This window comes from Pseudomonas sp. GP01-A4 (assembly GCF_058780865.1).
The window spans coordinates 1-56401 of record NZ_JBYSWF010000050.1 but is presented as its reverse complement, the minus strand read 5'-3'; the positions used below and the strand labels follow the sequence as shown (position 1 = coordinate 56401).

Sequence of the window (56401 nt, the reverse complement as noted above, 5' to 3'; positions counted from 1 at the left end):
CCGATGCGTTTGCACAACGTGAGTCGGCGGCAATACCTCGGCACACACGGCGCGTGCATGTCGGCAACGCGGGTGAAAGGCGCAACCGCTGGGCAGTCTCAACGGGCTGGGTGGCTCGCCCGGCAAAGGCTCGCTGGGCAGCGGGCGGTACGGATCAATCTCCGGGATCGCCTGGATCAACGCCGCCGTGTAGGGGTGACGGGGCGTGGTGAACACTGCCTCCACCGGGCCTTCCTCGACGATTTTCCCCAGGTACATCACCGCCACCCGATCACACAGGCGGCGGACGATGGCCAGGTCGTGGGCGATAAACAGGATCGCCAGGTTCATGCGCTGTTGCAGTTCCAGCAGCAGGTTGATGATCTGGCCCTGGATCGACACATCCAGGGCAGCCACGCATTCGTCGGCGATGATCAGCCGCGGCTCCACCGCCAGCGCCCGGGCAATGCCGACGCGCTGGCACTGGCCGCCGCTCAGGGAGCCGGGCTTGCGGCTGGCAAGCTCGGGGCGCAGGCCTACCAGATCGAGTAATTCGTCGACCCGGCGTGGGATGTTTTCCGACGCCACCTTGCGCTGCACCCGCAGGACTTCGGCAATGGTTTCGCCGATGGTCAGCCGCGGGTTCAGGGCCGCGTAGGGATCCTGGAAGATCATCGCCGTCTCGTGCCGCAAACGGGCGATATCGACCGGCCCGGCGTGGGCCATGTCGATGCCGTCAAACACCACCTGCCCGGCGCTGATGGGGTTGAGGTGCAGGATCGCCCTCCCCAATGTGCTTTTGCCGCTGCCGGACTCGCCCACCAAACCCAGTGTTTCACCGGCGGCCAGGGTCAACGACACCCCGTTGACCGCCCTCACCCACTGTTTATTCAGGCCGAACAGGCCGCTGCCGGCGGCGGCAAAACGCACCTCAAGGTCATTCACCTGCAACAACGTCATGGGCGAACTCCCAGGGGATAGTGACAGGCCACCCGCGCGCCTTCCGGCAGCAGCTCGGTGCACAAGCTGCCGACTTGCGGGCAGCGCGGGTTGAACCGGCAGCCCTTGGGCAATGCGTCGAGCAATGGCGGTTGGCCGGCGATGGTGCGCAACAGGGCGTGGCCGCTGCTGGTGGCGGGCTGGCACTCGATCAGGCCGGCGGTGTAAGGGTGTTGCGGGTGTGCCAGCAGCTCGTATTTGCTGCCGTGTTCGCACAGGCGCCCGGCGTACATCACGGCGATGGAGTCGCAGGTTTGCGCCACCACGCCCAGGTCGTGAGTGATCATGATGATCGACAGGCCACGCTGGTCCCGCAGGTCCAGCAACAGCCGCAGAATCTGGGCTTGCACGGTCACGTCGAGGGCGGTGGTCGGTTCGTCGGCAATCAGCACCTTGGGATTGCAGCCAAGGGCCACCGCGATCATTGCCCGCTGGCGCATGCCGCCGGAAAACTCGTGGGGGTAATTGTCGATCCGCGCCTGGGGATCGGGAATGCCGACCTGGCGCAGCACTTCGATAGCCTGCAAGCGCGCCTCCTTTTTCGACGCGCCCTGGTGCAGTCGGATGCCTTCGGCGATCTGCTCGCCGATGCGCATCAACGGGTCGAGGTGGCTACTGGGGTTCTGGAAAATCATCCCAAGTTGCCCACCGCGTACCGCGCGCATGCCGGCGTCATCCAGCTGCAGAAGGTCCTGGCCCGCCAGGCGCACCGAACCGCCCTGCACCCGCAGGCTCGGGGACGGCAGCAAGCGCATCAGCCCGCGACAGGCCATGGTCTTGCCCGAACCGCTTTCGCCCACCAGGCCGAGGATTTCACCTTCGGCCAGGTCGAACGACACCCGGTCCACCAACGTTACGTCGCGCCCGGTGTTATTGGCGATGACGCTCAGGTCCTGCACCTGCAACAGGCTCATGAGCGATCCCCCAGCACTTGCGCCACACCATCGGCCAGCAGGCTGAAGCCCATGGCCAGGGTCACGATGGCCAGGCCCGGGAAAGTGCAAATCCACCAGGCGGTGGTGATGAACGCCTGGCCTTCGGCAACCATGGTGCCCCACTCGGCGGTCGGCGGTTGTACGCCCAGGCCGAGGTAGCTGACCGCTGCGCCGTTGAGCAGCACCAGCACTGCGTCAGACATCGAGAACACAATCGAACCGAACATCGCGTTGGGCAACAAATGCCGGAACAGAATGCGCCCATGGCCAAAGCCCAGGCTTTTGGCGGCCAGGGCGAAGTCGCTTTCCTTGAGCACCAGGATCTGCGAGCGGATCAGCCGCGCGTAGGACACCCAGCCCACCAGCGCCATGGCTATGTAAAAGCTTTTCAAACCCGGGCCGAGAATGGCCATGATCGCCAGCATCAGCACCAGGAAAGGGAACGCGAGGATCACGTCGATCACCCGCATGCAGAAGCTGTCGAAACGCCCGCCGATGTAGCCAGACACCGCACCGACGAAGGTGCCGATCAGGAACGGAAAGATCACCCCCACCACCGCCAGTTGCAGGTCGATGCGTGCACCCCAGATCACCCTCGAAAGGATGTCTCGCCCGTAGTTGTCCGTGCCAAATGGATGGGCCTGGCTGGGGCCCAGCAAACTGATATCGGTGTTTTGCGCAATCGGATCAAAGGGTGCGATCCAGGGGGCGAACACGGCCAGCGCCAGCCATGTCAGCAGAATCAACAGGCCCCAGGCCGCCGTCAGCCGGCCATTGCGAAAACCAAAGCGCAGGCGCAGGCGCCATGGGGCGATCAATGGGCGGCTGCTCATTGCATCTTCACTCGCGGGTCCAGCGTGACCGTCACCACATCGGCAACAAAGTTGACCAGCACGGTGGCACAGGCCAGCACCATCGCCACGCCCTGCACCACCATGTAGTCGCGGGTGAAGATGCCGCGCACCAGCAATTGGCCGATGCCGGGAATCGCAAACAGGCTTTCGATCACCACCGTGCCGCTGATCAGCCAGCCAATGTTCACCGCCAGCAGGTTCACCGCCGGCACCAGGGAATTGGGCAGCACATGACGACGAAACACCGCCGCCTCCGACAACCCGCGCGCCCGGGCGGCGGTAACGTGGTCAGCCTGCAATTCCATCAACATGCTCGCCCGCAGGTTGCGCACCAGCACCGCCGACAGCGCCAGGGCGATGGTCAGGCACGGCAGAACCATGTGGTGCGCCTTGTCCAGCCAGGTGCGCCCATACCCGGAGACCGGAAACAGGCCCCATTGCACGCTGAGCAACAGGATCAGCATCAAGCCCAGCCAGAACGCCGGCATGCCCAGGCCCACCGTAGTGAACAGCCGGATCAGGTTATCCGCCCAGCCACCTTTATTACGCGCGGCCACGGTGGCCAGCGGCACGGCGATCAACAGCGCCAGCAGCACACTGCCGAGCACCAGGAACAGGGTCGGCTCGATGCGGGTGACGATCAGTTTCAGCGCGTCGACCTTGTACAGCAGTGACTGGCCGAGGTCGCCCTTGAGCAGGTTTTTCAGGAAGTAGAAATATTGCAGCCACAGCGGCTGGTCGAGGCCATACTGGGCGCGGATCTTCAGCAAGGCGTCCGGGGTGCTGCGCGAACCCAGCAGGGCCCGCGCCGGGTCGCCGGGAATCGAGCGCACCAGCACAAAGGTGATCAGGCTGATGCCAAACAGCACCGGCAGCAATTGCAGCGGCCGGGACAGCACAAAACGGTAACGCGCCAGGTTCATCCGTCAGCCTCGATGACGAGCGAGGAAGTCCAGCAGCACCGGGAAGTATGCCTGGGGCTCTTCGTAAAACGGCATATGGCTGCTGTTGGGGAACACGTGCAGCTCGGCGTGCCGGGCCGCGCTTTTCATGCGCATGGCGCAGGCCGGGGTCAGTTCGTCGTGCTGGCCGGTGGTGATCAGTATCGGCATCTTGAACTCGCCCATCTCGGGGATGCGGTTCCAGTCCTTGAGGTTGCCGATGTAGAGAAATTCGTTTGGACCCTGCATGGTTTCGTAGGGGCCCATGTTCCAGTCGCCGAGGGAACGCTGGACCGGCGCCGGCCATTCGTCCAGGCGGCAGACGTGGCGGTAGTTGAGCAAGGTGATGGCGGCCTGGTACTGCGGGTGATCGAGGGTGCCCATGGCTTCATGGCGCTGCATCATCGCCACGGTTTCGCTGCCCAGGGCGCCGCGCAGGCGTTCCAGCTCGAGGGACAGGTGCGGAATGTCGCCGACGGTGTTTTCCAGGATCAGGCTTTTCAGCGCATCGGGGTAGTGAATGGCGTACTCGATGCCCAACCATCCGCCCCAGGAATGCCCCAGCAAGTGCACGCGGCCAAGGCCAAGGGCCTGGCGCACGGTTTCGACTTCTTCGACATAACGGCTGATTTCCCACAGCGAAACATCGGTCGGTCTGGCTGAAGCGCCCGTGCCAAGCTGGTCGAATGCAACCACTCGCAGGCCGTTGTCCTTGAGCCAGCCATGGGCGTCGCGCAAGTAGTCGCAAGGCAGCCCGGGGCCGCCATTGAGGCACAGCAACACTTCATCGCCTTCGCCAAAGCTATAGGCCACGAGGTTGTGGCCATCGACCTGCACGTTGTACCGCTGGTCGGGGGCAATTTCACGCCACATGCATACATTCCTTGTTGTGTGTCGGCCCTGTGGAGAGTGGCCGTTTAGAGGCCAACACTACCGAGGATGCCGCGTGTCCATAACCTGGTAATTCTTATAGGTTTGGTCTGGCAGTCCTTCGCCGGGGCGTGGCATTCTACTTGCAGCAAGACGAGATTCAAATGAAATCGGGAGCAGAACGGATGCTGGCCAGGCTAACTGCGTTTAATGACCGTCTCATCCCCGGCAGGAGCCTGGATGAACAGATGGACAACACCCTCGTATTGGCCCAGGACCTGGGTTTTGATGCGTTGGTCTACGACTACACCCCCGTGCCCATTGACCATAATGGTGCACTGATCACCCCTTCTGTGCTGCAACTGCGCAATACCCCGCCCGACTGGTACAACCTGTGGTGCAGCTCCGGTTTTTATCAGATCGATCCGGTGCAACACCTCGCACTGTCGACGGTTTCACCATTTGTGTGGTCCTACGAGGCCAAGACCGATACCGCGCTGCAAAAAATCATCGACCCCTGCCACGCCCCGGTTTCCAGCTACTTGCACGACCGCCAGATGACCTGCGGCGTCAGCGTGCCGATCCATTTGCCCCGTGGCGGCTTCGCCTCGCTGACCGGCCTGCGCACCGGCAAGGCCAGCGCCGTGTTGCAGGACGCCCGCCAGACGCTGTCGGAATTCAGCCTGATTACCCACGCCTTGCAGGAAGCGGCCTACCCGCTTTTCAGCAAGGAACTGCGCTCCTACCCGCATATCCGCCTGACCAAGCGTGAGCGCGAATGCCTGAAATGGGCCGCCGACGGCCTGACCGCCGCCGAAATCGCCACGCAATTGAGCCGCTCCCTGGCAGTGGTTACCCTGCACCTGGCGTCGGCCATGCACAAACTGGGGGCCAAGAACCGGGTGCAAGCGGTGGTAAGGGCCACTCATTACCGGCTGCTGGAAGACTGATCCGAAGGAAAAACCTAGCTGTTTTGCTAGTTACTTAAACTTTCTGTGCCGACTATCGTGTACCTGATCACTTTTTCTCAGGGCAGGGCACGAAATGGAATTCATCGAAACAATCCGCGAAGGCTATGCGGCCTTTCGCGACTACCAGACCTGGTATCGGGTAACCGGCAACCTGGACAGCGGCCTCACGCCGCTGGTCATCCTCCATGGTGGCCCGGGTTGTACCCATGATTATGTCGATGCCTACAAGGACGTAGCCGCCAGTGGCCACGCGGTCATTCACTACGACCAACTGGGCAACGGCCGCTCCACCCACCTGCCTGACAAAGACCCTTCATTCTGGACCGTCGGCTTGTTCCTCGAAGAACTGGACAACCTGCTGGACCATCTGCAGATCAGCAACAACTACGCGATCCTGGGTCAATCCTGGGGCGGCATGCTCGGCAGCGAACACGCCATCCTGCAACCCAAGGGCCTGCGTGCATTTATTCCGGCCAACTCGCCGACCTGCATGCGTACCTGGGTTGCCGAGGCCAACCGCCTGCGCAAGCTACTGCCTGAAGGCGTGCACGAGACCTTGCTCAAGCATGAACAGGCCGGCACCTACCAGGACCCTGAGTACCTGGCCGCCTCGCGGATTTTCTATGACCAGCACGTGTGCCGGGTCAATCCGTGGCCGGAAGAAGTCGCCCGCACATTCGCCCAGGTGGATTCGGACCCGACGGTGTATCACGCCATGAGCGGCCCGACGGAATTCCATGTGATTGGCAGCTTGAAAGACTGGAACGTGATCGGCCGGCTGTCGAAGGTCAATGTGCCGACCCTGGTGATTTCCGGTCGCCATGACGAGGCCACGCCGCTGGTGGTCAAGCCGTTCCTGGATGAGATCGCCGATGTGCGCTGGGCGCTGTTTGAAGACTCCAGCCACATGCCGCATGTTGAAGAGCGACAGGCGTGCATGGGGACAGTGGTGCAGTTTTTGGATGAGGCTTGTTCGGTGCCCCACAGAACGCTCAAGACTGGCTGAGATCAAAATGTGGGAGCGGGCTTGCTCGCGAAGGCGGTGGATCAGTCAGCATATTTAGCGACTGACACACCGCCTTCGCGAGCAAGCCCGCTCCCACATTGGACTCTTTGTGGCTGTTACACCTCGCTGGTCTGCGCCCTGCCGTGCACCGCCGCTTTCTTCGGCACTTCCTCCAGCAACGGAATCTCCTTGCCCTCGGCATCAAACAGCTTGCCGCCGCTGAAGTAATCCCCGTCCCGCAACGCCGCCACGTCCTGGAAGCACAGGCTGCGTTCCGTCCCGGCAACGAATACCGACTGCTGGTCCGAGTTGCCCGCGGTGAAGTGGTTGAACGCCAGGTTCAACAGGATCGCCATGATCGCCGACGAACTGATCCCCGAATGGAAAATGGTCGCGAACCAGCTCGGGAAGTGATCGTAGAAACTCGGGGCTGCAATCGGGATCATGCCAAAACCGATGGAAGTGGCGACGATGATCAGGTTCATGTTGTTGCGGTAATCAACCTTGGACAAGGTCCGGATACCACTGGCAGCCACGGTGCCGAACAGCACGATCCCGGCCCCGCCCAGCACCGAAGTCGGCACTGCCGCAATCACCCGCCCCATGAACGGCAGCAGGCCGAGGATCACCAGGAATATCCCACCGGTGGCGACCACATAACGGCTCTTGACCCCGGTAACCGCCACAAGCCCGACGTTTTGTGCAAACGCGCTCTGGGTGAACGAGCCGAAGATCGGCGCAAACATGCTCGACAGCATATCCGCACGCAGGCCATTGCCGAGGCGCTTGGAGTCGACTTTGGTGTCGATGATTTCACCCACCGCCAGAATGTCCGCCGAGGTTTCCACCAGCGTCACCATGACCACGATGCACATGGAAATGATCGCCGCGAGATGGAAGGTTGGCATGCCGAAATGGAAGGGTGTGGGAAAGCCGAACATCGGGCCCTGGGTCACGCTGGAGAAGTCAGCCATGCCGAGGAACACCGCGATAACCGTGCCGATCACCATCGCCAGCAGGATCGACAGCCGCGAGATGGTCGCGCTGCCGATCTTGCTCAGCAGCAATACCAGCACCAGGGTCAGCGCCGCCAGGCCGATGTTCGGCATGCTGCCGAAATCTGCGGCGCGGCTGTTGCCGCCCATGGCCCAGCGGGCGGCGACGGGCATCAACGTCAGGCCGATGGTAGTGATCACAATCCCGGTGACTAGCGGCGGGAAGAATTTGGTGATTCGCGAGAACACCGGGGTGATCAGCAGGCCTATCAGGGAGGCGGCCATCACCGCCCCGAGAATCGCCGGGATGCCACCCGCACCATCACTGCCAACAATCGCCACCATAGTCGCCACCCCGGCAAAGGACACCCCCTGCACCAGCGGCAACTGGCAGCCGAAAAACGGCAGGCCCAGGGTTTGCAACAGCGTAGCCAGGCCTCCGGCAAATAGCGAGGCAGCGATCAGCAGGCCAATATCGGCCGGCGACAACCCGGCCGCCTGGCCGACGATCAACGGTACAGCCACGATGCCGCCGTACATGGTGAGCACATGCTGCAGGCCGTAAGCCATGTTGGCCGCGACGCCGAGATTCTCATCTTCTGGCCGCTGCGGTGACGCCTTCGGGATAGTCATGGTGAGGGGTTCTCTGTTTTTGTTGTGCACTCACTGTATGCAATAGAAAGATTGGATGTCCATAGAGTTGTATACAATCATTTTCACAAGAACACCCTGAATGCCGTTACAAAAATCCATTCAGCCGCCCTGCCCCGTGGCTCGAAGCGCTGCGCACAAGGACTTGAAAAAAATGCTCAACCGCAAGCTGCGCATCCACGCCCCGGCGATTTACTACTTCGACATGGTTCGCCGCTGCCACTCGATCCGCGAAGCCGCGCGCCGCCTGAACGTGGCGTCTTCGGCGGTGAACCGGCAGATCCTCAAGCTGGAAGACGAGGTGGGTGCGGCGCTGTTCGAGCGCCTGCCCGGCGGCCTGCGCCTGACGGCGGCCGGGGAAATCCTGACCCGCCACGTGAGTTTCCTGTTGCAGGATGTGGAACGCGTGCGCGGTGAACTGGATGGCTTGAACGGCGTGCAGACCGGCCATGTGGAAATCGCCACGGTGGAGGGCGCCACTGTGGAACTGCTGCCCGCCGCTCTCAAGCGCATGCGTGAGCGTTATCCGAAAGTGACTATTGGCGTCACGGTACAAGGTTCGCAATCGATTCCCGGTGCGGTGGTCAACGGCCAGGCTGACCTGGGGTTGGCCTTTGCCTTACCGCGCAGCAGCGAAACCATCCAGGTGTGTGTCGGCCATTTCCGCCTGGGGGCGTTGATGGCGCCGGGGCATCCGTTGGCCGGTGAAACCAGCGTGAGTTACGCGCGCTGCTGTGAACACGGGGTGATCCAGGCCAAGAGCGAGCTCTCGGTTCACCACCTGATCGCACCGCTGCACAAGCGTTCGGCGGCGACGAACAAGCCACTGCTGCACAGCAACTCGATGGAGCTGGCCCGGCAACTGGCGCGCCAGCAACTGGGCATCGCGTTCCAGACGCGCATTGGCGTGGAGGTGGATTTAGCCCGCGGCGAACTGCTGCACATTCCGCTCAGCGACCAGGGCGGGATCTTCAGCGACCTGGGCCTGTACGCCCGCAAAGACCGGGACTTGCCGATGGCGGTGCAAGCCATGGCCCATCTGCTCAGTGAAGAAATCAGTTTGCGCGAACATCAGGAAACACCCTGGGCGCCGCGTATTTCCTGACTCTCAGGCCAATTTCAGTGCTGCCGTTTCGGCATCGGCCCAGGCGAGATTCTGTTCTTTGGAACCCACAACGGATGTGCCGATACTGCGCCCGGCGACCCTTGCGCGGTCGCCATGAGCCAAAACGCCAAAGGAATTAAAACAATGAAAAAGGCACTGCACGGCGCAACCGTATTACTCACATTGTTCGGCGGCGGGGAGGCTGTCGCGTTGGAATGGATGAACAACAGCATAGGATTTCGCTACGGGCAACAGTTCACCAACCCGAACAACCCGGATGAATTCAGCAAGCGCATCTACAGCTTCACCCACGCCAGCGGCTACCAGTACGGCAGCAACTACCTGAACCTCGATGTGTTCCTGTCCGACAGCCGCGACCCGCGCAAGGGTACCGACCACGGCGGCAGCGAAGTGTATGCGGTTTACCGGCACCAGCTGTACGCCTCACGGGTATTCGATGTGCCGCTGGGCACCGGGGTGATCAAGGATTACGCACTGACCTTCGGCTTTGACGCCAACCGCAACAACAACCTGGCCTCGGCGAAAAAACGCGCACTGGTGATTGGCCCGACCTTGAAGTTCAACACCGTCGGCGTGCTGGACCTGAGCCTGATGTACTACAAGGAAAGAAACCATTCCGGCATCCCTGGCGCGAAAGACCCCGATCACACCTTCGACGATACCTACATGCTCAACCTGACCTGGATGCGGCCTTTCGAGATCGGCAACCACGGGGCGAAGTTTCAGGGGTTTATCAATCACGTCGGGGAAAAGGGCGAAGACTTCCATGGCCGCGACACCGCGCCGGAAACCCTGATGCGCACCGCGCTGATGGTGGCGGTGCGTCCGGGCAAAGGCGTCAAGCCCAATCTCTACCTGGGCGTCGGCTATGAGTATTGGCATAACAAGTTCGGCGTGGACGGCGGCCGGGGTAGCCGCACGTCAACGCCGACGGTGAACATGGAAGTGACGTTCTAGCGGGCGCGCACCAGGTCGGCATCGCCATCGTCGACCTTCGGTCGCGCCAGCCAGTAGCCCAACACGGCCAATGGCGCGGTCGCCAGCATCACGATCGCAGTGATCAACAGCGGCTGGTCGATCATCGACGACACGATCAGGCTCGCCAGGAAGCACAACCCCAACTGCAAGGTGTTCTGCAATGCCGCCGCCTTGCCGGAATTTTCCGCAAACGGCATCAGTGCATTCGCCACCACGATCGGGTAGCTGGCGCCATTGACCAGGGCCATCAGGCAGAACGGAATCAGCAAGGTGGCGAGCGTCGGCACGGTCAAGGTCGCGACGAGGTACAGCGCGACCATGCTGATGCAGTACGCCAGCAGCAGCCACGGCAACAAAGTCTTGCCCTGGAGCCGCTGCAACGCACTGCGGCAACTGTAGCCACCGATCAGGAACGACAGCGTTGGCAATACGTAGCTCAAGCCGATGTCATTCGGGCTGTAGCCCATCCCGCCAAGGATGAACGGCGAGGCGGTAAGCCAGGCGAAGAAACTGGCCGAGCATGCGGCAAAGATCATCACGTTGCCGGTGAACACCCGCGACTTGAGCAATTGCCCATAGCCGATTCGGGACGGTTCGCCGTCGGTTGTCAGGCGTTTCGGCAGCGGCCTGAGAAACAACGTAGGCAGCAGCAGGAGCAGCGAAACCACCAACAACACACCGAAAATCGCCTGCCAGCCCCAGTGATTCAGCATCAGCGCTCCCAGCAATGGCGCCAGGGCCGGAGACAGTGACATCAGCGGCATAATGCCGGCGAACACCCGATGGGCCTTGTCCGCCGGGTAGCGGTCGATCACCAGCGCCTGCCAACTGACGGCGGCGGAACACACGCCAATCGCCTGGACAAAACGCAAGGCCAACAGCTGCGGTGCGGTCTCGACCCAGAACATCCCCAGGCAGCCGAGCACAAACAGGGAAAGGCCCGTAAGCAGCACCGGCTTGCGTCCCAACCGGTCGGACAGCGGCCCCCACAGCAACTGCCCGACGGCAAAGCCGGCGAGGAAAATGCTCAGGCTCGCGCCCACCGCGCCGGGGGAAATCTGCAGTTGCTCGCCCATGGCGCCAAACGCCGGCAAGTACATATCCATGGCCAGATAGCCGAGCATGCTCAGCCCCGCCAGGTACCAGGTGAATCCAAAAGAATTTTTCATTGAAGCCTTGTATAACCTGCCATCAAACTATTTGCTGACTGGCGCCTATTATGAAGCTGAGCAAATCCCTGTGAAGCGATAATAATTGGACACTCTTATCAATAATTTTGAAGGCAAACCCCATGTGGTCTGAATATTCCCTGGATGTGGTGGATGCAGTGGCCCGCCACGGCAGCTTCAGCGCCGCCGCCCAGGAACTGCACCGCGTGCCGTCAGCCATCAGCTACACCGTGCGGCAACTTGAAGAATGGCTGGCGGTGCCGCTGTTCGTCCGACGGCATCGGGATGTGGAGCTGACACCCGCAGGTAAATTGTTCATCGACGAAGCCCGCGGCGTCATGAAAAAAATGCTCGGCACCCGCCGGCTGTGCCAGCAAGTGGCAAATGGCTGGAGTGGCCAGTTGAAAGTCGCGGTGGATTCCATCGTTAAACAGCAGCGCTGCCGGCAGTTGGTACTGGATTTCTATCGGCAGTTCCCGGAGGTGGAATTGCTGTTGGATTACGAGGTGTACAACGGGGTGTGGGATGCCCTGGCCGATGACCGCACCGATATCGTGATCGGCGCCACCAGCGCGGTGCCGGTGGCCAGTCAATTCACGTTTCGTGACATGGGCCTGCTGAACTGGCTGTGCGTGGTCAGCAGCCGGCATCCGCTGGCAGCGGTCGAAGGCCTGCTCAGCGATGACCAACTGCGGCCCTTCGCCTCCCTGTGCATGACCGACACCTCGCGCAACCTGCCCAAGCGCGACACCTGGACCCTGGATAACCAGCGTCGTTTGGTGGTGCCGCACTGGGCTTCGGCGATTGATTGCCTGCGGGATGGCCTGTGCGTCGGCATGGCACCGGCGCACCTGGTGCAGCCGTGGATCGAGCGCGGCGAGCTGAGCGCCCTGCAACTTTCCCGGCCCTTCCCTGCCAGCCCGTCGTGCGTGGCCTGGGCACAGAACAAACTGTCGCCGGCCATGGCCTGGTTGCTGGATTACCTGGGGGATACCGAGACCCTGAATCAGGAATGGCTGAACGGGGTGCAGGTGGGCTCCGGCTACCCCGTTTGACTGATCGTTCCCACGCTCTGCGTGGGAATGTAGCCAGTGACGCTCCGCGTCAGCCTCATCCGTGTTTAGTCCAGAAGCCGGGAAAGTGCGCGCACGATCATCTCCACTTCCTTGGCATCGATGGTCAGCGGCGGCAGCAGGCGGATGATCTTGCCCCGCGTGACGTTGATCAGCAGGCCATGCTCTTGCGCCGCGCGCTGGGCCAGGTCGCGGTGAGGCGTTGCCAGTTCGATGCCGATCATCAGCCCCTGCCCGCGAATCGCCAGCACCTGGGGATGCTCGTTCAATTCCACCCGCAGGCGCGCCAGCAGCCGCTCACCCTGTTGCGCCGCGTTGTCCAGCAAGCCCTGTTCTTCGATGATCTCCAGCACCGTACAACCGACGCGGCAGGCCAACGGGTTGCCGCCGAAGGTGCTGCCGTGGCTGCCGGGGGTAAACAGTTGCGCAACAGCGGCCCGGGCCAGGCACGCGCCAATCGGCACACCGTTACCGAGGCCTTTGGCCAAAGTCATCACGTCCGGCACGATGCCTTCATGCTGGAAAGCAAACCAGCGCCCCGTGCGGCCGATCCCGGTCTGGATCTCATCGAGCATCAACAACCAGCCTTGCCGGCTGCAGTGCTCGCGCAAGGCTTTCAGATAGCCCGGCGGCGCGACTTGCACGCCGCTTTCGCCCTGGATCGGCTCAAGCAGCACCGCAACAATGCGCGGGCCAAACTCCCGGGTCACGGCCTCCAGTGCCTTCAAGTCACCGAAGCCGACCTTGATAAAGTCCCCCGGCAGTTTTTGAAATCCCAACCGCACGGAAGGCCCGTCGCTGGCGGACAGGGTGCCCAGGGTGCGCCCGTGAAAGGCATTCTCCATCACCACCACCAGCGGCTGTTCGATGCCCTTTTTCCAGCCATGCAGCCGGGCCAGCTTCAGCGCCGTTTCGTTGGCTTCGGCACCGGAGTTGTTGAAGAACGCCTGGTCCAGCCCGGAAAGCCGGGTGAGGCGCTGGGCCAGGCGCTGCTGCCAGTCGATGCTGTAGAGGTTGGAGGTGTGCAGCAGCAAACCGGCCTGCTCACTGATGGCCGCTACCAGCCGCGGATGGGAATGACCGACGTTGGTCACCGCCACACCTGCCACCGCATCCAGGTATTCACGGCCCTGCTGGTCCCACAGGCGCGTGCCAAGGCCTCGGGTAAAGCTCAGGGGCGACGGTTGATAAGTGGTCATCAGGCAGGCGGCGGTCATGGCATCAGGCTCCAGTGCATCGTAGTGATGGCACCAGTATCGTTAGCCACCCGAGCTGGATAAACTGCACAACACTGCGATCACTTTAAACCAGGACTTGATAATGGATCTGTTCCAGGCGATGACGGTGTACGTAAAAGTGGTGGAAGCCGGCAGCATGACGGCGGCAGCGCAGGCGTGCGGCATGTCCACCACCATGGTCGGCAATCACCTGCGCGCGCTGGAACAAAGGCTGGGGGTCAGCCTGCTCAAGCGCACCACGCGCAAGCAAAGCCTGACCGAGTTTGGCGGGATTTATTACCAGCGTTGCCTGGAGGTGCTGGGCCTGGTGGCCGACTCCGAGCAGATGGCCGAACAAGCCAACAGTGACGTACCCAAGGGCCTGCTGCGGATCACCGCACCACCGGCCTTTGGCACCGAACGCCTGGCACCGGCGCTCAGCGAATTTTCCCAGCGCTACCCACAGATCAAGCTGTACGTGGTGCTGAGCAACCAGCGGATGGACATGGTCGACAGCGGGTTCGACGTGGCCATCCGCTTGGGCGACCTGGACGCGCCAAGCCTGATTGCCCGCCCCATGCAGGATTACACCATCACCCTCTGCGCCTCTGCGGAGTACCTGGCGCGCCGTGGCACACCTCAACGCCCCGACGATCTGCAGCAACATGACTGCCTGGCGTTCGCTTACCCGGCGACCGACGATTGGCGCAACGCCGACAAGTTGTGGCGAATGCGCGGCGCAGAGGGCGAAGTGGAAATTCCGGTTTCCGGCTCATTGACCATCAACAGTTCGCAGGCCTTGCGCCAGGCTGCCCTGGAAGGCATGGGCATCGTGATGCTGCCTGACGCCCTGGTCGAGCCAGACCTGCGGGCCGGTAAACTGGTGGCATTACTGACGGACTACCAACTGCCCAGCCGGCCCATGCATTTGCTGTACGCCCAGGACCGCTATCGCCTGCCCAAGCTGCGGGCGTTCGTGGATTTCGTCATGGAGAAATGGGCGCGCTAGAGGCTCACCCCCAGCTCGATCAAGCGCTCACGGGTCTGCGCGGCAGACACGTGGTGAATCCCCTGCCAACCCAGCGCAGTAGCCGCCTCGGTATTGCCGGCTACGTCGTCAATAAACACCACTTCACCCGGCTGGATATCCGGCAAATGGGCGCGTACCTGCGCCAGGCTGGCGTGGTAAATCGCAGGATCGGGCTTGATCAGCTTGATTTCGCCGGACACCACGATGTCGCGAAAATACTGCAGGAAGGGATAGTGGGCGCGGGCATAGGGAAAGGTCTCGGCGGACCAGTTGGTCAGGCCGAACAGCGGCATCTTCGCCTCATGCAACGCTTCGAGGATCGCCACGCCCTCCGGCAATGAACCACGCAGCATCTCGTGCCAGCGGTCGTAGTACGCCTGAATCAAAGGCTCGTGCTGCGGATGTTCGGCGATCAGCGCGCGGGTGCCCTCAGCCAGACTGCGCCCGGCGTCCTGCTCGGTGTTCCAGGCCTGGGTGCAGACGGTGTCCAGGAACCGTTGGCGCTCCCGGTCGTCGGTAATCAGCTGGCGGTAGAGATGGTGCGGGTTCCAGTCGAACAGGACACCGCCGAAATCAAAAACGACTGCACGAATCGTCATGTAGATCCTCCGTTAGCGTGGGTGTGATAACGGCCGCAGTCTGGCATGACGCGCACAAAAAAGCGGCCCCTGGAGGCCGCTTCTTCGTTACCGCAAGCGCTTAAGCCTGAATCAGGCCCTTGATCTTCACGGTCGGATTCACGTCAGCGTCGTAGTCCACGCCATCGATCTCGAAACCGAACAGGCGCAGGAATTCCGCCTTGTAGCCGGCAAAATCGCTGATCTCGTTGACGTTGTCATCGGAGACCTGATTCCACAGGGCCGCTACCGCGTCCTGAACCTTAGGCTCAAGTTCCGCGAGGTCGGCGCGCAGGCGGCCGTCGGCGTCGAGCTTTGGCTCTTTGCCATACAGGCTGTCCTTGAACAGGCCGTAGACCTGCTCGATGCAACCTTCGTGGGTGCCCTGCTCTTTCATCACTTTAAACAGCAACGACAGGTACAGCGGCATGATCGGGATCGCCGAGCTGGCCTGGGTCACTACTGCCTTGAGTACCGACACACGGGCGTCGCCTTTCAGTGCCGCGAGGTTTTCGCGCAGGGTCAGGACTTTCTTGTCCAGGTCTTTCTTGGCTTCGCCGATGGAGCCGTTCCAGTAGATATCCTGGGTCAGCTTCTCGCCGAGGTAGGTGAATGCGGTGGTCTTGGCGCCTTCGGCCAACACGTCGGCGTCACGCAGGGCGTCGATCCACAGCTGCCAGTCTTCGCCGCCCATGACTTTCACGGTGCCGTCGATTTCTTCCTGGGTGGCCGGTTCGAGGGTGGTGTCGACCACGACGCCCTTGTCGGTGTTGATGCCGCGCAGGGTCACAGCCTTGCCGATCGGCTTCAGGGTGGAGTTGTGCACCACGCCTTGCGGGTCGGTACGGCGTGGCGCGGCCAGGCTGTAGACCACCAGGTCGATCTTGCCGAGGTCTTTCTTGATGGTTTCGATGGTCAGACGCTTGATCTCGTCAGAGAACGCATCGCCGTTGATGCTCTTGGCGTACAGGCCTTTTTCCAGCGCAAACTTCTCGAAGGCGGCGCTGTTGTACCAGCCGGCAGAGCTGAGCTTGCCTTCTTCGCCTTCTTTCTCAAAAAACACGCCCAGGGTGTCGGCGCCGCAGCCAAAGGCAGCGCTGATGCGCGCGGCCAGGCCGTAGCCGGTGGAAGCCCCGAGGACCAGCACCTTTTTCGGGCCGCCTTCAATGGCACCGTGTTCGGTCACGTAGTCGATCTGCTCTTTGACATTCGCTTCACAGCCAACCGGGTGAGCGGTCACACAGATAAAGCCACGAACCCGCGGTTTGATGATCATAAAATTTCTGCCTCTTCCAAGGTGCCGAAGGCCAATGGTGGCCATTACAGCGTCAATCGTACGGGTCTATGACGCCCGGAAAACCGAAGCGTCACGATAGTCGCAAATCTTCTGTTCACAAAATGCTATCCGCAACACCGCCAGCCTGGCCATCCGCCGAGGCATTTTAGGGGGACAGCGGTAAAAATCTGTGCAGTGACTTCACAAATTTCCAGCATTTAAAACGCCACGTGAGGGCGATAACACCCTATCATGACCATATTATTTCGATATGTTTCGGCTCGGGCATGATGCCCACGGGTTGACTGACTCCTTTGCCTGGCCTGCCAGTCAACCGCGGACGGTTTTGAAGCAATCGAAAACCGTCTGATGGAGCCCAGTTTCATGAGTAAGAGTGTCATCCGCAAACGCCTGGCGTCCGCCGCATGGGTCCTTGGCGTCTTGCTGTTCATTTATTGCTTCCCCAAGACCACCCTGGTGTTTCTGATGCTGGTGGTGTTCTGCGGCCTGTACGATTTCCTGCGCAATGGCCTGTACGACGGCGCGACCATCAAGAAGTATTTCATCGGCAACGGCCGCAATACCTGGTTGCTGGCGCCGTTCAACACGCTGTTTGACCTGTTGAGCCAGCGCAATCGCCACGTTTATAAAATGAACGACCTGCCGCCCGCCTGGCGCGAAGACCTGCAAAAGGTGATCGACGACGCCATGGCCAACAAAGACGAGATCATCCAGTACCTGGATGAGCGCATGGCCGAGAAAAAACGCGGCATGCTGTTTTTCCAATGGTACGGCCGCCCGATCGAGACCACCCTGGATATCCCGCAACTGCGGGAAAAACTGCCCTACGTGAAAACCATCGGCGTGTCGGTATTCAACGAAAACCGTTCCACCTCGTTTCACTTCGGCCCGCTGCGCATGATGTTCCGCGTGCTCTACAACATGGCACCGGCGCCCCATCACGACGGCGTCTACATCCAGGTCGGCAAGCACAAACACTACTGGCACGATGATCCGCTGTTTATCTTCGATGACACGCTGATGCATGCCTCCTTCAACAAGAACGACGCCAAGCGCTACTGCCTGTTCATCGACATCGTGCGGCCAACCCTGGTGCCGTCGGTGCTCAACGGCCTGATCGCGGGCTTTGCCGGAGCAGTCTTTACCCTGCGTCGGTTTTTCTACAAAAACTGGAAGCTGATTCAGTAACTTCTGCGGCATGATGGTGCGCGACGGTGTTTGCGCTCGGCTCCAGTGCCGGGGAAAATGCCAGTCCAATGCGACCGAAAACGGCGCGCACTATCCTCAAGCCACTGGCCATGCATGGTCCGGTGGCTGTGCTTTCAGGGAATCAGAATGCCCCAAAGACAAGTCATCAATGCCTCCGTAAGCCCTAAAGGCAGCCTTGAAACGCTGTCGCAACGTGAAGTCCAGCAACTGAGCGAAGCCGGTACCGGCAGCATCTACACCCTCTTCCGTCAATGCGCCCTGGCCATCCTCAACACCGGCGCGCACATCGACAACGCCAAGACCATCCTCGACGCCTATAAAGATTTCGAAGTGCGCATCCACCAGCAGGACCGTGGCGTGCGCCTGGAACTGTTGAATGCACCGGCTGACGCGTTCGTCGATGGTGAAATGATCGCCAGTACCCGGGAGATGCTGTTCAGCGCCCTGCGTGACATCGTCTACACCGAAAACGAACTGGACAGCCAGCGCATCGACCTGAGCAGCTCCCAGGGCATCACCGACTACGTGTTCCACCTGCTGCGCAACGCCCGCACCCTGCGCCCGGGCGTCGAGCCGAAGATCGTGGTGTGCTGGGGCGGGCACTCGATCAATACCGAAGAATACAAATACACCAAGAAAGTCGGCCACGAACTCGGCCTGCGCAGCCTCGACGTGTGCACCGGCTGCGGCCCCGGCGTGATGAAAGGCCCGATGAAGGGCGCGACCATTTCCCACGCCAAGCAACGCATTACCGGCGGGCGCTACCTGGGCCTGACCGAACCGGGGATCATCGCCGCCGAGGCGCCGAACCCGATCGTCAATGAGCTGGTGATTTTGCCGGACATCGAAAAGCGCCTGGAAGCCTTCGTGCGCGTCGGCCACGGCATCATCATCTTCCCGGGCGGCGCCGGCACCGCCGAAGAGTTCCTGTACCTGCTGGGCATCCTGATGCACCCGGACAACCGCGACGTGCCGTTCCCGGTGATCCTCACCGGGCCGAAACACGCCGCGCCGTACCTGCAACAGTTGCACGCGTTCGTCGGCGCGACCCTGGGCGAAGCGGCCCAGGCTCATTACCAGATCATCATTGACGACCCGGCTGAGGTGGCCCGGCAGATGACCGTCGGCTTGAAAGCGGTCAAACAGTTCCGCCGCGAGCGCAACGACGCGTTCCACTTCAACTGGCTGCTGAAGATCGACGAGGGCTTCCAGCGCCCGTTCGACCCGACCCACGCCAACATGGCCAGCCTGCAACTGAGCCACGCGCTGCCGCCCCATGAACTGGCGGCCAACCTGCGCCGGGCGTTCTCGGGGATTGTGGCGGGCAACGTCAAGGACAAGGGCATCCGCCTGATCGAGCAGAACGGGCCGTATGAGATTCATGGCGACCCGGCGATCATGAAACCGCTGGATGAGTTGCTGAAGGCGTTCGTAGAGCAGCACCGGATGAAACTGCCAGGCGGCGCCGCCTACGTGCCGTGCTACCGCGTGGTGCAGTGAGTCAGCGCTGAACCGCTACGCACTTGATCTCCAGCAGCAAGCCTGGGTTGGCCAGTTCTGATACGCCAATGACCGTCCAGGCGCACAACCCGCGAGGGAACAGGCGGTTTTTCACTTCACGGAAAACCGCCATGTGCTCGCTCATGTTCACGTGGTAGGTGGTCATGTCGACCACGTCTTCAAACGTACAGCCCCCCTCCTCCAATACCAGGCGCAGGCTCTCCCAGGCGGCGACGAACTGTGCCTCGGGATCGGTGATGACTTCCAGGTGTTCCGTGCGGCCGACCTGCCCTGCGCAGTACAGGGTCTTGCCGACTTTTACGGCCGGGACGTAGCCGGCGCGCTCGACGATGGGGTGCATGGAAGTGGGGATGATGAGGTGGCGGTCGGTCATATGTTGTATCTCTTAAGGCTGGTTTCAGGCGTGTCGACGGGAAACGTTCGGACTATCGTTTTACCTGTTCCGACCCACCCACGCCAGATGAGTAACCTATGGACCAATGGATCTTGCCCTCCACTATTCCTTACCCTAAGGTAAGGAGTATCACGAGAGAGGCTTTCAACATGGCTACCGCCACACTCACTTCAAAAGGCCAAATAACCATTCCCGTTCAAGTCAGGGCCGCACTTGGGCTGAACACTGGCGACCGGGTCGAATTCGTCGAAATGGAAGAGGGCAAGTTTGCGATCATCGCGGCCAGCAAGACTGTGTTGGACCTCAAAGGGCTGATCCGCAAACCCGCCAAGCCCGTCAGCATCGAAGAAATGAACCTGGCCATCGCTGCACAGGGAGCCAAAGCACGATGATTGGACTGGATACCAATGTGCTGGTGCGTTACGTCACCCAGGATGATCCCGTCCAATCGCCAAAGGCATCCAGACTGATCGAGTCGCTCACCACTGCCTCGCCGGGTTTTGTCAGCCTGGTTTCAGTGGTGGAATTGGTGTGGGTCCTGCAGTCCAGTTACCAGTCAGCCAAGAGTGAAGTGGTTGCGGTCCTGGAGACGCTGCTGCGTACCCGCGAACTGACCGTAGAGCACGCCGACGTTATCTGGCAGGCACTCCGGCGATTTACAAGCACCAGGGCCGATTTCGCCGACTGCCTGATTGAACGCTGCGCCCACGCAGCAGGCTGTGAATATACGGCGACATTTGATGTCAGCGCGGCCAAGGCTACAGGTATGCGGCGGCTGACCTGAGGCGTCGCGTTGCAGAAGCGTCAAGGCTTTGGTAGAAAATGCCCTTACTGACTTTATCCAGAGACAAGACCAACGTGCGCACGCTTTTTCTCGCCGGCCTGGCATTAACGTCCCCATTGACCCTCGCCGAAGCCATCGCCTGGCCCGACCTGCCCGACACCTGCTTCGTCAGCGGTCGCTCCGCTACCAGTCAGGATGTGGACACCGGTTGTGCGGCGTTTCTGATCAATGTGAAGGGCAAGGCGGCAGGCACGCCGATCAAGCTGGATATCCCGCAGTACGCCATGCATGTCGACGAAGGCACCGGCAAGGAAACACCGGTGATCCTCATCCAGGCGGAAGAGAATGGCGATGTTAAAGCTGTAGGTTACAAGGAGCTTGGCACCGGCCAGTTGGGCGCGGCGCTGCTCAGGGAAGTTCGGCTTCTGGGTACGAAGAAGCCGATTTAAGCCATCGGAAAACGGTCAGCGAACCCAACCGCCGCCCTGCCAGTGATAGCCGTCGTTACGCTGCTCCCAATGCGGGTGAACATAACGATAACCTGGCCGTACCGGCTCCCAGTGGCCGTGAACCGCCACATAGCGCCCGCCTTCCCAACGCCAGTAGCCACGCGACCACAGGTAACCTGGCCGCCCTTCGGGCTCGACCTCGATGACCTGCACCGGCGGCGGTTGCGGCGCGACGACTTCTACATATTCACGCTGCACCGGTCGTCGATCATGCACGACCCGCTCCTCTACACACCCGGAAGCCGCGACGACCAAAGCCGCCAATGCCGCATAACGTAACAACATACAGAATCCTCGGGCGTGACCGCCCAGCGTTTATACCGGAAAAAAAATGCCCCCTTGTTCCAGCCGCGCTCCTGCTTGGCCATAAGACTTTTTAACAGGTGCCAACTGTCAGCTTGCTGAACCCACGGGCAGACAGCAGGTAAAGAAAAACTGACCTTTTCAAGAGGCACAGACTGCGACCGGCTGTTTCAGTCGCACCAGAATCAGCCCGGCCACCACCACGGCGATCCCTGCATATGTCGACGCATGAATCTCATCGCCAAACATCAGTGCCGCCCACACCAGTGTCACGGGAGGCTCCAGGTACACCAATGTCGCCACATGGGTAGCCGTCATTACGCGCAACAACATCCACAGGCTCAGGTAAGCCACGAAGGTAGAGAACACCGTCAGCCAAACGATGGAGATCAATACGTCGGGGGTCCGCGGAATGCTCAGCGTATCGGTGTACAGCACCGCTGCAGCAAAGCCGATCAAGGTCAGCAACGACTGGATAAACAACGCCAGGCTCAGGCCGCCGGAGTCAGTGCGGGCCGCCCGCCGTTCGTACAGCGTGGCCACGGTCAGACCGAGTGCCGACACCAGGGGCAATGCATACATGACCCACCCGACTTCGGCCCCGCTGTTGCGGTATTGCCCGAAGATGACGATCGACACGCCGGCAAAACCGATCATCAACCCCAGCCACTGCCAGCCGCCGCTGCGTTCGGCGTGGCTACCCGATGACAGCGCCGCCGTCATCAATGGCTGCAGGGCCGCGATGATCGCCGCAATCCCCGGCGGCAAACCGTTCTGGATCGCCACGTAGACACAGGTCAAATAGAGAAACTGCGAGAGGAAACCCACCACCGCGTGATGGCGGATCTGTGCCCAGGAAACCTTCAGCAGCCGCACGTTCAAAAACAGCGCCAGGCACAACGACACCAGCAAGAAACGCCAGAACAGCACGTTGAACACGCCATCACTCCGGGTCGCCAGTTTCGCGCCGATAAACCCCGAACTCCACGACAGCACGAACACCGCCTGTAACAGCAACCGCCCCACGGTTGATCGCTTCATTGAGCCTCCGGTTCGCTTGATTGACCAAAAGGCTAAGTGCCGCGCATGATTCTGTATATTTGAATAATCTGTACCACTAATCCTTAAAAGTGGAATCATGAGCAAACAACTGAATATTGACCTGTTGCGCACTTTCCACGCGGTGGCGCGCTTCCAGCGATTCAACGAAGCGGCCAATCATGTGCACCGCAGTGCCTCGACGGTGACCACGCAGATCCAGAAGCTCGAAGACCAGGTCGGCCAACGCCTGTTCAGCCGCAGCAACCAGGGGGTTGAACTGACGATGTACGGCAAGAAACTCCTGGGCGAAACCACCGAATTCCTCAAGAGCCACGACCGCTTGCTGGCCTCCCTCACGCCGCAACGCATGCAGGGCAAGATTCGCCTGGGTTTGCCTGATTCTTACGCGCCAGACTTCATGCAGGAGTTCCTGCCCCGCCTGGTCGCCGACAACCCTCTGCTGGAACTGGAGGTAGAAGCGCGCTCCAGTGGCGAACTGCTCACGCTGTTCGCCAGCAGGCAGTTGGACCTGGCCCTGATTGTCAGCGCCCAGCCGTTGGAACAAGGCGAGCGCCTGGGAGAAATCCAGCCGCTGTGGGTGGCCGCCGAACACTTCAGCTGCCCACCGCAGGCGCCACTGCCGATTGCCGTGCAACTGACAGGTTGCCCTTATCGCGCTGCAGCGATTCGAGCGCTGAAGGAGCACGGCACTTACTATCGGGTGCTGCTGGAAAGCGCGAGTTCGCCCGCTGTTGAAGCGTGTATCCGCAGTGGCATGGCGGTGGGGTTGGTGGAAGAAAGCCGCATGGGTAAGGGATTGACGCGCCAGATTGCTGGAGCTGAACTGCCGCCGCTGCCGCTGCATCACCTGTACCTGCTTGGCGACAGCAGCAACCTGTTGGCACTGCATCTGTATGAGCAGGTCAGGGCCGGCTTCAGCGTCTAGGGTGGTCCGAAACGCAACAGCACCGCATCGACAAATCGCCGCAGCTTGGCGGTGCGCTGGCGATTCGCGGTGTAGAGCAAATGCATCTGCCGACTTGGCGCCTCATAGTCCGGCAGCACTCGCACCAACTCACCGCTCTTGAGGGCCGAGCGCAAGAAATCCTCAGGCCCCAGCACAATCCCGAAACCATCCCGCGCGGCCGACATCAAGGCCCGGCTTTCATTCACGTGCAGGCGGCTGGCGACCTGGGCCTTGTGCAGGACGGCGCCTTGGTAGAACGACCATTCGCGATCAGCCGGACGTGACCAGTAGGCGTATCCCAGGCACTCGTGGTGTTCAAGGTCAGCGGGCGTCAGCGGCGTGCCGCGCTCGGCCAGGTATTTGGGTGCCGCACAGACCACCAGACGGTAGGGCTGCAGCGGCCGGGCGGTGAGGCTGCTGTTCGCCAGCGGGCCGATACGGAACGCCACTTCGTAGCCCTCCTCCACCAGGTCGACAAACCGGTCGGTCAGGTGCAGGTCGATTTCCACCTCGGGGTTGTCGCGTAAAAATTCGGTCACCAGTGGCATCAGGCTGTAGGAGCCAAAAGTCACTGGGGCGCTGATTTTGAGCTTGCCCCGTGGTGTGTCATTCATGATCTGGGCGAGGGAGTCCGCGGCCTCTGCCTCTGTCAGGATATGTTTGCAGCGCTCGTAGTACGCGCTTCCCAACTCCGTCAGGCTTTGCCGGCGTGTGGTGCGGTTGAGCAGGCGCGCGCCCAGCCGCCGCTCCAGCGCCGCCACATGCTTGGCTACCATCTGCGGCGACATTCCCAGGCGTTCGGCAGCACGGGCGTAGGACCCCAGTTCGGCAGCCATCACAAAGGCACTCATGCTTGAAAGGCGGTCCATCATTCACCACTCCCAGTAACAACACCAAGACCAGAACGGCCATTTATCCTCATCCAGTAGCCAATCATCATAACGTCTCTCTCAACTCAGGAGCACCGACATGAAAATTGGCATTATCGGAGCAGGCTTTATCGGACGCGCCGTTGCGCAGTTGGCGTTGGCGGCCGGCCATGAAGTGATGTTGAGCAACTCCCGCGGCCCGCAGTCGATGAGCAGCGTGCTGAGTGGCATTCGTGGGGTTCAAGTGGGTACTGCGCAAGACGCCGCGCAATTTGGCGAACTGGTCCTGCTGGCGATTCCGTTCGAACATTACCGCAGCGTGCCGGCGCAGTGGCTGGAAGGCAAAACCGTGATGGATGCCAACAACTACTACCCGAACCGCGACGGCCATATTCCCGTGCTCGACCGCTTTGAAACCACCACCAGCCGGTTGGTGGCCGAGCACCTGTCGCAATCAAATGTGGTGAAAGTGTTCAACGCTATCCTGGCGCCGGACCTGACCCAGGATGCTCGCAGCCGCGGCGCACCCGACCGGCGCGCGCTCCCGGTCGCGGCGGATGACCCGGCAGCCAAGGCGCAAGTCATCGCCCTGCTGGACGAGATCGGCTTCGACGCAGTAGATGCCGGTGGGCTGGATGAGAGCTGGCGGTTTGAACGCGCCAAGCCGGCGTACTGCATACCTCTGGATAAAGAGGGACTGAAGGCAGCGTTGGCAGCTGCAGAGCGGCAGGTCGAAGTACCCGCTCATTGGTGACACCTGCAAAAAAGCCCGCTGACCGTCACCGGTTCAGCGGGCTTTTTACGTTGCGCAGGCCCTGAATCAGGACCTCACCAACGTCTTACAGCGCGATGTCAGAAGCTGGCTTGCTCGGCTCAGCCGCAGGCTTTGCAGCCTCGGTGGCTTTCGGAGCAGTCAGCTGCGGAATCGCAGGTGGAGGCGTCAGCTGCAGAATGTTGGCGGTGTAGGCCCATTCTTTAGCCACAGCTTCAGGGCTGTCGTTCAGCTTGGTGCCGTAGCTAGGCACGATCTGGTGCAGCTTTTCCTGCCAGGCCGGGGAAGCAACCTGTTCCTTGAACACTTTCTGCAGCACGGTCAGCATGATCGGAGCCGCGGTGGACGCGCCTGGCGATGCACCCAGCAGGCCGGCGATGGTGTTGTCGGCGGAGCTGACCACTTCGGTACCGAGTTTCAGGACGCCGCCCTGCTCTTCGTCACGCTTGATGATCTGCACACGCTGACCGGCTTGCCACAGGCGCCAGTCTTCTTTCTTGGCGTTCGGGAAGTACTCTTGCAGCGCCTTGAAGCGGTCGTCATCCGACAGCATCAGTTGGCCGGCGAGGTACTCGACCAGTGGGTATTCGCGGATACCGACTTTGGTCATTGGCCAGATGTTGTGGGTGGTGGTGCTGGTCAGCAGGTCCAGGTACGAGCCTTCTTTCAGGAACTTGGTCGAGAAGGTAGCGAATGGGCCAAACAGAATCACGCGCTTGCCATCCAGCACGCGGGTGTCCAGGTGCGGAACCGACATCGGCGGTGCGCCAACGGAAGCTTTACCGTAGGCCTTGGCCAGGTGCTGCTCGGCAATCGTTGGGTTATCGGTGACCAGGAACGAACCACCAACAGGGAAGCCCGCGTATTCCTTGGCTTCAGGAATGCCCGACTTCTGCAGCAGGTGCAGTGCACCGCCGCCCGCGCCGATGAACACGAACTTGGCGTCGGTTTCAGTCTTGGTGCCGTCTTTCAGGTTCTTGTAGCTGACACGCCAGGTGCCATCGGCGTTCTTGGTGATGTCCTGCACTTCGCTCGACAGTTTCAGGTCGAACTTCGGCGTAGTTTTCAGGTGAGCGACGAACTGGCGCGTGATCTCGCCGAAGTTCACGTCCGTACCGATCGGGGTCCAGGTGGCCGCGATTTTCTGGTTCGGGTCACGCCCTTCCATCATCAGCGGAACCCATTTGGCGATTTGCGCCGGGTCTTCGGAGTACTGCATGCCGGCGAACAGCGGGCTCGCCTGCAGCGCTTCGTAACGCTTCTTCAGGAACTTGATGTTGTCATCGCCCCACACGAAGCTCATGTGCGGAGTGGAGTTGATGAACGAACGTGGGTTCTTCAGGACGCCCTGCTGAACCTGCCAGGACCAGAACTGACGGGAGATCTGGAACGCTTCGTTGATCTCGACCGCTTTCGGGATCTCAACGTTGCCGTTCTTGTCTTCCGGGGTGTAGTTCAGCTCAGCCAAAGCCGAGTGACCGGTACCGGCGTTGTTCCAGCCGTTGGAGCTTTCTTCGGCCACGCCATCGAGGCGCTCGACCATCTCCATCGACCAATCCGGTTGCAGCTCATTGAGCCACACACCCAGGGTTGCACTCATGATGCCGCCGCCGATCAGCAGCACATCGACTTTCTTTGCCTCTTCCGCGTGAACGGAAGTGATCCCCATCGACAAAGCCAGCCCCAGCAGGGCAGTGTTTACTTTTTTAAACATCAGTAGCACCTATGATAAAACGCCATCCGCCCCACTGCCCCTGATCATGGGCAACCCTCAATCACGCTGCGCCAGGCAACGCACCGCGGGGTGTGCACATTCATTCGGGGACCGCAGGGTGGGCACACAAGGCCGACGTATCGACCTCACTTTTATGTCCCTTCTGCGCTGACTTCTTATCATTATTGGCTTCAGCTACCTGGGCGCCAGCTAACCACCGGGACGTATACGGGTGTACGTACTCGATAGAGGCTAGACCAAGATGGCGCGCAGAATATCACGCTCGGCGCCTTATATGGACTCAGCGGTCGGGCGGCCATCAGTTCGCCAGTTTTTAAGATTCGTCTCATGTGCCTCTAAAACACAGCATTGCACTATGGATTGGCTTACCTGACGGGTAGGCAGACAACCTTCCTTCTCTTAAAAGAGGCACTGCAATGCTGAACAAACTGAGCCAACTCACCCTCGCCTGCGGCGCTTGCTGGTTGCTGGCCGGCACCGCTCAGGCGGCGGACGGGCAGATCGAATTCACCGGTTCCGTCACCGATAACGCCTGCACCATCACCACCGGCGACGTGAACAAGTCGGTGACTCTGGACCCGGTGCGCATCGCTGACTTCGCGCCCACCGTGGGTTCGGTGCTCACCGATAAAGCTAAGCCGTTTTCCATCAGCCTGGACAACTGCAGCACCGCGACCCGTAAAAACGTCGCGATCACCTTCAGCGGCCAGCAAGACGCCAGCGACCCGACATTACTGGGCCTGACCGGTGAAAACCAGGTGCGCGGCATCGCGATCCAGATCACCGACTCCCGTAACGGCAACAAACTGCCACTGAACACGCCGACCGCCGATTACGACCTGCGTGCACAGTCCAATACCTTCGACTTTACCGCTGCCTACGTGCGCACCGTCGCCGACACCACCACCGGTGAAGGCGACGACGCGGTGACCACCTCCGGCATCAGCACCGGTCAGGTGCACGCGCTGGCCAGCTTCGACGTTACCTACAAGTAATTGCTCGTCAACACCGTGGGCCAGGCGTTCGCGCGCCGGCCCGCGGGCTTCCGGAGGTCCCCCTGTCATGCGTTTGAAAGTCTATCTTCTGCTCGCCCTGCTGCCGCTCTGGCACAGCGCCGCCAACGCCGCCGTCACCGTCGGCGCCACGCGACTGATCTACGACGGCGCTTCCAACGAAGCCAACCTGAGCGTCAGCAACCGCGACGACACCTCGCCTTACCTCGTGCAGTCCTGGGTCAGCCACTTCGGCAGTGGCAACGAGGAAAGCGTCGATAACTTTATCGTCACGCCGCCGCTGTTCCGGCTGGATGCCGACAAGGAAAATATCCTGCGCATCATTTTTACCGGTGGCCCAGAAGTGCCCCAGGACCGCGAAAGCCTGTTCCTGATGAACGTCAAGGCAATCCCGGCCATGAGCGACGATCAAAAAGGCAAGAACGTGCTGCAGATCGCGCTCAAGACCACGATCAAACTGTTCTACCGCCCGGCCGGCCTCAAAGGTTCGCTCAAGGACGCGGTGGCGCAAGTGAACTGGAAGGCCCAAGCGGGTGCATTGGCCGTCAATAACGCCTCCAAGCTGCACGTGGTGGTCAGCGAACTGAAGCTCAACGGCCTGCCGATCACCCAGGCGCCGGATGTGCTGCGCCCAGGCGAAGCGCGTGAGCTGCCGATCCAGGCAAAGGCCGGCGATGAAGTGCAACTGAGCTACATCGATGACTACGGCAGCATCGTGACCGCCCCCGTCATCCGCATTCACTGATACCCACGCGACAACCCCGGAACGCCTTTTCAGGAACGACCATGCTCCGTTCATTCCCAGTCATGCGCCGTTGCGCCGTGAAGGCTTTCGGCTGCCCGCTCGTGGCCGCCGCCGCCTTGCACCTGGCCCCCGCACACGCCGGCTACGAGTTCGATGCGTCGTTTCTCGAAATCGGCGGCGGGCAGAGTTCGGCCGCTGTGAAACAACAGGTCAGCGCCATGAGCGACGGCCAGTTGCCGGGGATTTACCGGGTGGATATCCAGCTCAACCAGCGCTCGATCGAACAGCGTGATGTGCGTTTCATCCGCGCCACCGGCACCCAGGAACGCTCGAGCACCGGCCTGTTCCCCTGCCTGGATGTCGAGTTCTTCCGCGCCCAGGGCGTGGCCGACACGGCCCTGCAAAACCGCACCGACGCCGACCCCACCTGCATTGCGTTCGATCAGGGCCTGGCCGGCGTGAGCTACGACTACGACTTCAACCGCCAGATCCTGTCGATTGAAATCCCACAGGCCTACCTGGGCAGCATCCCTTTTGAAGTGCGCCGTCGGCAATGGAGTAACGGCGAACAGGTGGCCTTCACCAACTACAGCTTCACCGGCAGCACCGTGGAGTCCGATACCGGCCGCCGCCAGGACCAGTTCGGCAGCCTGAGGAGCGGCGTGAATGCCGGGGCCTGGCGCCTGCGCAATTTTTCGACCTGGCAAAAAGGCAGCACCACGCCCGGGCGCTGGGAGTCGCTGGAAACCTACGCCCAGCGCGACATGGGCAATATGATGGCGATCGCCACCCTGGGCGATTCCACCACCGAAGGCGACCTGTTTGACGCGATCCCCTATCGCGGGCTGGGCATCGCCTCTGATCTGGACATGCTGCCCGACCAGGCCCGCGAATTCGCCCCGGTGATTCGCGGCATTGCCAATGGCCGCTCGCGGGTGATCATCCGCCAGCGCGGCTATGTGATCCATGAGCAATGGGTGCCGTCGGGGCCGTTCGCCTTGACCGACCTGTACCCCACCGCCAGCAATGGCGACATCGAAGTCACCGTGGAAGGCCCGGACGGCCAGCGCCAGGTCTACACCCAGTCGTTCTCGTCGGTGCCCTACATGCTGCGCGAAGGCCAGCAAAGCTATTCGGTATTCGCCGGCCAATACCGCCCGGCGCAATCGTCCTTTGTGCAGCAAACCCCAACATTTATCCAGGCCTCCCTACGACGCGGTTTGAGCGGCAGCACCACGCTGTTTGGCGGCAGCCTGCTGAGTAATCAATACAACGCCGGCCTGCTGGGTTTTGCCCACGACTTTGCCGGCTTTGGCGCGATCTCGGTGGACGTGACCCACGCCCGCAGCGACGCCGTGGGCCGGGAGAAAACCACGTCCAGCGGCCAGTCGTTTCGCTTTCGCTATTCCAAGTCCCTGGCGGCCACCGACACCAACTTCAGCCTGATCGGCTACCGCTACTCCACCGGCGGCTACTACTCGTTCAACGAAGCGCTGAACAGCCGCAGCACCGAGCAAACCCTGGACACGTACCGCAGCGGCCACATGAAAAGCAACTTCACCGCCAACGTGTCGCAGCAATTGGGCGGCTACGGCGGGGTCTATGCCAACGTGTCGAAAACCGCCTACTCGGACAAGAGCAAGGCCGACACCTCGATCCAATTGGGATACAGCGCGAGCGTCGGGGACATTTCCTACTCCCTTGGGCTGGGCCTGAACAAAGGCGCCAACAGCGACGACCGCAGCCTGTCCCTGAGCATCAGCATGCCCCTGGGCGGCACGCGCAGCCAGCGCGTTACGGCCAACATGAACCAGAGTGCGCGGGGCTCGGCATCACGCACCGCGACCCTGAGCGGCAACGCGTTCGAGGACGATACGCTGGCCTACAGCGCGGGTGTGTCGCAGCAAGTCAGCGGCGCGCAACGCCAGACCGGCGGCACCTTCGCCGCGCAATACGACGCGCCCAACGCGATTGTGCGCGGTGCCTATAACGAGACCACCGGCAGCCGCCAACTGGACATGGGCGTCGAAGGTTCGGTGGTGGCGTATGGCAGCAACCTGATGTTCAGCCAGCCATTGGGCGAAACCAATGTGATCGTCGCCACACCGGGCGCCGCCGACGTGGGCATCAGCAACAAGCGCGGTGTGCGCACCAACAGCAATGGCTACACCGTGGTGCCACAGGCCCTGCCCTATCGCAAAAACCGCGTGTCGCTGGACACCCAGTCAATGCCGTCTGACGTCGACATCGCCGAGCCGGTGCAGGAAGTCACGCCAAACCGTGGTGCCTTTGTGCTGGCGGACTTCGACACCCGGCGCGGACAACGCATCCTGTTTCGCATCAGCGACACGCAGGGCGAAGCAGCGCCGTTTGCCGCCCGCGCCGAACTGTTCGCGCCGGACGGCCGTGCCTTGGGCAACACCCTGGTAGCCGACAAAGGCCGCGCGTTCCTGACCGGCGTGCCGCCCGAGGCGCGGTTGTTGGTCAGCGTCGACGGCCAGCCGTGGTGCAGCCGCGAATTGAAGCTGGACGAAACAGAGCCTGCCGAGGGCGGCATCACCCAAATGAATATTCAATGTGAGCGCGCGGCCGGTGGGTCGGGTGCCAAGGATTCCTGACATGATCGTTAAAGCAACACATAAGGTACGTGGACGGCTGATGCTTGCGCTGTTGTGCGCAGTATTGAGCTGCCTGTCACAACAGGCGCACGCGTTGGTCGAAGGGAATCTCAACTGCACAGTGCCGGGTTTTCCGAGCGGCGGTTACACTTTTACGCCCGGTCAGGCGATCAGAATCGTCTACGAGGGTACGTGCACCGTTCGCCGTGCATTCCCCTATTCCGCCGGCTTAAATTCGCAAGTCAATTACCTGAGCGGCCCGGATCAAGCCCCGTTGAGATTGACCGACCCGTATCACAACATCTACTTATCCAATCTGCCCATCGGCCAATACAGTAACAATTGCCTGGGTGGCTATTGCCGGCCTCTGCCCCTGAATACCGTGGTGCCTTACCGCTACATTCTGGTGGGCACTGCGCCCCGAACAGCAGGTACACGATTTGTAGCTGTAGCGCTGGGCGTGACCTCGCAAAACTGGCTGGGTTATGGCGAGTGGTTCATGCAAACACTATTTCAATACACCGTCGTTCCACCGGCGTGCAGCCTGAGTTCACCCGGCAGCGTCGACCTGCGCTTTGGCTCCATCAGTAACGCCGACCTCAGCAACCAGATGCAATCGACCACTGTGTCGATCAACTGCAAGTCCGCGATGCGCGCCAACGTCTACCTGCTGCCCAACCAGGCGGTAGTCAACGCCACCACCGGCGTGACACGCACCTCGCTGGCAGGTTTGAACATGCAGGCGCTGTGGACCGACACCCTGAACCCGGTGAACTTCACTACCCCGCGCTTTATGCAGTTACGCGTGGGCAGCAATGACGTAAACCTGAGCTTCAAGCCACAACTGGCGGCCGGGCAATCACCGACGGGTGCGTTTCAGAGCCAATACACGCTGAACATCGACTATCAATGAGGGCCTTGCCATGAAAACTCCACTGCTCGCCCTGATGCTGCTCAGCAGCACCGCTCACGCTGCCGACGTGGTGAATATCACCGTCAGCGGCACCCTCACCCGCCCACCGTGCGTATTGAGTACCGGCACAACCCTGACCGCCGCATTTGGCGACGTGCGTACTGACCAGGTGGCGACCACCGGCACTGTGGAAGTGCCGGTGCGCTTGAAGTGCTCGTCGGGTTCTTCGCTAAATGTCAGCTTCACGTCCAATAACGGCACCTACACCTCCACCGTGGCCAAGACCACGGCGGATAACCTCGGTGTGTCGTTGCTGTGGGCGGACAACACGGCGGCAAACCTCAATGGCACCGTCAAGAAATACACCAACCTCAGCGGCGACGTGGATATCAGCCTCAAGGCGCAACTGGTCGAACGCGGCACGCTGGCGCCGGGCGCGTTCACCTCGTCGATGGTCATGACCCTCAATTACCTATGAAAGCGCTCGCCTGGATGCTGCTGGCCGTAGCCAGCACCGCCCTTGCGCAAGCGGCGGAAGAAGCGCAGATCGACGTCAGCGGCAAGCTGACCGCACCGCCGTGCACCGCAAGGTTTCCGAGTACGCAACAGGTGGACCTGGGCAAGGTCAACCTCAACCAGTTGGCCGACGGCAGCACCGTCGCCACCGATGTGCCGCTGGTCTTCGACTGTCAGGCGGGCGCTCAGGTCGAGCTGAGTTTGTCGGCGGGCATGGCCCGGGCCCTCACCGTCAGCCCGGTGCTGCTCACCAATCTCCCATCCCTGGGGTTGCAGGTGCAATTGCGTGACAAGACCGACAAGCCGGGGATCGGCCTGGGCCAAACCGGCACCTGGCCGGTAGAAGACGAACCGTTGGCGCTGACCCTGCGCGTCAAGCCCGTGTCCCTGGGCGAGCTGCCCGAGGCGGGTAGCTACAAAGCCACCCTGTTGATGCAGATGACGTACCGCTGATTACTGAAACTGCCGGGCTTCGATGCAATAGGTCAGCAGCGCCTGGTCACTGTCCACCTCCAGCTTGCGCATGGCCGAAATCTTCTGCGCGCTGACGGTCTTGTTGCTGCGGCTCAACTGCCGCGCGATATCGCTCACGCTCATGCCCGTCACGAATAAACGCAGCACTTCCATCTCCCGTGGCGACAGGCTCTGGAAGCGCGCCTGCACCTGGGTCACATTGGCCAAGACCGAAGTCGCGGCGGGCTCCGGTGCGCGGTAACTGCGCTGGGCACTGATCGCGCCGAGGGCCTTTTCGATCTCGCCGTGCAGGTGGTTCTTCTGGATCACCCCGGCCACACCCAACTCCTGCAAGCGGGTGAGAATCAGGCTGTTGGAAATCATGGTCAGCACCAGCACCTGGGTCGCGGGAAAGTGACGCAGGATGTACTCGATCAGCTTCAACCCATCGCCATAGGTGTCGTCACCCGGCATGTTGAAATCGGTGATCAGGACTTGCGGCCGGTGCTTGCGCAACTGCTCGATCAGTTGACTGGAACTGACCGCCTCGCCCACCAGGCTGTAGCGTGAATCACGCTGCACAATTTCGCGCACGCCCACCAGTACGATCGGGTGGTCATCGGCGATCACAACGTTCATTTCTCGCATTCTTTATCTTCCTTGTAATGGGCTTTCATCAAGTTTGCGACTCTGCCAGCAAGCACTGCGCAACCGCTGTAAGCCGTGCGCACACGCCTCGAATCTGCGTGGTGGCGTATGTATCCAGCGGTGCGTCGTACAGGGTGTTCTCCCATGCCTGACAAGCGCTGGACAGTTCCCCGGCACGCACACTGGCCAGCGCGCCGTTGAGGCTGTGCAAACGCTCACGTACGAGGGTGGCATCGCCGGCCGTCAGGCCTTGTTCGATCTGCTGCACATCCACCAGCAACGTGTCGGCCATCAGTTGGCGCATGGCCGGGGAAAGCTCGATCCAGCCTTCGCGGTCCCGGTCCACCTGCACCACCGGCAAGGCCGTGGCTCGCCGGCAGTGCGCCATTAACGCCTGGCGCAGCATGCTCAGGCTCAGCGGTTTGACCACCCACGCGTTCATGCCCACCGCCAGGCAACGCTCGCCCTCCTCGCGCAGGGCATTGGCGGTGACGCCGATGATCGGCACCTGGACGCCTTGTTCACGCAACGCGCGGGCCAGGTCGTAGCCGTTGAGGCGCGGCATATTGATGTCGGTGATCACCAGGTCGAACGGCTGCGAACCCCAGATTTGCAGCGCATGCTCGCCGTCACGCGCTACGGTGGGGTGGGCGCCAAGGGCCTCGAGCTGTTCTTGCAGCACGGCCTGGCTGACCGGGTTGTCTTCGGCGACCAGCACGCGCACGTTCAGGCACGGTGCGTCCAGGCACGGCGGCATCGGCGGTTGTTCCGCAGAGGGCAGGGTTTCCTGAAGCACCGGCAAGGTGATGAACAGCGAAAAACTGCTGCCCAACCCTGGCTCGCTGACCACGCGCATGCTGCCGCCCATCAACTCACTCAAGCGCGAGCAGATAGACAGGCCCAGGCCGGCGCCATTGCCGTCCTGGTCGCCCGCTACCTGATAAAACGGCTTGAACAACTGGTCCAGCGCCTTTTCCGGAATGCCCACGCCGGTGTCAGTGACCTGCCATTGCAGGGTCACTTTATCGTCAAGTAGTTGCTGCACCATCAGGCGCAAACGCACGCGCCCGGAGTCGGTGAACTTGATCGCGTTGCCCAGCAGGTTATGCAGGACCTGCCGGATGCGGCCAGCATCGCCAAGCAGTTGCGGCGGTAGCAGCGGGTCGATCTCGGCATCGATCTGCAAGCCTTTATTGCGCGCGGTCGCGCTGAACGCCAACACCGATTCCGCCACCAACTGGCCCGGGCTGAACGGCGCCGCTTCCACGGCCATTTGCCCGGATTCGATTTTCGATACATCCAGTACGTTGCTGATCAACTGGAACAGCACAGTGGACGAACCCTGGATAATTTCCAGGTAGTGGCGCTGGCGCTCGCTCATGTCGGTCAGGGCCATCAGTTCCAGATTGCCGAGCACGCCGTACAGCGGGGTGCGGATTTCATGGCTCATGGTTGCCAGGAACACGGTTTTGGCCTCGTTGGCTTCGGTGGCTTCCTGGCGCGCCTGGGTCAGCAACTGGGCTTCGTCCACGTGTCGGGTGATGTCGTTGCAGCCGCAGAGGAACACGTCCTCACCTTCGTACCGCGCCGCCACCACCACGACCTGCAAGTACCGCCCCTCCACCGCCAGGCACATCTCGCCGGGGGTGTCCGGGCCATCGTTGGCCTTGAGCACGTCGAGCAGCGGTGCGGTGCCCTGCAATTGCAGCGCGCGCTGGTTTTCCAGGAGTAACTGGTGATCGCTGCGGCGCACTACGCACAATCCCACCGGGGCGTTGTGCAGCATGATGCGGTTGAATGCCTCGCTCTCGAACAGACGCTCCTGCGCGCGTTGCGCCGGGCTGAAGATGCGGGTCTTGTACCAATGGTTGATCCACCAGCCCAGCAGCACGGCCGCCAGAAACGTCAGGCCAAGGCCCAGCAGCGGCCATTTGGCGTAGCGCAGGAAATCCTGATAGCTGATGGCGTACAGGCCGGTCCAGTGCTCGCCACCCTCGCTGAGCATCTTGAAGCGCAAACCCTGGCTGTTGAAGCTCAGGCCCAGGGGCGCCATGTGTTCATCGCCGAGGCTGCCGAGCAACACGTCGCCCTGGGGCGAGATCAGGGTGAACTGGTTGTAGACCGACAGTTGCAGTACTCGCTCGATTTCGTCGACCTGCGAGGTGTCCACCACCGCCGCCAGCGTGAGCAGGCCCTGAGGCTGATTGGCCGGCAATACGGCGGCAGGCGCGTCGAGGCCGATCATCGCGACCACGCTGCGGCTGTTCTGGTACAACTGCGGCGGCGCACGCATCCAGCGCACGCGGCTGTCGGTCAGCAGGAGGCTTTGGCTCTGTTGCAGTTGCTGCAAGCGGCTCACCACGTCGCGGTACTGCTCGCGCAACAATGGCTGGTGCTGGCGCAAGCCGCCCACGCCGGGCACGGCCAGGCTGGCGACGGCATTGGGGGTGAACACGAACAGCTGCGGCGAGGCGTAAAACGAGCTGGCCCAGTAGCCGCCGTAGTAGTCAGTCAGTTGCACGCCAAACGCCAGTGCCCGGCGCGTGTCATCCGCCGAGAACGTCTCGGCGTGGGACAAGGTGAAGGGTAGCGACATCGCAAACCCCTTGGCCTGCAACACCACCTGCCCGCCTTCGTGCTGCAACTCCACCACCGAGGTCGACTGCACGGCCGGCAGCGGCGGCGCGTTGCTGCGGCTGTAGCCACTGGCCACGTTGCGCAGGAACGCCTCGTGCTCATGGATGATCTCCACCACGCGGGCGAAGTGGAACTCGACCTTTTCCTGTTCAGCGTCGAGCAACCGCGACACCGCCCAATAGCAACTGCTGGACAGCAACAAGGCGAGCCCCGTGAGCAATAACAGGGCTTTGTTCAAGCGTTGAGAGCTTTGCGCCAGCTTGTCCAGGCGCAGACTTGCATGTTTCATCGTCAGTACCGCAGAAGCCTGAATCAGGATATGGGGCCTATGCTTGATCCCGGCATTGGCCAATAACGCCCGGCTGACCGGGCGACCCTTCCTTCGGGCTTCTTGACTGTGTGACCCTGGCCACTCACATAAGTGCTGGCGCAGGGCCATCCTCGATTAACAGGGCGCTGAATTTTTCCGCCGCCACGGCATGGGAGATCAGGAAACCCTGCACCTGATCGCAGCGGATACGCCGCAACATCGCCAGCTCCGCCTGGGTCTCGGCGCCCTCGGCGATGGTGGTCAGCCCGAGTTTGCGGCCCAGCTCGACAATGCTTTGCAAGGCCGACGCCAGGCTTTCGTTCTCGGCACAGCCATGCACCAGTGACCGGTCGATCTTGACCTCGTTGAACGGCGTCGACACCAGGTTGAAGTAGGAACTGAACCCCTTGCCGAAGTCATCCTGCGCCAACCCAAAGCCCATCATGCGCAAGCGACATGCTCCAGCGTAGTAGTTACTGGGCAGCCGTGTGGTGGAGCTTTCCATCAATTCGAAGGTAATTTGCCGGGGTTCGGCGTCGCGGCTTTGCACCTGGGCAAGCAGGCGGTCGACCAGGTCGCTCTGGTCGAGCAAATGCGTGGGCAGGTTGATCGACACCGGCAGCCGGTAACCGAGTTGCGCCCACTGGGCCTGGGCGATGAGGGTTTGGCCGAGAATGCAGGTGAGCAAGCGGGTTTCCAGGTCAAGGCGCTCGATGTCGTCAAGAAACGCGCCGGGCATCAATAACCCTTCCACCGGGTGCACCCAGCGTGCCAGGGCTTCGGCGCCCACGATGCGCCCGTCATGCAGGGATTTTTTCGGCTGGAACCACGCCTGGATTTCACCATTGGCCAAGGCGCGCTCAAGGTTCTCCCGGGCATGGCTGACACCCCGGTGGCAACACGGCGTGCGCGCCTGCTCGGCGAGTTTGTCGAGGCAATCGCGCAGGGTGCGCACCTCGCGTTCGCGCACCGGCTTGGAGATTAGCCCGGCGACGGTCAGGCCGAGGTTCCCGGCCACCTGCCCGGCGCCCACCAGCATGCGCCGCGACGCCACGCTCATCAGCGCCAGCGCAGGCGGCGCGTGCATGCGGGCCAAGTGCTGGATCAGTTGCACACCGTCCATCCCCGGCATCATCAAGTCGCTGAGCAGCAGATCGTAGCGCTGTCGGGCCAGGCGTTGCAGCGCGGTGGCGCCATCCCAGACCACATCGACGTCAAACCCGCCGATGGCCTGGAAGACGTTGATCAAGTACTCATGCTGGAAAGGATGGTCTTCCACGATGAGTACGCGATAGGCGCTCAAAGCACCCTCCTCTGATAGCGATGCAGGCACTGGTAGAGGGCGCGCAGGGTGAACGGCTTGACCAGGCAATGATCCATGCCAGCGTTCAGGCAGCGCTCGGCTTCGTCGAGCATCGCGTTGGCGGTGGCCCCGATGATCGGCAGTGAGCAACCCAGGCGACGCAGTTGTTCGGTGAGTTCATAGCCGTTCATGCGTGGCATGTTGACGTCGGTGAGAATCATGTCGAACGCGGTATCACCCCACAATGACAGCGCTTCAATGCCGTCGCCGGCCAGCACCACGCTGCAGCCGAGCTCTTCCAACTGGTCGCGCAGGATCAACTGGTTGATCAGGTTGTCTTCGGCCACCAGCAGGCGCAGGTTGAGGCTGAACTCGGTGGGCTTCTCGCTGATCCTCGGCGACAACAACTCTTCGCTGCCCTGGGCGCGGCTGACCGCGCGGTTGAGCGCCTGCAGGTTGTTCAGGCCGATCTGCCAGGGATAAGCGCCATGCTCGTCGACCCCGGCCATCACCCGCGGCCCGGACCAATGCAGCAACTGGTCGGGCTCGGTCGGGCCGGGATACAGCTCGACCAATACCGCGCCGGGGTCGGCCTCGGCGGACTCCGGCGCACCGAGTTGCGCGCGCGCGCCCCAGCGACGCAACCAGCCGCCAACACTTTCCGCCAGTTCACGCACCGGCGACACCACATACACCCGCTCGCCGAGCAGCGGCTGCGCCCAGGGAGCCTGGTCGTCGTCGTTGACTTGCTCCAGCGGCAAGGTGAAGGAAAAGCTGCTGCCCAGGCCCGGTTCGCTGACCACCCGCAAGGTGCCGTTCATCAAGTGCATCAGGCGCTTGCAGATCGACAAGCCCAGGCCGCTGCCGGCGACCACATTCGCATTGCCGCTGACCTGGAAGAACGGCTCGAACAGGTACCGCTGGTCTTCCTCGGCGATGCCCTTGCCGGTGTCGACTATCTGCCACTGCAACATCGTGCGCTCGCCTTCACGGCTTTCCAGGCGCAGACGCAAGACAATCCGGCCGCTTTCGGTGAATTTCAGCGCGTTGTTCAGCAGGTTATTCAGGATCTGGCGGATGCGTGTGACATCCCCGCTCACGTGGTCGGGCAACTGCGGGTCGAGGCAGGCGAACAACTGCAGGCCCTTGCTTTGGGCGGCGCCTGCGTAGCCCTGGATCACTTCCTGCACCAACTCGATCGGTGAGAACGTGCTGAACTCTAGGGACAGTTGTCCCGCTTCGATTTTCGACACGTCCAGCACATCGCAGATCATTTGCAGCAAGTTCGCCGACGAGCCCTCGATGGCATTCAGGTAGCCACGCTGCTGGCTGTTAAGGTCGGTGCGCGCAAGCAATTCCAGGGTGCCCAGCACGCCATACAATGGCGTGCGGATTTCATGGCTCATGGTTGCCAGGAACAGGGTCTTGGCCTCATTCGCCGCGTCCGCCAGCGTGCGCGCCTGCTGCAGGGCCAACTCCACCTGCTTGCGTTCGGTGATGTCGCTGAAGGCGCAGATCAGCACCTCCTCACGCTGGTAACGGGTTGGCGCGAAACTCAGGTACAGGTGACGACCGTCGGCCATTTGCAGCTCGTCGGTGCTGCTTTGTTCCGACTCATCGAACGCGCGGCGAATCCAGCCGTGACACAGTTGCTGGCGCTCGTGGCCGTTGCCCAGCCATTGCCGGGACAGGGGGTTTTCCAGCACTACCTCGCCGTCGATGCGGCGCAGCACGCACAAGGCCACTGGCGCGATGCGAATCACCGCACTGCTGAATGCCTCACTCTCCACCAGCGCTTCGATGCGATTGGCTGCCGGGATAATCAAACGCTGATCGATGCGCCGCACCAACCGCACCATCAACAAGCTGGCCGCTGCGCACAAGAGCAGGCACAGCAGCAACGGCATGGCCAGGCTGGGCAACAGTGAACTCAGCTCCAGGCTGTAGACGATCTGCCACTGGGAGTAACCCAGGTGCTTGCGAATGGCCAAGCGATCCGGCAGCCAGCGGCTGCCTTCCCAACCAAAGCTGGCCGTGGCGTGATACTGGCGCAGCACCTGCGCAGCCGAGGGTTGATGAGGCGTGCTGCTGAAAATCAGCTGCCCGGCGCCGTCAAGCAACATGAAGTCCCCGGCTTTTTCATGCTGCAGGGCGTTGATCAGGTCCGGGCCGTCCACCTCCAGCCCGAGCCAACCCGACGTGGGGCTACGGTCATCGAGGCGGGTGAAGATGTATAGCGGTGAATCCAGGCGGCTCTGCTCAGTCAGCCACAACTCATCGCTGACCGAGACCTTGCCGGTGTCCACCGCCATCAACCGCTGCAATACCGGCTGCGGCACATTCTCCGGGGCCGCCCCAACGGTAAACAGGCGCTCCACCACCGGCTCGGCGCGCTGCGCGACGTAGATCAGGTTGACCTGGTTGACCTGCAGGTAATCAAGCAGGCGCCTAGTCAGCCAAAGGCTCCAGATATTGCCCGCCTCGCCCAAGGTGATGTGCAACTCTTCGGCCGGCACATTATTGAGGTTGCCCACGGGTGGCGTGACATGACGAACCGTCGACAGGCCGAGGCTTTTGAGCAGCGTCTGGCGGCTGACAAAAAAACTCTGCGCATCGGAAATCGCCTCATTCATATAACTGCGCCGTAGCGAAATTTCCTCATTCAACGCCGCACGCAAGTAGCTGTAGGCACCCACATACACGCCGAGCACCAATGCCAGGGCAAACAGCCGCAACAACTTGCGCGCGGCCTTGGGCGTCGAAAAAGAAGAGTCGAGTGGTTGCAGGAAATGTTTGAGCTTCATCGCCAAAAGAGTAAGCGTGGCGAGAGGGTAGTTGAATAAGACGGATCTCAAAGCCCCGCACTGCTTGCGCCGATGGAACTCTCGCGCAACACGCTGTTCTAGACACCTTCGTCGCTGCTTGCGTAGCATCGGCGGCTGTCCTTCGTGCACTTCATCAAACAGAGTTACCCATGACTATCCAGCAAACACCCGGGCACGTGCTGCCCGCGCGCAGCGCCGCCAAAATGGAAGCGGCCATGGCCGTGGGCGCCTTTGCGATCGGCACCGGCGAATTCGCCATCATGGGGCTGATGCCCGACATCGCCCACAACCTCAATCTCAGCGAACCGCAAGTGGGCCACGCCATCAGCGCCTATGCGCTGGGCGTGATGGTCGGCGCCCCACTGCTGGCGATCCTCGGCGCCAAGTTGCTGCGTAAACACATGCTGCTATTGCTGATGGGCCTTTATGCCCTGGGCAACCTCGCCACGGCGTTTACCCCGACCTTCGGTTCGCTGGTGGCTTTCCGCTTTATCAGCGGCCTGCCCCACGGCGCCTACTTCGGCATCGCCGCCGTGGTCGCCTCCAGCATGGTGCCCAACGACAAACGTGCTGGCGCCGTCGCCCGCGTGATGATGGGCCTGACCCTGGCCATGCTGCTCGGCAACCCCATCGCCACCTTCCTGGGTCAACACCTGGGCTGGCGCTCGGCGTTCGCGTTGGTTAGCGCCATCGCCCTGTGCACCATCGCGCTGGTCTGGCAATTCGTACCGGACCGCCACGACGAACCCCGCAGCGACCCGCGCAAAGAACTGCGCGCTTTCACCAAACCGCAGGTGTGGATGGCGCTGTCGATTGGCGCTATAGGGTTTGCCGGGATGTTCTGCGTGTTCAGCTACCTGGCGCCGACCATGCTCGAAGTGACCAAAGTGTCGCCGCAGTGGATCCCCTTCGGTCTGGCCGCGTTTGGCGTAGGCGGCATCATCGGCAACATCGCCGGCGGCAAACTGTTTGACCGCCTGCAATTTCGCGCAGTGGGCTGGATTATGGTGTGGTCGATGGCCGTGCTGATCTTCTTCACCTTCGCCGCCAGCTCGCTGTGGGGCGTACTGCTGGGCATCGGCCTGGTCGGCACCATGATCGCCATGGCCGCGCCGCTGCAAATCCGCTTGATGGACATTGCGCATGAGGCACCGAGCCTGGCGGCGGCGTCCAACCACGCGGCGTTCAACCTGGCGAATGCGCTGGGGCCGTGGCTGGGTGGGATGGCGATTACGGCGGGATACGGGTGGACCAGCACGGGTTACATCGGCGCGGCTACGGCGCTGGTGGGCCTGGGCATCTACCTGATCGCCCGACGTATGAAAGGCGGTCACTAAAGCCCTCCCACGATCCAATGTGGGAGCGGGCTTGCTCGCGAAAGCGGTGGGTCAGTCACTGAGTAAATGACTGCCCCACCCGCTCAGTCAGTCATCATGCATCAACCCCGAACCATACTCCCCGTAACTGCTCCCCAGCGCGTTGCCGCCAAAATTCATCTTGGCGGCTTTGCTGGGGCTGTGGTCGCCAAAGGCTTGGCATCCCCCTGAATAACAAGGGTCGCTACTCATGCCCGATGAACCCGACGAACAAGCGGCCAACAGTAACGTGCCAGTGATCATCGCGACTTTGACAAGATTGGAGATCATTTTTCAGTTCCCTTTGGGCTGGAGGCGTACAGGTCCTCTCTTAAGGAGGATCGTAGACCTCAAAAGCGCAGGGAATTATGAAACTTTGCAGGATGACAGGATGGGTTCAGGTTGCCGCCTTGAGGTAAGGCGGCAGGGTTCGGCGTCAGGCGGTGGCCGTGCTAGCTACAGGCGCGACTTGCTCCAGGGCTCGGTCAACGAGTAGAGCACTCAGGTCGATTAGCTGCTGGATGCCCAGGACGATGGCGCGATGGGGTTCATCGAGGTCGAAAGCCAGGGTTGCAGCCATTTGGTTGGCGGATTCCAGGTTTTCGGCGGCGTTGGCTAGAAGGGTTTCGGTGTCTATGTCGGGGCTGACGCGGAATAGGTTGCTGCTCGGTTGCTCGGCGGGAACGTCGTTATCGGATGACGGCAAGTAATGATGGATAGCACGCTGAGCCGCAGCTTGAAGCTTGGCATCAGTGGGGGCAGCGTTTGAAGCATGAGGCGGGTTCGGTGTGACTTTGTACATGGCGAAGCTCCTTAACTATTCAGGAACTGCCAATCTCACTTCCACATGAGGGTGGCAGCTGTACGCAGGTGTGGAAGACCAGGGCTAAGGACCCGGCGCACCGAAGTGCCCCGCGCACAGCCGCCATAACACATGATACAGGCGTAAAAAAACGCCGGCTGGTGTTTATAGGCGATTGCGTCTTAGCTGGTACGGACTTCCACATCCGGCCGCTGGTTTTCCAGCGGTTTGAGGAGGTTAGCGACGTGTGCTCCGACGGGCAAGCTGATATAGACGTGGGAAATTTCCCAAGCCCCCCCCCAACAACGCCAGCTAACGGGAACAAAGGCCGCTTAACATCCATATAATGACTTGACTAAAACTTAGGGCCTTACGATCCCACTTTCTTGCAAATCTAGACAAAAAGAAAAACCGCTGCCAAACGAAGATTACTATTTCATCACACTATGTTTTTGACTGGAGACCCAATCACCAATATAGCCAGGCACCAAAAGCTCAAATTTAGCTCGAGACCCACCAGTGTAAAGTGAGCAAATCTTTCTATCAAATCCCAGCACGTCTCCCTGCTTAATATCACCAAACAAATCCGGCGCTAACATTACAGAGTCGTACTCCGCATTCCTCGCATTTTCCACCATGCCTAACTGGTAGCCACCAGACGACACACTATCAAGTGAAAGAAGAGAAATTTTAAGTCTTTCTATATTATAACCCCTTTCCATCATAGCCTGAATTTTGTCAAACACTTTATTATCGGCCTGACCTTGAGCTAGAGCGTCCCAAGTAGGGTAAAAGAATAATTTTCTATGCTTAGGCGGCGTACCAGAATGATATAGGTTTATGCAGTCTACCATAAACCTCTCGAACTCATTTCTTGAACCATGCAATATGGAAAATCTTACACCAGCGTGCGATAGACGCTGAAACCACTCAAACATACCCCATTCAGAATCAACGAGAATAGTAGAAGCCGCATCAGGAACTTTACTCAAGTCATAAAAAACAACGTTCGTCGGATCATCCCCGCCCCCCTCATACGGCAATTTTATTTTAGTTGGATGAGCATCAATTAATGGATTCAATACTCCCTCCATATCTTTTCCCGCTCTGACGGAGAGAGTGATATCCCGTTGACGAATTTTTTTGGCACGCTGAAACACAGGACCGGCAATACATTGGTACTCATCGCCGAACGTTATCACTGCTTGTGGACTACGATCAAGAATCTGAAGTATCGGCCGCGAAAGATCATGACTTTCATCAACGATTACGTGTGTATAAGTATCTGGTATGACCTCATTCGAAAGCGATAGACATTTCAGTAAGTGGTAACCTCGAACTGGGAATCTAATCTCATAGACAGCAGGAGAAATAGTCGCCTCCCAAATTCTAGTGGCATACTGCACCATAACATCTGAGTCAATGTTACTTAACTGCTCTTTAATATAGGGTAAATTTCGTTTATTTAACGTAATATCTCCACTCTCACAATAACGCCTTATAGCCCTTCGACATATAGCCGCAACTCTTATAGGATTTATAGCACCAACAGGCCCGAGACTCAAAACCCTAGCAACCTGTGCATCACTAACCTGGAGATAATCGTCTGCAGCCATAGATAGGTGAGGTCGAATAGGTGCTAGTAATTCAGAAGCCAACATCTTGAACGTTCTTGCTACGACGTGTCCTTTCTTGAGTCGCCCAGTCAACTCATAAAGTTGAACCTGAGTTTTCGCGAGCACCAATGTCGCACTAGGACTCATAAATTCGATCAACGATGAAATTAGATGCGTTTTTCCAGTGCCTGCATAACCTTGAATATGGATAGACTCATCCTTTTCCGCCAAAAAAGATTTGACTATGAGGCTCTGCGGCGAACTTAAACATAAGAGCCCTCCACTTGGCGTCTCAACCTCAACCTTAAATGCAGCGACCCTCTTGACATGCCTCAATCGAAAATCGTAGTCCCAAGTGCCGTCCGCAAGGAGGTAATCTTGGGCCAACACATCTTCTTGAGTGAGAAACTCCAACCCAATTTCACGAAGACAACTCATTCCTGACTTAAACTTATCCACATCAAAAAGTCTTTTAGCTTCAGATGCAAGACTGACGTCTTCCGGCCCTTGCCTCTGTCCCCACGCAATCAAATCAAATAAAATTCGCTCCGATGCAACAACCGCCTTAATACCACGACCAAGAGATGTAACATGCTGAACCAAAAGAGCACCTGCAATCTCTGCATTAGTCATGTTTTCAAATAGGTCTGAAGGAGAGGCATTGAGAGATAAAACTTTCGCCTTTTCCTCACATAACGGAATATAAAACTTGTCTTCTAAATAACCCAAAAACCTACGCATAGCCCCACCATACAAAGCTAGGAAAATATCTTACCAATTGCTTCTTCAGCAACACGAATTGGCATGCGCGCGTCAACCAACAGCTTCAAAGAGTTAATGCGAAACTCAACAAGAAACTTAGGAACACTAAAGAAAATTCGCATTTCATTCAAAATTTCAGAATAAAGCAACTGATTACAAGGCTGATTATCCAAATAGATCGGTCCATGCCCTCGATTTTTAAAACCCAATTCACCCTGAAGATGAACAAAGTACCCGTTGAACACTTGCCGAGGCATCAACAAACAACAGGCAAAAAATCTCGATTGCCAATCAATACTACTAGAGCTCTCCGCAGAAACACGAGACCTTAAATCAATATCAGTGAATTGTTCATAACAGACCGCAGACATCATGTAGGAGCCGTGCCCCATTACAACATGACCTATCAAGCAAGCTAGTGCAAACCTCTGAACATCTACCGTTCTCCCTAAGGTAAACACTGTCAAAGTAAGACTAGGAAAATCAATACTACCGATTTCCTTAGATGGCTTCTCAGAATAGACCAGCTTTAAACCCAACGCCGGACTCAACCTTTTAAAAATCTCATCTAGACAAACTCGGTCATCCTGAAAGCGCACACACTTATAGGATGTATTTTCTATAAAATCTGGCTCCACAAAGGGGACCGAAACAGTCGGAGCATTATGTTTCTTTTTCTTTTTTTTACCCTTACCTGTGTGCTTCTTCATGGCTATTCCTTATCACAACATGATTAATAGCATATTGAGAGAACAACATCACCTATAAGCTTAGGCCACACCTTAACATACCCAACCGCCAGCAAAGATCACCCGTCGCACGCAAATATGTATACCTCGCAATGAGTTCCAGTCCAATGATCCCACACGCTGGAATCTCTTGGGATATCCCAATCCATCTCGAACAGACGACTGACCCCTCATGGTGGATATCCGGATCAGACCACGATATGCGTTGCAATTATGTCCTACAGAGCCTCAGCCGCAAGCTCCGCACGCGGCAACATTCCCGTTCGAAGCGGTGAAAGGCAACGAACCCGCCTCCCCCACACCCAAGATGTATCCCTGATAAACTGCACTATTCGCCTCGTTGACTCTGATCTCCAATGCCCCTACAAACCGCTCCACTCTCCCGTCGCTTCTCCGTCGCCCCCATGATGGATTGGACTGACAGGCACTGCAGGTACTTTCTGCGCCTGCTGTCCAAAAACGCCCTCCTCTACACCGAGATGGTCACCACCGGCGCAATCCTCCACGGCGACCACGAACGTTTCCTGCGCCATAACGAGGCCGAGCATCCACTCGCCCTGCAGTTGGGCGGTAGCGTCCCCGCCGACCTGGCCGCCTGCGCCCGCATGGCCCAGGACGCCGGCTACGACGAGGTGAACCTCAACGTCGGCTGCCCCAGCGACCGGGTGCAAAACAACATGATTGGCGCGATCCTGATGGCCCACCCGGCCTTGGTGGCGGATTGCGTTAAGGCAATGCAGGACGCCGTCTCGATCCCGGTAACGGTTAAGCACCGCATCGGCATCAACGGCCGGGACAGTTACGCCGAGCTGTGCGATTTCGTTGGCCAAGTGAAGGACGCGGGCTGCACCAGTTTTACCGTGCATGCGCGAATCGCCATTCTGGAAGGGCTGTCACCGAAGGAAAATCGGGACATCCCGCCCTTGCGCTACGACGTTGCCGCCCAGTTGAAGCAGGATTTCCCTGAACTGGAGATCATCCTCAACGGCGGCATCAAGACCCTCGAACAGTGCCAGGAGCATCTGCAGACCTTCGATGGCGTGATGCTGGGCCGCGAGGCTTATCACAATCCGTATTTGCTGGCCGAGGTGGATCAGCAGCTGTTTGGCAGCACGGCACCTGTGATCACCCGTGCCGAGGCGTTGGCGCAGTTGCGTCCTTATATTGCCGAACACCTGGCGACAGGTGGCTCGATGCATCACATCACGCGCCACGCGCTGGGGCTGGGGACGGGTTTCCCGGGGGCGCGGAAGTTTCGGCAGTTGTTGTCGGTGGATATTCATAAGGCCAGTGATCCGCTGGCGTTGCTGGATATGGCCGGGGAGTTGTTGGAGGGGCGGTGATTTGGGTGTCAGTGGGTTTATTGGATGGCTGACACGACGCCTTCGCGAGCAAGCCCGCTCCCACATTTGGATGGGGGGGGATGTCAGGAAGATGGGGCAAGGCTGCTCCCACCGTTTGATCGGGTGGTCATCGGGCAGTTGGGTTGAACCTGCTGGCTGTTTTGGCCTCCTATTGAGCATTGGCCGGTGATTCAAACGGCTGTTTTCAGGTTGTTGCCCTCGCAAACGATCGAATGCATTTGCGCCCTTGAGCGGCTGTCAGCGCTCGGGTAATGTCATCAGACCCACAGGACAGAGCACGCCCATGACTTCCAAGCTGGAACAACTCAAGCAATTCACCACTGTAGTAGCCGATACCGGCGATTTTTCTACCCTCGCCAAGCTCAAGCCGCAAGACGCCACTACCAACCCTTCCCTGCTGCTCAAGGCCGCGTCGATCCCAGGCTATGCCAAGCTGCTGGATGAGGCTGTTGCCGACTGCAACGGCGATGTAGGCCTGGCCAGCGACCGTTTTGCGGTAGCCGTCGGCCAGGAAATCCTGAAAGTGGTGCCCGGCCGCATTTCCACCGAGGTGGATGCCCGTCTGTCGTTCGACACTGACGCCGTCCTCAAGCGCGCCCATCGCCTGATCGACCTGTACGACAAGGCCGGCATTGGCCGTGACCGCGTGCTGATCAAGATCGCTTCCACCTGGGAAGGCATCCGCGCCGCCGAGCAGCTGGAAAAGGAAGGCATCCAGACCAACCTGACGCTGCTGTTCTCCTTCGCCCAGGCCGTGGCTTGCGCCGAAGCCGGCGTGTTCCTGATTTCGCCGTTCGTGGGCCGTATCTACGACTGGTACAAGAAGGCCAACGGCAACGACTACACCGGCTCCGAAGATCCGGGCGTGCAGTCGGTGACGCGCATCTACAACTACTACAAGGCCAATGGCTACAAGACCGTGGTAATGGGTGCAAGCTTCCGTAACCTGAGCCAGATCGAAGAGCTGGCTGGTTGCGACCGTCTGACCATCAGCCCGGACCTGCTGGAAAAACTCGCAGCCGACAACGGCAAGCTGGAACGCAAATTGTCGCCAGGCCATGCGGGCGAAGCTCGTGTGCACTTGACCGAAGCGCAGTTCCGTTGGGAATCCAACGAAGATGCAATGGCCACCGAGAAACTGGCCGAGGGCATTCGTCAGTTCGCCCGCGACCAGGAAAAACTCGAAGCGCTGTTGACCGCCAAGCTCTAAAAACGGCGGCGACAAAAAGGGCGGCACCTGTGAGGGTGCCGCCCTTTTTTTGTATTAGCCGATTTCGAGCCGAACTCAGTTAAAAATGTGGGAGGGGGCTTGCTCCCGAATACAGGGCGTCAGTCGCTACATTCACTACTGACCCGCCGCTTTCGGGAGCAAGCCCCCTCCCACACTTTGACAATGTTTCAGCTGGAAATTAGTGCCGCTCCAGCGCATTCACCAGGTCGTGGAACGCCTCGCGGTTGGAGTCGTTCAAGCCCATCAGGATCTTGTGGGCTTCCAGTACCTTGACCCGTACCACTTCCTCGGACTGGTCCTGGGACGGCAGGTCGGTCAGGCATTCCGGGCACGGGATCGGGCGGTCAACGATGTTGAACACTTGATCGAAGCCCATGGACTGCAACAGACGGGTGATGTCTTCGTGGGTGGTGACGACGGTCGGCAGCAGTCCGACCTTCTGCCGAGACAGAATGGACAACTTGGCCAACAGCCCAAGGGTGGTGCTATCGATGCTGCGGGTTTCGGTCAGATCGATCACGATCGCCGAGAAATTCAAGGCTGTGAAGATCCGCTCAATCGTCGCATCCAGCGCCGAACACAAGGTCAGGCGCACTTCACCGACAAACTTCAGGACAAAAGTCCCGTCTTGCTCGGCGAATTGGATTCTTCCGGTACTCATCAAAGATTCCTGCTCAACACCAATAGGGCGATATCATCCGGCATCTCCCCTAGCGTGGCCAATCCAAAAACCTGCCGCAGGCCATCCAGGCTGCCGCCCGCCGACCTGACCCGTTGGGGCAAGGCGGCTTCTTTCTCTTTGAGTGTAGGCTCTGGCAAAAGGTCCAGGATACCGTCGGACATCAGCGTCAGGCTGAACGTCGGCGGCAATTCCAGGATGTGGTCTTCGTAGGTGGCTTCATTGAATAAGCCAACCGGCAAACCACGCCCTTCCAGGTAGCGCACACTGTCTGGAGTGTATAAAACCGGCAATGGCAGGTGACCGCCAATGCTGTAGGTCAAAAGACCTGTTTCTTCATCAATCACGCCGCCGACCATCGTCACGTGCTTGCCCAGCTTGCAGCTGATCAGGCCCCGGTTGATGTGGCCCAGCACTTGCGAAGGGGTGAACTCCGGCAAGGTGCCATTGCGCTTGGACTCGAACAACAGCCGTGTAGTCATGAACTTCAACAACACGGTCACGAATGCAGAGGAGGCGCCGTGGCCGGAAACGTCGGCCAGGTAGAACGCGACACGCCGCTCATCAACGCGGAAGTAGTCGACGAAATCACCCGACAGGTACAGCGACGGGATGATCTGGTGGGCAAACTTGAACTCGTCGATGCTCCACGGGCTCACCGGCAGCATGTTCATCTGCACCTGGCGACCGGCGTTCTGGTCTTCCTGGAGCAGGTTCAGGCTGGCTTCGAGTTCGCGGTTGGCGGTTTCGAGCTTTTCACGGTAACGCTGGTTTTCCAGCAGCAGCCGTGCACGATCCAGGGCACGACGCACCGAGTGCTCCAGCACAGCCAGGTCTTCCAGGGGCTTGATCAGGTAGTCGGCGGCGCCGAGGCGCAAGGCCTCGACGGCATCGTTCATCACGCCGGCACCGGACACGACAATCACCGGCGTCTGCGGGGCGATGTCGGTCACCTGGCGGATCAGCTCAAGGCCGCCCACCTGGGGCATGCGCAGGTCGCAGATCACAAGGTCGGGCTTGTCGCGCTCGAATACCTGGAGACCCTGGAGGCCGTTGCTGGCCTGCAGGACGCTGAAGCCACTGTCTTCCAAATAGGCCGCAAGACTCGCGCGCACTACTTCGTCGTCATCGATTATCAGCAGCGTGGCACTGGTTTTCTGCATGTGGGCAAACGGCGCCAGAATTAGGTTGGCGTAGGCAGCTCGACAATGGCCGGGCTTACTACTGGATTCGCTTTCTAGCCTCTCTGTCCTACAAAACGCCGAGTTATTGCCGACGCACAAAGGTAAAGCAGAGGTGCCCTTCTAAGGCGCAGACGGTACTCCCATCCGCCAGGGGTTTCAAGCTCACGGCGATGGTCGCCGGGCGTCTTTACATCGCAAATCACCAGTAGTTATAAGAACGCATAAAACCGCGACTTAAAGTAAGCACGTAACCCACGGATAAACCTCGAATGCCGCCCACAAAAAAGGCGACCCGAGGGCCGCCTTCTTCTTTCAAGCCTGGGGCTTAAAAGTCGTCTACAACCTTGCCATCCTTGACCTTGAACTCGCGGTTCTGCAAGTAGGCGTTACGGATGAAGGTGTATTTGTCGCCGCTGATCAGCTTCTCGGAGGACAGCAGGCTGGCACGCGTGTCGACGATATTCAGGCCGAAGGTGCTGTTGCGCCAGCCGATATCGTTCATGTAGCGGTATGGCTGGGTGTAGCTGTCCACGTATTTGGACGGCGCGTCACGCAGGGTGCTTGGGCCCAGCAGTGGCAGCATCACGTAAGGACCGCTGTCGACGCCCCAGTAGCCGAGAGTCTGGCCGAAGTCTTCGTCGTTGCGTTGCAGCCCCATTTTGGTGCCGACATCAACGAAACCCAGCACGCCGAACGTGGTGTTCATCAGCAAGCGGGCAGTGTCGACGCCTGCAGCGTGGGGCTTGAGTTGCAGCACGTCGTTGGCAAAGTTGCCGACGTCGCCGATGTTGCGGAAGAAGTTGTGGATCCCGTCCTGCACGAACTGCGGGGTCACGAACTGATAGCCTTGAGCCAATGGCTTGAGGGCATAGGTATCAACGGTATCGTTGAAGGTGAAGATCGGGCGGTTGACGCTTTCCCATGGATCATCTTCCGAGGCCGCCTGGGCTACGAAAGGAACCAGCAAAATACTCGCACATACGGACAGCTGAGCTAGACATTGGCTCCAGCGCATAGCTTGAACTCCTTGAATGGTCTGTCATGGGCGCTATGCCCTGAATGAGGCCGTCAGTATATGACGGAAGTGTCAGATTAGGCAGCCTTGCAGAAATGTCATTCAGCAAATGCACAAAATTCCTACAATTGCTGCGGGTGTAACTTGCTTGTCACCCAAGTCCGGTAGCGTCACTGCTATTTCAGGGACGTCGAAATGCCACACGCCGAGATTGTTAGTGCCAGCACCCCGTCCTTGACGGCCGTACTGTTCGGGCTTAGTGGCTGCCTGGTGGACTTTGGTTCCCAGGCCCGCGCCGATTCCGCGCCTTCCAGCGATACCCATGCCACTGTCGGCGCTCTGAAGATCCTGCGCAGCCTCGAAGAACAGCGCGTCCCTTGTGCATGGCTGGACGAGTTGCCGGCGTCGGTTTCCACACCGCTGGCCGCCGGGCTACCCCGCTGGATCAAGGCTGCCAAGCCCTCCTCCACCCGCTGGCCGGCGCCTCACGCCTGCTGGCAGGCCCTGATGGAACTGAATATCGAACGCCTGGAAGGCTGCGTCCTGGTCAGCGGCGAGCCACGCCTGCTGCAATCGGGGCTCAATGCCGGGCTGTGGACCATTGGCCTGGCATCCTGTGGCTCATTGTGCGGGCTTTCGCCGCAGCAATGGCAAGCACTCAGCGAGAAGGAACGCGAGCATAAGCGCGCAAAAGCCACTGTCGCGCTCTATGGCCTGGGCGTGCATTCGGTGATTGACCACCTGGGCGAACTGCAGACCTGCCTGGCCGACATCAGCCTGCGCCAGCTCAAAGGCGAGAAGCCCTGATCGAGATCATGCACAGTAGGCCCCAGTGGATTAATCTACAGGTCAGCCCATAGACCTTTCCCGGCGTGCCGCGGTCTATGTCAGTGCCTATCGATAAAAGGAAGAACGCCATGCCTGCCCGCGAACAACTGCAAGAACAGGTCAAAATTTTGCGCGAGCAATTGGATCAGAATCCAGAAATGCCCCTCGAACAGCGCGAAGAGCTGCGAGATTTGATTGCTGAACTGGAAGTTCAGGAGCCACTGGAAGGTGCCATTCAGGATCCAAGCATCGCCGACGGTGTGAACCTGGCCGTAGAACGCTTCGAACTGGAGCACCCGGGCATTGCCGGGACCTTGCGCAATATTGTGGTGACCCTGGGTAACATCGGGATCTAATAGTCGGACACCTATCAAATGTGGGAGCGGGCTTGCTCGCGAATGCGGTCCGTCAGCTGATACATAAGCTGGCTGATACACCGCTTTCGCGAGCAAGCCCGCTCCCACATTTGTTTTGTGTGAAGGCTACTGACGAGCCAGGCGCAGGTTCTGGAACTGCTGCTCTTCAGTACTGCGGTACGGGTTGATATCGAGCCCGCCACGCCGCACATAGCGCGCATACACCGTCAGTTTCTCCGGCTTGAGCAAGCGCTGCAGGTCGAGAAAGATCCGCTCCACGCACTGTTCATGGAAGTCCGAGTGCTGGCGGAAGCTCACCAGGTATTCCAGCAGGCTGGCATGATCCAGCGCCGCGCCGCGGTACTCCACCGCCACACTGCCCCAGTCAGGCTGGCTGGTCACCGGGCAGTTGGACTTGAGCAGATGACTGTGGACGCTCTCCTCCACCACGCGCGAATCGTCGCAACGCAGCAGTTCCGGGCGCGGGTGCTCGTAGTTGCTGACGGTAATGTCCAGGTCATCAATGCACACACCCGGCAACGCGACCACGCCTTCGGCTTCAACCTCGCCCAGGCTGCGGATGCGCACGCCAACGGGCTTGCCGGCCGCTGCACTCAGGTCGGCGCGCAACGTCGCTTCAAGGCTTTGCACATCGGCAAACGCGGTTTGGTTCAGCGAGTTGAGGTACAACTTGAACGACTTCGACTCGATGATGTTCGGCGAGTCGGCCGGGATACTGAATTCACCGATGGCCACCACGGGTTTGCCGGATGGCAGCAGCCAGGACAGTTCGAAGCAGTTCCAGAAATCCACGCCTTTATACGGCAGGGTCTCGGCACTCAGGCCCAGCTCGGCCCACTTGGCGGCGCGAGGAATCGGGAACAGCAACGACGGGGTGTAGGTGGAGATGTATTCACTGGACTTGCCCAGCGGCGAATGTTCGGCTGCGGGATGCATGGCGGAAACCTGGCTAAATAAACGCCGCCATTCTACCCGCCTTTGCCCGTCAATGGCTTACTGGCTGACGGTCAGCTTGCCGACCATGCCCGCCTGGTAATGCCCCGGAATGTTGCAGGCAAACTCCAAGCCGGTGGCCTTGGTGAAGGTCCAGGTCAGCTCGGCGGTCTTGCCGGGCTCTACCAACACGCTGTTGGGGTCGTCGTGTTTCATGCCTGCCATATCACCATGCCCCATCGCACTGTGGTCCATTTTGCCCATGCCGGTCGCCGTCAGCATGCCGCTGGCCTGCATCTGCAGCATCTCTTTCTGATGCGCTGCGTGCATGGCGGCATCGCCAAGGTTGAATTCATGAAGCAACTGGCCTTTGTTGACCAGCACAAAGCGCACAGTCTCACCGGCTTTTACATCAATAGCCTTGGGCGAAAAGGAAATGTCCTGCAGCACCACTTCCACCGTGCGCGTGGCCTTGGCGGCGGGCGCGGCCTCACCGAAGGCGAAGGTTTCAGCCGGGGATGCCAGCACCGGAAGACTCATCGCCATCAGGCAGCCCGCCAACAACCAGGATTTACGTAAAAACATGCTCACACTCCAAAGGTTCGGAATCAGTCTGTGGGACACTTTACGAACGCGCCGCTGCCAGCCAGCTGACTGCCAGATTACAACTTTGTCAGCTTGAGCCGGCTGCCGGATGTGCGCGGTATAACGTCTGTGTTCCCGTAAAACCATGAGCCGCCCATGAAACTGCTGATCGTCGAAGACCAACCGAAAACCGGCCACTACCTGCGCCAGGGGCTGGCCGAGGCCGGGTTCAACACCGAGCTGGTGGCCGACGGCACCAGCGGCCAGCACCTGGCGCTGACCGGTGACTACGACCTGTTGATCCTCGATGTGATGCTGCCGGGTCGCGATGGCTGGCAGATCCTCCAGGCCGTACGCAACGCTGGGCTCGACATGCCGGTACTGTTCCTTACCGCGCGAGATGCCGTGGAAGACCGGGTGCATGGCCTGGAACTGGGCGCCGACGACTATTTGGTCAAGCCCTTCGCCTTCTCCGAACTGCTGGCCCGAGTGCGCAGCCTGTTGCGCCGTGGCAGCAGCCCGCCTCAGGAAACCAGCCTGCAACTGGCCGACCTGCGCATGGACCTGATCCGCCGCCGGGTAGAACGCGACGGCCAACGCATCGACCTCACGGCCAAGGAGTTTTCCCTGCTGGAACTGCTGCTGCGCCGCCAGGGCGAAGTACTGCCCAAGTCGCTGATTGCCTCTCAGGTGTGGGACATGAACTTCGACAGCGACACCAACATCATCGAAGTCGCGATCCGCCGCCTGCGCCTGAAGGTCGACGATAACTTCCCCAACAAGTTGATCCACACCGTGCGCGGCATGGGCTACGTGCTTGAGGAGCGGTTCAGTTGATGAAACGGATTTCCCTGGCCAGCCGCCTGGCGCTGTTGTTTGCCGGCTGCACAGCCGTGGTTTCGCTGCTGGCCGGCGTGCTGTTCAACCATGCCAGCGAGGCGCACTTTATCGAGCTGGACCAGCAGTTGCTCGACGGCAAGCTGATAGCGCTGCGCAGTACATTGCAAGGTGCCGACACGCCAGAACGATTTGCCTTACGAGAAACAACGCTGCGAGAAGAACTCAATCGCCAGCCCGACCTGGTCCTACGCATCACCGCCGGCGATCAGCGCTGGTTCGACGGCGCTCCCGGCATCACCCTGCCCCAGGCGCCTGGCCTGCACAGCGTGCAGAACGCCGGCACCGATTACCGCGTGTACAACGCGCCGCTGATTCCTGGAAACGCTGACTCGCCACGCCTGACGCTGATGCTCGACATCACCCATCACCAACACTTCCTGCAACGCATGCAGCATCTGATCTGGCTGACCGTCGGCCTTTCCGCCCTGGCCACCGCCCTGCTCGGCGCCTGGGCCGCCCGCAGCGGGTTGCGACCGCTGAGGCGCATGAGCGAAGTCGCCAGCGGCGTCTCTGCCCACTCCCTGACCCAACGCCTGCCCCAGGAACAAATGCCCGTCGAACTGGCGGAACTCGCCCAGTCCTTCAACGCGATGCTTGGGCGCCTGGACGATGCCTTCCAGCGCCTTTCGGCGTTTTCTGCCGACATCGCCCATGAACTGCGCACGCCACTGTCGAATTTGCTGACACAGACCCAAGTCATCCTCACGCATCCACGGGCGCTGGAGGACTACCGCGAAGCCCTGCACAGCAACCTGGAAGAACTGCAATGGATGGCGCAGTTGGTCAACGACATGCTGTACCTGGCCAAGGCGGACCATGGGCTGCTGGTGCCCAAGCGCGAAACCCTGGTGCTGGCGGACGAGGTGGAGGCATTGCTGGAGTTTTTCGCGCCGCTGGCGGAGGACGTCCAAGTGCGGCTGGTTCGGGACGGCAGCGCCAGCACTTCAGGTGACCGCAGCATGTTGCGCCGGGCGATTTCCAACCTGCTGGATAACGCGTTGCGGTTCACCCCGCCGGGTGGCGAAGTCAGCGTGCGGATTGTCGAGGGGATGCAAGGCGTGACGCTGAGTGTGGAAAACACCGGGGAAGGCATTCCCGAGGCATTGTTGCCACGGTTGTTTGACCGGTTTTACCGGGCAGATCCGGCGCGTCATGAAGGGAGCAGCGAGCATGCGGGGCTGGGTTTGGCGATTACCCAGTCGATTGTGCGGGCCCATGGGGGGCGGAT

The 56401-nt window shown here is 60.2% G+C and carries 54 protein-coding genes (1 of these 54 cut by a window edge); 26 read left to right on the top strand and 28 right to left on the bottom strand.

From position 1 onward, the window contains the following. The 5 genes in view from AC3WKX_RS24310 to AC3WKX_RS24290 are tightly spaced (at most 3 nt apart) and all read right to left on the bottom strand, a layout consistent with a single transcriptional unit that may run on beyond the window. Positions 1-939 carry the 5' portion of an ABC transporter ATP-binding protein gene (locus tag AC3WKX_RS24310; protein ID WP_003218833.1) on the bottom strand. The gene continues 33 nt to the left of window position 1, outside the view, so 939 of the gene's 972 nt are visible here — the first part of the coding sequence; its start codon is at positions 937-939; its stop codon lies off the left edge, out of view. Next, entirely contained in the window at positions 936-1892 is a 957-nt protein-coding gene (locus tag AC3WKX_RS24305) for an ABC transporter ATP-binding protein (RefSeq protein ID WP_102368420.1), read from the bottom strand. The genes AC3WKX_RS24310 and AC3WKX_RS24305 overlap by 4 nt, the downstream gene beginning before the upstream one ends. Further along, positions 1889-2746, bottom strand: coding sequence for an ABC transporter permease (locus AC3WKX_RS24300; protein WP_003218837.1), 858 nt, complete (start codon positions 2744-2746; stop codon positions 1889-1891). The genes AC3WKX_RS24305 and AC3WKX_RS24300 overlap by 4 nt, the downstream gene beginning before the upstream one ends. Beyond that, positions 2743-3690, bottom strand: coding sequence for an ABC transporter permease (locus AC3WKX_RS24295; protein ID WP_003218838.1), 948 nt, complete (start codon positions 3688-3690; stop codon positions 2743-2745). Before AC3WKX_RS24295 ends, AC3WKX_RS24300 begins: the two co-directional genes overlap by 4 nt. A 3-nt stretch (positions 3691-3693) precedes the next feature. Then, positions 3694-4581, bottom strand: coding sequence for a proline iminopeptidase-family hydrolase (locus AC3WKX_RS24290; protein WP_102606485.1), 888 nt, complete (start codon positions 4579-4581; stop codon positions 3694-3696). Between the two features lie 182 nt (positions 4582-4763). Between AC3WKX_RS24290 and AC3WKX_RS24285 the strand changes: the two genes are divergently transcribed. Both AC3WKX_RS24285 and AC3WKX_RS24280 read left to right on the top strand, forming a co-directional pair. Continuing rightward, the gene (locus AC3WKX_RS24285; protein WP_102606484.1) at positions 4764-5528 is read left to right on the top strand and encodes a LuxR family transcriptional regulator; all 765 of its coding nucleotides are present in this window, start codon (positions 4764-4766) and stop codon (positions 5526-5528) included. A 94-nt stretch (positions 5529-5622) separates the two neighbouring features. Continuing rightward, entirely contained in the window at positions 5623-6555 is a 933-nt protein-coding gene (locus AC3WKX_RS24280) for a proline iminopeptidase-family hydrolase (RefSeq protein ID WP_102606483.1), read from the top strand. A gap of 116 nt (positions 6556-6671) precedes the next feature. Here the strand turns inward: AC3WKX_RS24280 and AC3WKX_RS24275 are convergent, their stop codons facing one another. Beyond that, positions 6672-8183, bottom strand: a complete 1512-nt coding sequence (locus tag AC3WKX_RS24275; protein ID WP_010176247.1) for a nucleobase:cation symporter-2 family protein — start codon at positions 8181-8183, stop codon at positions 6672-6674. A 172-nt stretch (positions 8184-8355) separates the two neighbouring features. Between AC3WKX_RS24275 and AC3WKX_RS24270 the strand changes: the two genes are divergently transcribed. Together AC3WKX_RS24270 and AC3WKX_RS24265 are read left to right on the top strand one after the other, a co-directional pair. Continuing rightward, positions 8356-9306: a LysR family transcriptional regulator gene (locus AC3WKX_RS24270; RefSeq protein ID WP_102605617.1), complete on the top strand. Its 951-nt coding sequence runs from the start codon at positions 8356-8358 to the stop codon at positions 9304-9306. A gap of 144 nt (positions 9307-9450) precedes the next feature. After that, positions 9451-10284 carry a nucleoside-binding protein gene (locus tag AC3WKX_RS24265; RefSeq protein ID WP_102605618.1) on the top strand — a complete coding sequence of 278 codons (834 nt, stop codon included), beginning with the start codon at positions 9451-9453 and terminating at the stop codon, positions 10282-10284. On the opposite strand, the gene punC is transcribed toward AC3WKX_RS24265, so the two are convergent. Then, positions 10281-11474: a purine nucleoside transporter PunC gene (gene punC, locus AC3WKX_RS24260; RefSeq protein ID WP_102605619.1), complete on the bottom strand. Its 1194-nt coding sequence runs from the start codon at positions 11472-11474 to the stop codon at positions 10281-10283. The two genes, AC3WKX_RS24265 and punC, sit on opposite strands and share 4 nt — an antisense overlap. A gap of 122 nt (positions 11475-11596) precedes the next feature. On the opposite strand from punC, the gene punR reads away from it, so the two are divergent. Then, positions 11597-12529 (top strand): DNA-binding transcriptional activator PunR, encoded by a 933-nt coding sequence (punR, locus tag AC3WKX_RS24255; protein ID WP_003218855.1) that lies wholly within the window; start codon positions 11597-11599, stop codon positions 12527-12529. A 65-nt stretch (positions 12530-12594) separates the two neighbouring features. Here the strand turns inward: punR and AC3WKX_RS24250 are convergent, their stop codons facing one another. Beyond that, positions 12595-13764, bottom strand: coding sequence for an aspartate aminotransferase family protein (locus AC3WKX_RS24250; protein WP_102605620.1), 1170 nt, complete (start codon positions 13762-13764; stop codon positions 12595-12597). Positions 13765-13867: 103 nt separating this feature from the next. On the opposite strand from AC3WKX_RS24250, the gene AC3WKX_RS24245 reads away from it, so the two are divergent. Then, a complete protein-coding gene (locus AC3WKX_RS24245; RefSeq protein ID WP_102368413.1) occupies positions 13868-14773 on the top strand; it encodes a LysR family transcriptional regulator in 906 nt (301 codons plus the stop codon). Here AC3WKX_RS24245 and AC3WKX_RS24240 read toward each other — a convergent pair. After that, complete coding sequence (locus AC3WKX_RS24240) at positions 14770-15393, bottom strand: HAD family hydrolase (RefSeq protein WP_102605621.1); 624 nt, start codon at positions 15391-15393, stop codon at positions 14770-14772. The genes AC3WKX_RS24245 and AC3WKX_RS24240 overlap by 4 nt on opposite strands. A 100-nt stretch (positions 15394-15493) precedes the next feature. Further along, a complete protein-coding gene (gene fabV, locus AC3WKX_RS24235; protein WP_003218863.1) occupies positions 15494-16687 on the bottom strand; it encodes an enoyl-ACP reductase FabV in 1194 nt (397 codons plus the stop codon). Positions 16688-17071: 384 nt separating this feature from the next. Between fabV and AC3WKX_RS24230 the strand changes: the two genes are divergently transcribed. Beyond that, a complete protein-coding gene (locus AC3WKX_RS24230) occupies positions 17072-17896 on the top strand; it encodes an aspartyl/asparaginyl beta-hydroxylase domain-containing protein (RefSeq protein WP_003218865.1) in 825 nt (274 codons plus the stop codon). 147 nt (positions 17897-18043) lie between these two features. Continuing rightward, the gene (gene ppnN / locus AC3WKX_RS24225; RefSeq protein ID WP_003218868.1) at positions 18044-19417 is read left to right on the top strand and encodes a nucleotide 5'-monophosphate nucleosidase PpnN; all 1374 of its coding nucleotides are present in this window, start codon (positions 18044-18046) and stop codon (positions 19415-19417) included. Position 19418: 1 nt separating this feature from the next. On the opposite strand, the gene AC3WKX_RS24220 is transcribed toward ppnN, so the two are convergent. Next, entirely contained in the window at positions 19419-19811 is a 393-nt protein-coding gene (locus AC3WKX_RS24220) for a RidA family protein (protein ID WP_003218870.1), read from the bottom strand. Between the two features lie 98 nt (positions 19812-19909). Between AC3WKX_RS24220 and AC3WKX_RS24215 the strand changes: the two genes are divergently transcribed. From AC3WKX_RS24215 to AC3WKX_RS24205, 3 genes are all read left to right on the top strand, one after another. Next, positions 19910-20224: an AbrB/MazE/SpoVT family DNA-binding domain-containing protein gene (locus AC3WKX_RS24215; protein ID WP_003218872.1), complete on the top strand. Its 315-nt coding sequence runs from the start codon at positions 19910-19912 to the stop codon at positions 20222-20224. Then, positions 20221-20616, top strand: coding sequence for a type II toxin-antitoxin system VapC family toxin (locus AC3WKX_RS24210; protein WP_003218874.1), 396 nt, complete (start codon positions 20221-20223; stop codon positions 20614-20616). Before AC3WKX_RS24215 ends, AC3WKX_RS24210 begins: the two co-directional genes overlap by 4 nt. Before the next feature lie 74 nt (positions 20617-20690). Next, positions 20691-21065, top strand: a complete 375-nt coding sequence (locus tag AC3WKX_RS24205) for a hypothetical protein (RefSeq protein ID WP_032899669.1) — start codon at positions 20691-20693, stop codon at positions 21063-21065. 15 nt (positions 21066-21080) lie between these two features. On the opposite strand, the gene AC3WKX_RS24200 is transcribed toward AC3WKX_RS24205, so the two are convergent. Continuing rightward, the gene (locus AC3WKX_RS24200; protein ID WP_023659079.1) at positions 21081-21410 is read right to left on the bottom strand and encodes a YXWGXW repeat-containing protein; all 330 of its coding nucleotides are present in this window, start codon (positions 21408-21410) and stop codon (positions 21081-21083) included. Between the two features lie 159 nt (positions 21411-21569). Then, positions 21570-22469, bottom strand: a complete 900-nt coding sequence (locus tag AC3WKX_RS24195; protein ID WP_102605622.1) for a DMT family transporter — start codon at positions 22467-22469, stop codon at positions 21570-21572. 97 nt (positions 22470-22566) lie between these two features. Between AC3WKX_RS24195 and AC3WKX_RS24190 the strand changes: the two genes are divergently transcribed. Continuing rightward, complete coding sequence (locus tag AC3WKX_RS24190; RefSeq protein WP_102605623.1) at positions 22567-23415, top strand: LysR family transcriptional regulator; 849 nt, start codon at positions 22567-22569, stop codon at positions 23413-23415. On the opposite strand, the gene AC3WKX_RS24185 is transcribed toward AC3WKX_RS24190, so the two are convergent. Beyond that, positions 23412-24308: a LysR family transcriptional regulator gene (locus AC3WKX_RS24185; RefSeq protein ID WP_173883044.1), complete on the bottom strand. Its 897-nt coding sequence runs from the start codon at positions 24306-24308 to the stop codon at positions 23412-23414. The two genes, AC3WKX_RS24190 and AC3WKX_RS24185, sit on opposite strands and share 4 nt — an antisense overlap. 97 nt (positions 24309-24405) lie before the next feature. Here AC3WKX_RS24185 and AC3WKX_RS24180 point away from each other — a divergent pair, with 97 nt between their 5' ends. Next, positions 24406-25059, top strand: coding sequence for an NADPH-dependent F420 reductase (locus AC3WKX_RS24180; RefSeq protein ID WP_008437644.1), 654 nt, complete (start codon positions 24406-24408; stop codon positions 25057-25059). An 85-nt stretch (positions 25060-25144) separates the two neighbouring features. On the opposite strand, the gene mqo is transcribed toward AC3WKX_RS24180, so the two are convergent. Then, positions 25145-26791, bottom strand: a complete 1647-nt coding sequence (gene mqo, locus AC3WKX_RS24175; protein ID WP_102605624.1) for a malate dehydrogenase (quinone) — start codon at positions 26789-26791, stop codon at positions 25145-25147. Between the two features lie 437 nt (positions 26792-27228). On the opposite strand from mqo, the gene AC3WKX_RS24170 reads away from it, so the two are divergent. The 6 genes from AC3WKX_RS24170 (at position 27229) to AC3WKX_RS24145 (ending at position 33070) form a co-directional block, all read left to right on the top strand. Further along, complete coding sequence (locus AC3WKX_RS24170) at positions 27229-27807, top strand: fimbrial protein (protein WP_003218890.1); 579 nt, start codon at positions 27229-27231, stop codon at positions 27805-27807. Between the two features lie 67 nt (positions 27808-27874). Then, entirely contained in the window at positions 27875-28570 is a 696-nt protein-coding gene (locus AC3WKX_RS24165) for a fimbrial biogenesis chaperone (RefSeq protein WP_003218892.1), read from the top strand. A 41-nt stretch (positions 28571-28611) separates the two neighbouring features. After that, complete coding sequence (locus AC3WKX_RS24160; RefSeq protein ID WP_102605625.1) at positions 28612-31188, top strand: fimbria/pilus outer membrane usher protein; 2577 nt, start codon at positions 28612-28614, stop codon at positions 31186-31188. 1 nt (position 31189) lies between these two features. Further along, entirely contained in the window at positions 31190-32101 is a 912-nt protein-coding gene (locus tag AC3WKX_RS24155; RefSeq protein ID WP_256349547.1) for a fimbrial protein, read from the top strand. Between the two features lie 10 nt (positions 32102-32111). Continuing rightward, complete coding sequence (locus AC3WKX_RS24150) at positions 32112-32579, top strand: fimbrial protein (RefSeq protein ID WP_003218898.1); 468 nt, start codon at positions 32112-32114, stop codon at positions 32577-32579. Further along, on the top strand, positions 32576-33070 hold the full coding sequence (locus AC3WKX_RS24145) for a fimbrial protein (protein ID WP_003218900.1): 495 nt from the start codon (positions 32576-32578) through the stop codon (positions 33068-33070). The genes AC3WKX_RS24150 and AC3WKX_RS24145 overlap by 4 nt, the downstream gene beginning before the upstream one ends. Here AC3WKX_RS24145 and AC3WKX_RS24140 read toward each other — a convergent pair whose 3' ends face one another. The 4 genes from AC3WKX_RS24140 to AC3WKX_RS24125 all read right to left on the bottom strand — a co-directional run bounded on the left by AC3WKX_RS24140 (position 33071) and on the right by AC3WKX_RS24125 (position 40772). Then, the gene (locus tag AC3WKX_RS24140; RefSeq protein ID WP_017477281.1) at positions 33071-33718 is read right to left on the bottom strand and encodes a response regulator; all 648 of its coding nucleotides are present in this window, start codon (positions 33716-33718) and stop codon (positions 33071-33073) included. 28 nt (positions 33719-33746) lie between these two features. Continuing rightward, entirely contained in the window at positions 33747-36644 is a 2898-nt protein-coding gene (locus AC3WKX_RS24135) for an ATP-binding protein (RefSeq protein ID WP_102605634.1), read from the bottom strand. 124 nt (positions 36645-36768) lie between these two features. Beyond that, complete coding sequence (gene pvrR, locus AC3WKX_RS24130; RefSeq protein WP_102368407.1) at positions 36769-37968, bottom strand: response regulator cyclic di-GMP phosphodiesterase PvrR; 1200 nt, start codon at positions 37966-37968, stop codon at positions 36769-36771. Next, positions 37965-40772 (bottom strand): ATP-binding protein, encoded by a 2808-nt coding sequence (locus tag AC3WKX_RS24125; RefSeq protein WP_102605626.1) that lies wholly within the window; start codon positions 40770-40772, stop codon positions 37965-37967. The genes pvrR and AC3WKX_RS24125 overlap by 4 nt, the downstream gene beginning before the upstream one ends. A 170-nt stretch (positions 40773-40942) precedes the next feature. Between AC3WKX_RS24125 and AC3WKX_RS24120 the strand changes: the two genes are divergently transcribed. Continuing rightward, entirely contained in the window at positions 40943-42130 is a 1188-nt protein-coding gene (locus AC3WKX_RS24120) for an MFS transporter (protein ID WP_102605627.1), read from the top strand. An 87-nt stretch (positions 42131-42217) separates the two neighbouring features. On the opposite strand, the gene AC3WKX_RS24115 is transcribed toward AC3WKX_RS24120, so the two are convergent. The 4 genes from AC3WKX_RS24115 to AC3WKX_RS24100 all read right to left on the bottom strand — a co-directional run bounded on the left by AC3WKX_RS24115 (position 42218) and on the right by AC3WKX_RS24100 (position 46038). Beyond that, a complete protein-coding gene (locus AC3WKX_RS24115) occupies positions 42218-42439 on the bottom strand; it encodes a hypothetical protein (protein ID WP_102605628.1) in 222 nt (73 codons plus the stop codon). A gap of 145 nt (positions 42440-42584) precedes the next feature. Continuing rightward, positions 42585-42950 (bottom strand): DUF6124 family protein, encoded by a 366-nt coding sequence (locus tag AC3WKX_RS24110; RefSeq protein WP_102605629.1) that lies wholly within the window; start codon positions 42948-42950, stop codon positions 42585-42587. Between the two features lie 431 nt (positions 42951-43381). Next, on the bottom strand, positions 43382-45307 hold the full coding sequence (locus AC3WKX_RS24105) for an AAA family ATPase (RefSeq protein WP_102605630.1): 1926 nt from the start codon (positions 45305-45307) through the stop codon (positions 43382-43384). A 17-nt stretch (positions 45308-45324) separates the two neighbouring features. Next, complete coding sequence (locus AC3WKX_RS24100; RefSeq protein ID WP_102605631.1) at positions 45325-46038, bottom strand: ImmA/IrrE family metallo-endopeptidase; 714 nt, start codon at positions 46036-46038, stop codon at positions 45325-45327. A 395-nt stretch (positions 46039-46433) separates the two neighbouring features. Here AC3WKX_RS24100 and dusA point away from each other — a divergent pair, with 395 nt between their 5' ends. Further along, the gene (gene dusA / locus AC3WKX_RS24095; protein WP_102605632.1) at positions 46434-47420 is read left to right on the top strand and encodes a tRNA dihydrouridine(20/20a) synthase DusA; all 987 of its coding nucleotides are present in this window, start codon (positions 46434-46436) and stop codon (positions 47418-47420) included. A 304-nt stretch (positions 47421-47724) separates the two neighbouring features. Continuing rightward, positions 47725-48651 carry a transaldolase gene (gene tal, locus AC3WKX_RS24090; protein ID WP_008437618.1) on the top strand — a complete coding sequence of 309 codons (927 nt, stop codon included), beginning with the start codon at positions 47725-47727 and terminating at the stop codon, positions 48649-48651. 199 nt (positions 48652-48850) lie between these two features. Here tal and rssC read toward each other — a convergent pair whose 3' ends face one another. The 3 genes from rssC to AC3WKX_RS24075 form a co-directional block, all read right to left on the bottom strand. Further along, complete coding sequence (rssC, locus tag AC3WKX_RS24085; RefSeq protein WP_003218919.1) at positions 48851-49333, bottom strand: anti-sigma factor antagonist RssC; 483 nt, start codon at positions 49331-49333, stop codon at positions 48851-48853. Continuing rightward, positions 49333-50514, bottom strand: a complete 1182-nt coding sequence (gene rssB, locus AC3WKX_RS24080; RefSeq protein WP_003218921.1) for a two-component system response regulator RssB — start codon at positions 50512-50514, stop codon at positions 49333-49335. The genes rssC and rssB overlap by 1 nt, the downstream gene beginning before the upstream one ends. 346 nt (positions 50515-50860) lie before the next feature. Then, positions 50861-51550, bottom strand: a complete 690-nt coding sequence (locus AC3WKX_RS24075; RefSeq protein WP_008437615.1) for an MlaA family lipoprotein — start codon at positions 51548-51550, stop codon at positions 50861-50863. A gap of 195 nt (positions 51551-51745) precedes the next feature. On the opposite strand from AC3WKX_RS24075, the gene pcrP reads away from it, so the two are divergent. After that, positions 51746-52357, top strand: a complete 612-nt coding sequence (gene pcrP / locus AC3WKX_RS24070) for an HAD superfamily inactivated hydrolase PcrP (protein ID WP_003218927.1) — start codon at positions 51746-51748, stop codon at positions 52355-52357. A 110-nt stretch (positions 52358-52467) separates the two neighbouring features. Further along, a complete protein-coding gene (locus AC3WKX_RS24065; protein ID WP_008437612.1) occupies positions 52468-52734 on the top strand; it encodes a DUF4404 family protein in 267 nt (88 codons plus the stop codon). Positions 52735-52860: 126 nt separating this feature from the next. On the opposite strand, the gene queF is transcribed toward AC3WKX_RS24065, so the two are convergent. Further along, positions 52861-53691 carry an NADPH-dependent 7-cyano-7-deazaguanine reductase QueF gene (queF, locus tag AC3WKX_RS24060; protein ID WP_008437611.1) on the bottom strand — a complete coding sequence of 277 codons (831 nt, stop codon included), beginning with the start codon at positions 53689-53691 and terminating at the stop codon, positions 52861-52863. Between the two features lie 57 nt (positions 53692-53748). Further along, positions 53749-54273, bottom strand: coding sequence for a copper-resistant cuproprotein CopI (copI, locus tag AC3WKX_RS24055; protein ID WP_003218934.1), 525 nt, complete (start codon positions 54271-54273; stop codon positions 53749-53751). Positions 54274-54429: 156 nt separating this feature from the next. Between copI and AC3WKX_RS24050 the strand changes: the two genes are divergently transcribed. Both AC3WKX_RS24050 and AC3WKX_RS24045 read left to right on the top strand, forming a co-directional pair. Then, positions 54430-55110: a heavy metal response regulator transcription factor gene (locus AC3WKX_RS24050; protein ID WP_003218936.1), complete on the top strand. Its 681-nt coding sequence runs from the start codon at positions 54430-54432 to the stop codon at positions 55108-55110. Further along, the coding region (locus AC3WKX_RS24045) for a heavy metal sensor histidine kinase (protein ID WP_102607498.1) at positions 55110-56401 on the top strand (1292 nt) is incomplete at its 3' end. The genes AC3WKX_RS24050 and AC3WKX_RS24045, both read left to right, overlap by 1 nt.

What these genes read in the sequence shown, in the direction of transcription:
- AC3WKX_RS24075 (WP_008437615.1), bottom strand. Translation starts at nt 51,550, where the DNA reads ATGCGCTGGAGCCAATGTCTAGCTCAGCTGTCCGTATGTGCGAGTATT.
- AC3WKX_RS24190 (WP_102605623.1), top strand. Translation starts at nt 22,567, where the DNA reads ATGAGCAAACAACTGAATATTGACCTGTTGCGCACTTTCCACGCGGTG.
- AC3WKX_RS24150 (WP_003218898.1), top strand. Translation starts at nt 32,112, where the DNA reads ATGAAAACTCCACTGCTCGCCCTGATGCTGCTCAGCAGCACCGCTCAC.
- AC3WKX_RS24290 (WP_102606485.1), bottom strand. Translation starts at nt 4,581, where the DNA reads ATGTGGCGTGAAATTGCCCCCGACCAGCGGTACAACGTGCAGGTCGAT.
- AC3WKX_RS24110 (WP_102605629.1), bottom strand. Translation starts at nt 42,950, where the DNA reads ATGTACAAAGTCACACCGAACCCGCCTCATGCTTCAAACGCTGCCCCC.
- AC3WKX_RS24050 (WP_003218936.1), top strand. Translation starts at nt 54,430, where the DNA reads ATGAAACTGCTGATCGTCGAAGACCAACCGAAAACCGGCCACTACCTG.
- AC3WKX_RS24240 (WP_102605621.1), bottom strand. Translation starts at nt 15,393, where the DNA reads ATGACGATTCGTGCAGTCGTTTTTGATTTCGGCGGTGTCCTGTTCGAC.
- dusA (WP_102605632.1), top strand. Translation starts at nt 46,434, where the DNA reads ATGCCCCTACAAACCGCTCCACTCTCCCGTCGCTTCTCCGTCGCCCCC.
- AC3WKX_RS24120 (WP_102605627.1), top strand. Translation starts at nt 40,943, where the DNA reads ATGACTATCCAGCAAACACCCGGGCACGTGCTGCCCGCGCGCAGCGCC.
- AC3WKX_RS24180 (WP_008437644.1), top strand. Translation starts at nt 24,406, where the DNA reads ATGAAAATTGGCATTATCGGAGCAGGCTTTATCGGACGCGCCGTTGCG.
- AC3WKX_RS24105 (WP_102605630.1), bottom strand. Translation starts at nt 45,307, where the DNA reads ATGCGTAGGTTTTTGGGTTATTTAGAAGACAAGTTTTATATTCCGTTA.
- AC3WKX_RS24245 (WP_102368413.1), top strand. Translation starts at nt 13,868, where the DNA reads ATGGATCTGTTCCAGGCGATGACGGTGTACGTAAAAGTGGTGGAAGCC.
- mqo (WP_102605624.1), bottom strand. Translation starts at nt 26,791, where the DNA reads ATGTTTAAAAAAGTAAACACTGCCCTGCTGGGGCTGGCTTTGTCGATG.
- AC3WKX_RS24295 (WP_003218838.1), bottom strand. Translation starts at nt 3,690, where the DNA reads ATGAACCTGGCGCGTTACCGTTTTGTGCTGTCCCGGCCGCTGCAATTG.
- AC3WKX_RS24220 (WP_003218870.1), bottom strand. Translation starts at nt 19,811, where the DNA reads ATGACCGACCGCCACCTCATCATCCCCACTTCCATGCACCCCATCGTC.
- AC3WKX_RS24265 (WP_102605618.1), top strand. Translation starts at nt 9,451, where the DNA reads ATGAAAAAGGCACTGCACGGCGCAACCGTATTACTCACATTGTTCGGC.
- AC3WKX_RS24300 (WP_003218837.1), bottom strand. Translation starts at nt 2,746, where the DNA reads ATGAGCAGCCGCCCATTGATCGCCCCATGGCGCCTGCGCCTGCGCTTT.
- AC3WKX_RS24270 (WP_102605617.1), top strand. Translation starts at nt 8,356, where the DNA reads ATGCTCAACCGCAAGCTGCGCATCCACGCCCCGGCGATTTACTACTTC.
- AC3WKX_RS24160 (WP_102605625.1), top strand. Translation starts at nt 28,612, where the DNA reads ATGCTCCGTTCATTCCCAGTCATGCGCCGTTGCGCCGTGAAGGCTTTC.
- queF (WP_008437611.1), bottom strand. Translation starts at nt 53,691, where the DNA reads ATGCATCCCGCAGCCGAACATTCGCCGCTGGGCAAGTCCAGTGAATAC.
- AC3WKX_RS24210 (WP_003218874.1), top strand. Translation starts at nt 20,221, where the DNA reads ATGATTGGACTGGATACCAATGTGCTGGTGCGTTACGTCACCCAGGAT.
- AC3WKX_RS24250 (WP_102605620.1), bottom strand. Translation starts at nt 13,764, where the DNA reads ATGACCGCCGCCTGCCTGATGACCACTTATCAACCGTCGCCCCTGAGC.
- AC3WKX_RS24170 (WP_003218890.1), top strand. Translation starts at nt 27,229, where the DNA reads ATGCTGAACAAACTGAGCCAACTCACCCTCGCCTGCGGCGCTTGCTGG.
- AC3WKX_RS24285 (WP_102606484.1), top strand. Translation starts at nt 4,764, where the DNA reads ATGCTGGCCAGGCTAACTGCGTTTAATGACCGTCTCATCCCCGGCAGG.
- tal (WP_008437618.1), top strand. Translation starts at nt 47,725, where the DNA reads ATGACTTCCAAGCTGGAACAACTCAAGCAATTCACCACTGTAGTAGCC.
- AC3WKX_RS24135 (WP_102605634.1), bottom strand. Translation starts at nt 36,644, where the DNA reads ATGAAACATGCAAGTCTGCGCCTGGACAAGCTGGCGCAAAGCTCTCAA.
- rssC (WP_003218919.1), bottom strand. Translation starts at nt 49,333, where the DNA reads ATGAGTACCGGAAGAATCCAATTCGCCGAGCAAGACGGGACTTTTGTC.
- AC3WKX_RS24065 (WP_008437612.1), top strand. Translation starts at nt 52,468, where the DNA reads ATGCCTGCCCGCGAACAACTGCAAGAACAGGTCAAAATTTTGCGCGAG.
- AC3WKX_RS24200 (WP_023659079.1), bottom strand. Translation starts at nt 21,410, where the DNA reads ATGTTGTTACGTTATGCGGCATTGGCGGCTTTGGTCGTCGCGGCTTCC.
- AC3WKX_RS24100 (WP_102605631.1), bottom strand. Translation starts at nt 46,038, where the DNA reads ATGAAGAAGCACACAGGTAAGGGTAAAAAAAAGAAAAAGAAACATAAT.
- copI (WP_003218934.1), bottom strand. Translation starts at nt 54,273, where the DNA reads ATGTTTTTACGTAAATCCTGGTTGTTGGCGGGCTGCCTGATGGCGATG.
- AC3WKX_RS24145 (WP_003218900.1), top strand. Translation starts at nt 32,576, where the DNA reads ATGAAAGCGCTCGCCTGGATGCTGCTGGCCGTAGCCAGCACCGCCCTT.
- pcrP (WP_003218927.1), top strand. Translation starts at nt 51,746, where the DNA reads ATGCCACACGCCGAGATTGTTAGTGCCAGCACCCCGTCCTTGACGGCC.
- AC3WKX_RS24140 (WP_017477281.1), bottom strand. Translation starts at nt 33,718, where the DNA reads ATGCGAGAAATGAACGTTGTGATCGCCGATGACCACCCGATCGTACTG.
- AC3WKX_RS24125 (WP_102605626.1), bottom strand. Translation starts at nt 40,772, where the DNA reads ATGAAGCTCAAACATTTCCTGCAACCACTCGACTCTTCTTTTTCGACG.
- AC3WKX_RS24165 (WP_003218892.1), top strand. Translation starts at nt 27,875, where the DNA reads ATGCGTTTGAAAGTCTATCTTCTGCTCGCCCTGCTGCCGCTCTGGCAC.
- fabV (WP_003218863.1), bottom strand. Translation starts at nt 16,687, where the DNA reads ATGATCATCAAACCGCGGGTTCGTGGCTTTATCTGTGTGACCGCTCAC.
- AC3WKX_RS24185 (WP_173883044.1), bottom strand. Translation starts at nt 24,308, where the DNA reads ATGATGGACCGCCTTTCAAGCATGAGTGCCTTTGTGATGGCTGCCGAA.
- ppnN (WP_003218868.1), top strand. Translation starts at nt 18,044, where the DNA reads ATGCCCCAAAGACAAGTCATCAATGCCTCCGTAAGCCCTAAAGGCAGC.
- AC3WKX_RS24215 (WP_003218872.1), top strand. Translation starts at nt 19,910, where the DNA reads ATGGACCAATGGATCTTGCCCTCCACTATTCCTTACCCTAAGGTAAGG.
- punR (WP_003218855.1), top strand. Translation starts at nt 11,597, where the DNA reads ATGTGGTCTGAATATTCCCTGGATGTGGTGGATGCAGTGGCCCGCCAC.
- AC3WKX_RS24230 (WP_003218865.1), top strand. Translation starts at nt 17,072, where the DNA reads ATGAGTAAGAGTGTCATCCGCAAACGCCTGGCGTCCGCCGCATGGGTC.
- AC3WKX_RS24280 (WP_102606483.1), top strand. Translation starts at nt 5,623, where the DNA reads ATGGAATTCATCGAAACAATCCGCGAAGGCTATGCGGCCTTTCGCGAC.
- rssB (WP_003218921.1), bottom strand. Translation starts at nt 50,514, where the DNA reads ATGCAGAAAACCAGTGCCACGCTGCTGATAATCGATGACGACGAAGTA.
- AC3WKX_RS24275 (WP_010176247.1), bottom strand. Translation starts at nt 8,183, where the DNA reads ATGACTATCCCGAAGGCGTCACCGCAGCGGCCAGAAGATGAGAATCTC.
- AC3WKX_RS24155 (WP_256349547.1), top strand. Translation starts at nt 31,190, where the DNA reads ATGATCGTTAAAGCAACACATAAGGTACGTGGACGGCTGATGCTTGCG.
- AC3WKX_RS24305 (WP_102368420.1), bottom strand. Translation starts at nt 1,892, where the DNA reads ATGAGCCTGTTGCAGGTGCAGGACCTGAGCGTCATCGCCAATAACACC.
- punC (WP_102605619.1), bottom strand. Translation starts at nt 11,474, where the DNA reads ATGAAAAATTCTTTTGGATTCACCTGGTACCTGGCGGGGCTGAGCATG.
- AC3WKX_RS24115 (WP_102605628.1), bottom strand. Translation starts at nt 42,439, where the DNA reads ATGATCTCCAATCTTGTCAAAGTCGCGATGATCACTGGCACGTTACTG.
- AC3WKX_RS24195 (WP_102605622.1), bottom strand. Translation starts at nt 22,469, where the DNA reads ATGAAGCGATCAACCGTGGGGCGGTTGCTGTTACAGGCGGTGTTCGTG.